The 57,671-nt window shown below is 64.7% G+C and carries 50 protein-coding genes (2 of these 50 running past the window's edge); 27 read left to right on the top strand and 23 right to left on the bottom strand.

Translation table 11 applies throughout. The features are described 5' to 3' along the window. Positions 1-53, top strand: partial view of a molybdopterin guanine dinucleotide-containing S/N-oxide reductase gene (locus NLM25_RS32065; protein ID WP_254139690.1) — the final stretch only. The gene continues 2,269 nt to the left of window position 1, outside the view; 53 of the gene's 2,322 nt are visible here — the last part of the coding sequence; its start codon lies off the left edge, out of view; the stop codon is at positions 51-53. A gap of 97 nt (positions 54-150) precedes the next feature. Here the strand turns inward: NLM25_RS32065 and NLM25_RS32060 are convergent, their stop codons facing one another. Then, positions 151-1,134 (bottom strand): helix-turn-helix domain-containing protein, encoded by a 984-nt coding sequence (locus NLM25_RS32060; protein WP_254139689.1) that lies wholly within the window; start codon positions 1,132-1,134, stop codon positions 151-153. Positions 1,135-1,482: 348 nt separating this feature from the next. Here NLM25_RS32060 and NLM25_RS32055 point away from each other — a divergent pair, with 348 nt between their 5' ends. Then, entirely contained in the window at positions 1,483-4,356 is a 2,874-nt protein-coding gene (locus NLM25_RS32055; RefSeq protein ID WP_254139688.1) for a winged helix-turn-helix domain-containing protein, read from the top strand. Positions 4,357-4,362: 6 nt separating this feature from the next. Here the strand turns inward: NLM25_RS32055 and NLM25_RS32050 are convergent, their stop codons facing one another. The 4 genes from NLM25_RS32050 to NLM25_RS32035 all read right to left on the bottom strand — a co-directional run bounded on the left by NLM25_RS32050 (position 4,363) and on the right by NLM25_RS32035 (position 9,826). Then, positions 4,363-5,082, bottom strand: a complete 720-nt coding sequence (locus NLM25_RS32050; RefSeq protein ID WP_254139687.1) for a hypothetical protein — start codon at positions 5,080-5,082, stop codon at positions 4,363-4,365. Between the two features lie 184 nt (positions 5,083-5,266). Continuing rightward, positions 5,267-5,968, bottom strand: coding sequence for a type 1 glutamine amidotransferase domain-containing protein (locus NLM25_RS32045; protein WP_254139686.1), 702 nt, complete (start codon positions 5,966-5,968; stop codon positions 5,267-5,269). A 194-nt stretch (positions 5,969-6,162) separates the two neighbouring features. Then, positions 6,163-6,870 (bottom strand): hypothetical protein, encoded by a 708-nt coding sequence (locus NLM25_RS32040; RefSeq protein ID WP_254121676.1) that lies wholly within the window; start codon positions 6,868-6,870, stop codon positions 6,163-6,165. A gap of 118 nt (positions 6,871-6,988) precedes the next feature. Then, positions 6,989-9,826, bottom strand: a complete 2,838-nt coding sequence (locus NLM25_RS32035; protein ID WP_254139685.1) for a winged helix-turn-helix domain-containing protein — start codon at positions 9,824-9,826, stop codon at positions 6,989-6,991. Between the two features lie 324 nt (positions 9,827-10,150). Between NLM25_RS32035 and NLM25_RS32030 the strand changes: the two genes are divergently transcribed. From NLM25_RS32030 to msrA, 7 genes are all read left to right on the top strand, one after another. After that, positions 10,151-10,819 (top strand): sensor histidine kinase, encoded by a 669-nt coding sequence (locus NLM25_RS32030; protein WP_254139684.1) that lies wholly within the window; start codon positions 10,151-10,153, stop codon positions 10,817-10,819. 32 nt (positions 10,820-10,851) lie between these two features. Next, the gene (locus tag NLM25_RS32025) at positions 10,852-11,541 is read left to right on the top strand and encodes a VOC family protein (RefSeq protein ID WP_254139683.1); all 690 of its coding nucleotides are present in this window, start codon (positions 10,852-10,854) and stop codon (positions 11,539-11,541) included. Positions 11,542-11,804: 263 nt separating this feature from the next. After that, a complete protein-coding gene (locus NLM25_RS32020) occupies positions 11,805-13,118 on the top strand; it encodes an epoxide hydrolase family protein (protein ID WP_254139682.1) in 1,314 nt (437 codons plus the stop codon). A 26-nt stretch (positions 13,119-13,144) separates the two neighbouring features. Next, complete coding sequence (locus NLM25_RS32015; protein WP_254139681.1) at positions 13,145-13,993, top strand: enoyl-CoA hydratase/isomerase family protein; 849 nt, start codon at positions 13,145-13,147, stop codon at positions 13,991-13,993. Between the two features lie 110 nt (positions 13,994-14,103). Next, entirely contained in the window at positions 14,104-14,526 is a 423-nt protein-coding gene (locus tag NLM25_RS32010) for an OsmC family protein (protein ID WP_254139680.1), read from the top strand. Between the two features lie 21 nt (positions 14,527-14,547). Beyond that, entirely contained in the window at positions 14,548-14,988 is a 441-nt protein-coding gene (locus tag NLM25_RS32005; protein ID WP_254139679.1) for a cupin domain-containing protein, read from the top strand. Between the two features lie 30 nt (positions 14,989-15,018). Then, positions 15,019-15,534: a peptide-methionine (S)-S-oxide reductase MsrA gene (msrA, locus tag NLM25_RS32000; RefSeq protein ID WP_254139678.1), complete on the top strand. Its 516-nt coding sequence runs from the start codon at positions 15,019-15,021 to the stop codon at positions 15,532-15,534. 88 nt (positions 15,535-15,622) lie between these two features. On the opposite strand, the gene NLM25_RS31995 is transcribed toward msrA, so the two are convergent. Further along, positions 15,623-16,264, bottom strand: a complete 642-nt coding sequence (locus NLM25_RS31995) for a TetR/AcrR family transcriptional regulator (protein ID WP_254139677.1) — start codon at positions 16,262-16,264, stop codon at positions 15,623-15,625. A 257-nt stretch (positions 16,265-16,521) separates the two neighbouring features. Between NLM25_RS31995 and NLM25_RS31990 the strand changes: the two genes are divergently transcribed. The 3 genes from NLM25_RS31990 (at position 16,522) to NLM25_RS31980 (ending at position 20,072) form a co-directional block, all read left to right on the top strand. After that, positions 16,522-17,547 (top strand): HlyD family secretion protein, encoded by a 1,026-nt coding sequence (locus NLM25_RS31990; protein WP_254139676.1) that lies wholly within the window; start codon positions 16,522-16,524, stop codon positions 17,545-17,547. Beyond that, entirely contained in the window at positions 17,544-19,040 is a 1,497-nt protein-coding gene (locus NLM25_RS31985) for an MDR family MFS transporter (RefSeq protein ID WP_254139675.1), read from the top strand. Before NLM25_RS31990 ends, NLM25_RS31985 begins: the two co-directional genes overlap by 4 nt. Before the next feature lie 93 nt (positions 19,041-19,133). After that, a complete protein-coding gene (locus NLM25_RS31980; protein WP_254139674.1) occupies positions 19,134-20,072 on the top strand; it encodes an aldo/keto reductase in 939 nt (312 codons plus the stop codon). A 30-nt stretch (positions 20,073-20,102) separates the two neighbouring features. Here NLM25_RS31980 and NLM25_RS31975 read toward each other — a convergent pair whose 3' ends face one another. Then, positions 20,103-22,943, bottom strand: coding sequence for a winged helix-turn-helix domain-containing protein (locus NLM25_RS31975; protein WP_254139673.1), 2,841 nt, complete (start codon positions 22,941-22,943; stop codon positions 20,103-20,105). A 299-nt stretch (positions 22,944-23,242) separates the two neighbouring features. Between NLM25_RS31975 and NLM25_RS31970 the strand changes: the two genes are divergently transcribed. After that, positions 23,243-24,232, top strand: a complete 990-nt coding sequence (locus NLM25_RS31970; RefSeq protein WP_254139672.1) for a tripartite tricarboxylate transporter substrate binding protein — start codon at positions 23,243-23,245, stop codon at positions 24,230-24,232. 6 nt (positions 24,233-24,238) lie between these two features. Here NLM25_RS31970 and NLM25_RS31965 read toward each other — a convergent pair whose 3' ends face one another. The 4 genes from NLM25_RS31965 to NLM25_RS31955 all read right to left on the bottom strand — a co-directional run bounded on the left by NLM25_RS31965 (position 24,239) and on the right by NLM25_RS31955 (position 27,197). Continuing rightward, positions 24,239-25,399, bottom strand: a complete 1,161-nt coding sequence (locus NLM25_RS31965; protein ID WP_254139671.1) for an MFS transporter — start codon at positions 25,397-25,399, stop codon at positions 24,239-24,241. Positions 25,400-25,795: 396 nt separating this feature from the next. Then, positions 25,796-26,266, bottom strand: a complete 471-nt coding sequence (locus tag NLM25_RS31960) for a nuclear transport factor 2 family protein (protein ID WP_254121664.1) — start codon at positions 26,264-26,266, stop codon at positions 25,796-25,798. A 357-nt stretch (positions 26,267-26,623) separates the two neighbouring features. Further along, complete coding sequence (locus NLM25_RS43955; RefSeq protein WP_256570769.1) at positions 26,624-26,755, bottom strand: hypothetical protein; 132 nt, start codon at positions 26,753-26,755, stop codon at positions 26,624-26,626. A gap of 76 nt (positions 26,756-26,831) precedes the next feature. Continuing rightward, positions 26,832-27,197 (bottom strand): hypothetical protein, encoded by a 366-nt coding sequence (locus NLM25_RS31955; RefSeq protein WP_254139670.1) that lies wholly within the window; start codon positions 27,195-27,197, stop codon positions 26,832-26,834. A gap of 293 nt (positions 27,198-27,490) precedes the next feature. On the opposite strand from NLM25_RS31955, the gene bamA reads away from it, so the two are divergent. Beyond that, positions 27,491-29,998, top strand: a complete 2,508-nt coding sequence (gene bamA / locus NLM25_RS31950) for an outer membrane protein assembly factor BamA (RefSeq protein ID WP_254139669.1) — start codon at positions 27,491-27,493, stop codon at positions 29,996-29,998. Here the strand turns inward: bamA and NLM25_RS31945 are convergent. The 6 genes from NLM25_RS31945 to NLM25_RS31920 form a co-directional block, all read right to left on the bottom strand. Continuing rightward, positions 29,995-31,227 (bottom strand): Zn-dependent hydrolase, encoded by a 1,233-nt coding sequence (locus NLM25_RS31945; RefSeq protein WP_254139668.1) that lies wholly within the window; start codon positions 31,225-31,227, stop codon positions 29,995-29,997. The two genes, bamA and NLM25_RS31945, sit on opposite strands and share 4 nt — an antisense overlap. After that, positions 31,220-32,005 (bottom strand): ABC transporter ATP-binding protein, encoded by a 786-nt coding sequence (locus NLM25_RS31940; protein WP_254139667.1) that lies wholly within the window; start codon positions 32,003-32,005, stop codon positions 31,220-31,222. Before NLM25_RS31940 ends, NLM25_RS31945 begins: the two co-directional genes overlap by 8 nt. Then, positions 32,002-32,775 (bottom strand): ABC transporter permease, encoded by a 774-nt coding sequence (locus NLM25_RS31935; RefSeq protein ID WP_254141305.1) that lies wholly within the window; start codon positions 32,773-32,775, stop codon positions 32,002-32,004. Before NLM25_RS31935 ends, NLM25_RS31940 begins: the two co-directional genes overlap by 4 nt. Before the next feature lie 72 nt (positions 32,776-32,847). Continuing rightward, entirely contained in the window at positions 32,848-33,792 is a 945-nt protein-coding gene (locus tag NLM25_RS31930; protein WP_254139666.1) for an ABC transporter substrate-binding protein, read from the bottom strand. A gap of 106 nt (positions 33,793-33,898) precedes the next feature. Next, entirely contained in the window at positions 33,899-34,627 is a 729-nt protein-coding gene (hutC, locus tag NLM25_RS31925) for a histidine utilization repressor (RefSeq protein WP_254121658.1), read from the bottom strand. Beyond that, entirely contained in the window at positions 34,624-35,982 is a 1,359-nt protein-coding gene (locus NLM25_RS31920; RefSeq protein WP_254139665.1) for a formimidoylglutamate deiminase, read from the bottom strand. The genes hutC and NLM25_RS31920 overlap by 4 nt, the downstream gene beginning before the upstream one ends. Before the next feature lie 85 nt (positions 35,983-36,067). On the opposite strand from NLM25_RS31920, the gene hutI reads away from it, so the two are divergent. From hutI to hutU, 3 genes are read left to right on the top strand one after another with little or no spacing between them, the layout of a single operon-like run. Next, positions 36,068-37,282 carry an imidazolonepropionase gene (hutI, locus tag NLM25_RS31915; protein ID WP_254139664.1) on the top strand — a complete coding sequence of 405 codons (1,215 nt, stop codon included), beginning with the start codon at positions 36,068-36,070 and terminating at the stop codon, positions 37,280-37,282. Then, entirely contained in the window at positions 37,279-38,838 is a 1,560-nt protein-coding gene (gene hutH, locus NLM25_RS31910) for a histidine ammonia-lyase (protein ID WP_254139663.1), read from the top strand. The genes hutI and hutH overlap by 4 nt, the downstream gene beginning before the upstream one ends. Before the next feature lie 28 nt (positions 38,839-38,866). After that, entirely contained in the window at positions 38,867-40,537 is a 1,671-nt protein-coding gene (gene hutU, locus NLM25_RS31905; RefSeq protein WP_254139662.1) for a urocanate hydratase, read from the top strand. Here the strand turns inward: hutU and NLM25_RS31900 are convergent, their stop codons facing one another. Beyond that, positions 40,538-41,158: a TetR/AcrR family transcriptional regulator gene (locus NLM25_RS31900; protein WP_254139661.1), complete on the bottom strand. Its 621-nt coding sequence runs from the start codon at positions 41,156-41,158 to the stop codon at positions 40,538-40,540. A gap of 255 nt (positions 41,159-41,413) precedes the next feature. On the opposite strand from NLM25_RS31900, the gene NLM25_RS31895 reads away from it, so the two are divergent. From NLM25_RS31895 to NLM25_RS31860, 8 genes are read left to right on the top strand one after another with little or no spacing between them, the layout of a single operon-like run. Further along, positions 41,414-42,274 carry a xanthine dehydrogenase family protein subunit M gene (locus NLM25_RS31895; RefSeq protein WP_254139660.1) on the top strand — a complete coding sequence of 287 codons (861 nt, stop codon included), beginning with the start codon at positions 41,414-41,416 and terminating at the stop codon, positions 42,272-42,274. Further along, complete coding sequence (locus NLM25_RS31890) at positions 42,271-42,795, top strand: (2Fe-2S)-binding protein (protein ID WP_254139659.1); 525 nt, start codon at positions 42,271-42,273, stop codon at positions 42,793-42,795. Before NLM25_RS31895 ends, NLM25_RS31890 begins: the two co-directional genes overlap by 4 nt. Further along, positions 42,792-45,167, top strand: coding sequence for a xanthine dehydrogenase family protein molybdopterin-binding subunit (locus NLM25_RS31885; RefSeq protein WP_254139658.1), 2,376 nt, complete (start codon positions 42,792-42,794; stop codon positions 45,165-45,167). Before NLM25_RS31890 ends, NLM25_RS31885 begins: the two co-directional genes overlap by 4 nt. A gap of 36 nt (positions 45,168-45,203) precedes the next feature. Continuing rightward, positions 45,204-46,445, top strand: coding sequence for an ABC transporter substrate-binding protein (locus tag NLM25_RS31880; protein ID WP_254139657.1), 1,242 nt, complete (start codon positions 45,204-45,206; stop codon positions 46,443-46,445). 10 nt (positions 46,446-46,455) lie between these two features. After that, positions 46,456-47,331 (top strand): branched-chain amino acid ABC transporter permease, encoded by an 876-nt coding sequence (locus tag NLM25_RS31875; RefSeq protein ID WP_254139656.1) that lies wholly within the window; start codon positions 46,456-46,458, stop codon positions 47,329-47,331. Then, positions 47,328-48,326 (top strand): branched-chain amino acid ABC transporter permease, encoded by a 999-nt coding sequence (locus tag NLM25_RS31870; protein WP_254139655.1) that lies wholly within the window; start codon positions 47,328-47,330, stop codon positions 48,324-48,326. The genes NLM25_RS31875 and NLM25_RS31870 overlap by 4 nt, the downstream gene beginning before the upstream one ends. Beyond that, positions 48,323-49,078, top strand: coding sequence for an ABC transporter ATP-binding protein (locus NLM25_RS31865; protein WP_254139654.1), 756 nt, complete (start codon positions 48,323-48,325; stop codon positions 49,076-49,078). Before NLM25_RS31870 ends, NLM25_RS31865 begins: the two co-directional genes overlap by 4 nt. Beyond that, positions 49,071-49,790 (top strand): ABC transporter ATP-binding protein, encoded by a 720-nt coding sequence (locus tag NLM25_RS31860; protein ID WP_254139653.1) that lies wholly within the window; start codon positions 49,071-49,073, stop codon positions 49,788-49,790. Before NLM25_RS31865 ends, NLM25_RS31860 begins: the two co-directional genes overlap by 8 nt. Before the next feature lies 1 nt (position 49,791). On the opposite strand, the gene NLM25_RS31855 is transcribed toward NLM25_RS31860, so the two are convergent. Continuing rightward, positions 49,792-51,801: a bifunctional diguanylate cyclase/phosphodiesterase gene (locus NLM25_RS31855; RefSeq protein WP_254139652.1), complete on the bottom strand. Its 2,010-nt coding sequence runs from the start codon at positions 51,799-51,801 to the stop codon at positions 49,792-49,794. Between the two features lie 334 nt (positions 51,802-52,135). Next, positions 52,136-53,020 (bottom strand): BJP family subclass B3 metallo-beta-lactamase, encoded by an 885-nt coding sequence (gene blaBJP, locus NLM25_RS31850; protein WP_254139651.1) that lies wholly within the window; start codon positions 53,018-53,020, stop codon positions 52,136-52,138. A gap of 281 nt (positions 53,021-53,301) precedes the next feature. Between blaBJP and NLM25_RS31845 the strand changes: the two genes are divergently transcribed. Then, positions 53,302-54,618 carry an esterase family protein gene (locus NLM25_RS31845; protein WP_254139650.1) on the top strand — a complete coding sequence of 439 codons (1,317 nt, stop codon included), beginning with the start codon at positions 53,302-53,304 and terminating at the stop codon, positions 54,616-54,618. A 12-nt stretch (positions 54,619-54,630) separates the two neighbouring features. Here the strand turns inward: NLM25_RS31845 and NLM25_RS31840 are convergent, their stop codons facing one another. From NLM25_RS31840 to NLM25_RS31830, 3 genes are all read right to left on the bottom strand, one after another. Further along, entirely contained in the window at positions 54,631-54,903 is a 273-nt protein-coding gene (locus tag NLM25_RS31840) for a TonB-dependent receptor plug domain-containing protein (RefSeq protein WP_254139649.1), read from the bottom strand. Between the two features lie 62 nt (positions 54,904-54,965). Next, complete coding sequence (locus tag NLM25_RS31835) at positions 54,966-56,510, bottom strand: hypothetical protein (RefSeq protein ID WP_309143623.1); 1,545 nt, start codon at positions 56,508-56,510, stop codon at positions 54,966-54,968. 257 nt (positions 56,511-56,767) lie between these two features. Beyond that, a complete protein-coding gene (locus NLM25_RS31830; protein WP_254139648.1) occupies positions 56,768-57,040 on the bottom strand; it encodes a hypothetical protein in 273 nt (90 codons plus the stop codon). A 176-nt stretch (positions 57,041-57,216) separates the two neighbouring features. Here NLM25_RS31830 and NLM25_RS31825 point away from each other — a divergent pair, with 176 nt between their 5' ends. Beyond that, a protein-coding gene (locus tag NLM25_RS31825) for a substrate-binding domain-containing protein (protein WP_254121638.1) crosses the window boundary here: on the top strand, positions 57,217-57,671 show its 5' portion. Its footprint extends 355 nt past the window's final position; the window shows 455 of its 810 coding nt (coding positions 1-455); the start codon lies at positions 57,217-57,219; its stop codon lies off the right edge, out of view.

The following is a 57,671-nucleotide window of genomic DNA, read 5'->3' as shown; positions in this document are numbered from 1 at the left end:
TGGAGAAGTTCACCGGCAATCTGCCGCCGATCCGGGCGTTCGATCCGGTGTAGGCGCGTCGCCGGGACGTAGCCCGGATGGAGCGAAACGCAATCCGGGACCCCTCGGCCGGCACGTGGCATTCGCAGCCCACACCAAACCAATCGCCAACTACGCGGCCGCGCCCATCCAGTCGCTGTCCGCAGCAGGACGGCGCCGCGGAAGCGCTTCCGCAGCAGGCCGCACGGCCTTGGTGGTCAGGCGCCAGCGTGCCGGAGACTGGCCGCTGATGCGCTTGAACACGGTCGAAAAATGCGCCTGGGTGCTGAAGCCGACGGCAAGCGCGATCTCCGCAAGGGGCCGCTCGGTCGTCGTGAGCAAGGTCTTCGCGTACTCGACCCGGTGATTGAGCAGATATTCGCGCGGGCGGTAGCCGGTCGCGGCGCGGAACTGTGCCGCGAAATGCATCCGGGAGAGGCCTGCGACATTGGCGAGCTCGGACAGGCTGATGCAGCGATCAAAGTGATCGGCGATATACTGCTCGACGCGCCGGAGCCGCCATTTCGGCAAGGCATTGACCTTTGCGCGCGGCAGCTCGAGCCGGGTCAGATGCATCGCAAGGGTCTGGCCGATGCAGCGCGCGAACTGCTGGTCTGCGGCATCGCCACCCTCGATCAGTGCCTTGGCGAGCTCGGCGGCGAGCGGATCGCGCAGCAGGATGAGGTCATTGAGGCCCTCGGTCGCGGGCAACGCCGCCGGAAAATGATCGGACGAGATGTGGAAGTGCAGGAAAGCGCACGGCGACTGGAATTGCACGCCGAGAAGATTCGATGGTGCGCTGACATACAGCGTCCCCGCGGGCATGGTGCCGTCGAAAATGATCTGACGGCCCCGGACCAGCTTCACCCGGGCGGTCTTCAAGGCGATGCCGACGAAATATCGATCCTCCGGCGTCGTCGCTTCGTGCGACGAGATGGCCCGAGAGTCCTCCCATCGCGAAATCGTGATGTCCGTGATGGCCGCGTCCGGGCCGCGGTCGATCTTGCGCCATCCGCTTTCCCGGGCGATGGCCGGCGTCTCGTGCGAAACCTCGCGATCACGCTGGCTGGCGGGAAATTCGGTCCAGGCATGCTCCGCCTGCAAGTCAGTCAACATCGCGCGTCCTCTCCTGGCCTCGCCGCCGCTTGCAACGCTCGGCCAACTCTCAATGCTTTCCATGGTCCGAGGATAGGCGTGAGCCGGGCAAGAAGCCCGTTAGTGATGATTAGGAGGTGTTAGATTTTGTGCGCGCACATAAGGTGTGACAGCCCGCCGCAGGACGTTTGATTTTGTCCATTTTTTCAACGATTTGCGTGAATCGGTGCGGTGTGAGGACATTGCAGGACATCGCGCGGCGATCGATGTGCGGGTGTGAGGCCGGCGCGGTGCCCTGCTGGACCGCGCGTCGACGGCGGGTATAGTCGCCGCGAATTTGAACGAAGTGGCCGTCAAGATGAGTCAGAAGTGACCGAGCTCCCGGCAGGACATCGCGCCCCCCGCAGCGGCGCCGGGGCGAGCCTCGATCTCGATGCCGTTTCGTTCGGACCGTTTTCGCTGCGGTCGCGGTTGCTCGAGAGAAACGGCGCGCCGGTCAAGCTCGGCAGCCGCGCAATGGACATTCTCCGTCTGCTCCTCAGCCGCGCCGGCGAAGTGGTACCGAAGAACGAGATCCTTGCCTACGCGTGGTCCGGCCTCGCGGTCGAGGAGATCAGCCTGCGCGTCCATGTCGCCGAGCTGCGCAAGGTGCTCGGCGACGGCAAGGATGGAGCCCGCTACATCACCAACGTTCCGAGCCGGGGCTATTGCTTCGTCGCGCCCGTGCAACGTGGAGAGCGCAACGCTGCGCCGGTGCCCGCATCGCGGGTACCCGCGGCACCGCCGGCGGCCTTGCCGCATCGGCTGGACCGGATGATCGGTCGGGACGACGTGCTGCCCGAGCTGTCGGCGCGTCTGCTGAGCGACCGCTTCGTCACGCTGCGAGGACCGGGCGGCATCGGCAAGACCACGGTTGCGACCGCGCTCGCGCATGACATGTGGCAGGCATTCGAAGGCCACGTTCATTTCCTCGAATTCGGCCCGCTGAGGGACGCCACGCTGGTCGCGAGCACGGTTGCCGCCGCTCTGGGCCTCGTGGTGCATCACGATGATCCCTCCGGCAGCATCGTCAATTTTCTGCGCGCACGGCGACTACTTCTCATCCTCGACAGCTGCGAACACGTCATCGACGAGGTCGCTCGTCTGGCAGAAAACATCTATCGCGAGGCGCCGGGCATTGCCATTCTCGCCACCAGCCGCGAGTCGCTGCTGGTGGAAGGCGAGCAGATCTTCGAGCTCGTTCCGCTGGCCGGCCCGCCGCAAGGCGCTCGCCTCAGTGCAGGCGAAGTGCTGGATTACCCGGCCGCGCAGCTGTTCATCGATCGTGCCGCGGCCGCAGGCCATCGGGGCGATATCACCGATGAGGATGCCGAGGTCCTCGCCGAGATCTGCGGCAAGCTTGACGGCATTGCGCTCGCGATCGAGCTCGCCGCCGTGCGCGTCGGCGTCTACGGATTGCGGGAGATGGCCGCGCTGCTCGACTCCAGGCTCAAGCTCGAATGGCGTGGACGGCGAACGGCGCCGCCACGGCAGCAGACGCTCGGCGCGACACTCGACTGGAGCTTTGGCCTGATCGGCGACAACGAGCGGGCCGTGTTCCAGCGGCTCGCCATCTTCGCTGGCCCCTTCACGCTCAGGGGCGCAATGTCGGTCGCGGCGGACGAACGAGCGCCAGGCGATCGTGTCGCCGATGCGCTGGAGCAGCTCGTGGCCAAGTCGCTGGTGTCGGCGCAGCCCGATGGCGCATCGCGGCGCTATCGCCTGCTGGATGCCACGCGCGCCTATGCCATGCAGAAGCTGGTCGACGCAGGTGAAGCGGCCACGATCGCGCGCCGTCACACCGCATATGTTCAGCGCGCGCTCGAAGCCGGCATGGCGGAACAGGGCGGCGATCAGGCGTCCCGCCTGCAGGAGCGCGCGAGCCTGCTCGCGGATGCCCGTGCGGCGCTGGAATGGAGTTTTGCCAATGACGATGGAGCCGCCTTGCGCGTGCCGCTCGCCGGCAGTGCTGCGAGGCTGTTCGTCGAACTCAATCTGCTGAACGAGGCGCGCATCTGGTCGGGCCGCGCGCTCGCGACGCTCGACGATGCCAACCGGGGCGGCAAATGGGAACTCGAGCTCCAGTCGACGCTCGGCCACGCCTTCATGTTCACGGAGCGCAACAGCGAGCAGGCCGAGGCCGCACTCCGGCGCGGGCTGGAGATCGCGGAAGCGCTCGGCGATCACGCCAATGCGTTCAGGCTGCTGTCGCGGTTGAACATGTTCTATCGCCGCACCGGCGACTACCGGCATCTGCTGCCGACCGCACTCCAGGCCGAGCGCGTCGCCCGCCTGATCGGCGATACCGCGGGAATTGCAGGCAGCAAGGCGCTTCTCGGCGTGTCCTATCATCTTGCCGGAGACCAGGCAGCAGCGCAGGCCCATCTCGACGAGGGCGTGCGTGACGATGCCGCGCTGCGCGGGACAGAGCCCGGGCATTTCGCCTATTCACGCACGCCGCAGATTCCCCTCGCGCGCGTGTTGTGGCTGCGCGGCTTTCCCGAACGCGCGCTCGACTGCGTCCGCCCGCTCGTCGGTGCGGCTGCACCGCGCGACGTGGTGATGCATTGCATCGCGCTGTGCTGGTCATCCTCGGTGTTTGGTTGGGTCGGCGACTGGGCTGCCGTCGAGACGATGACCGCACGCCTGGCAACGCATGCGAGCGTGCACGGGCTCGGCCCCTATGAGGCCGTAGCGACCGGCTTTCGCGCGCAGACCATGATCGCCCGCGGCGAGGTGGCTGGCGGCATCGATCTGCTGCGCAGTGCGCTGCCACGCCTGCACGCGGATCGCTACGAGCTCTACGCATCTGCGTTCGCCGCAGACCTGTCGCAAGGTTTGGCGGCCCTGGGGCGATTGACGGAAGGGCTGCAGGTTCTGCACGAGACGATTGCCCGCGTCGAGCAGGGCGGTGGAGCTTTTGACATGCCCGAGCTGCTCCGCCGGCGCGGCGACCTCGAGGCGCGCACCGGTGATCTCGATGCCGCCGAGGCGAGCTTTGCCGTATCGCTCAAACTGGCCGAGCAACAGGGCGCCCTGTCCTGGCGATTGCGGACCGCGATGTCGCTTGCGGCGCTTCGGCGCCAGCAGGGCCTGCAAGATCCGTGCGACGATCTCGCCGCAACCTATGCCCGGTTCTCGGAAGGATTCGAGACCGCGGATCTGACGGCGGCGCGGCTCATGCTGGACGATGCATCTGCCTGAAAAGGCTCAGTCAAACCGGAAATCCGCGAGATCGATCGACACCATCAGCTCTTCACGCAGCGGCATCAGATCGTCGCCGCGCAGATAGATCCGCCGGCGGGTCGGGAGCGTGAAGCCGTCAACGGTGACGGGATCGAATACATAATGAGCCGCCGGAAAATTGCCGGCGATCTCGACCCGGTAGTCGTGCCGGCGCATGAGCATGTCGGGGCCAAAATAGAAATCCTGCTCGGCGCTGTGGCTTGCGATGACGGTGGGGAACGTCGCCCGCAAGCCGCGCCAGACCTCCGCGCCCTCGCGCCAGGGTGCGATCTCCCGGACCTCGAACCCGTCCAGCGCCAGCAGGAACGGCGCGGTCATGTAGGTCCAGAGCGCGTAGCCGCTGAAATAGGCGTGATGCAGCGGATCCCAATGCGTCCGCATATCGTGCCGCGCGAACGAGCCGCGCGGATCGTTGCGCACCGCGGCGATGCGACCGTCCGCGGCCACGATGGCGATCCGCTCCGGGCTGAACTCGGTGCGCTGGCCCGGCTTGCCGAACGGCTCCACGGCGGCCCGCTCGCGATGCAGCTCGATCCGCACCATGCGCGGCGCCTGGTCCTGATCGATGCCCTTCAAGACCCAGAGATCGCCGCCCGTCACGATCGTGGCGGTGAGGCGTCTGTGGGCATTCCATCGATCGAGCCCGCCATGGGCCTCGATCGCACTCGCCAGCAACGGGATCATCGGGCCATTCCCTCTCGCAGGGGTGAAGTCGCCCCGCTGGAGATACTCCCTGGTACAGACCACCGCTCGTTAAGCGTTGTTAAGTGCCGTTGGCGGGATTCATCATCGCGTCTTCTCCGAGGGATACCGCAGCGTCGAGAGGCGCCATCGCGGGCGCCTCTCGAGATGTGGCCGCATCCGGAAGTTACGAAGCCTTCGCCAGCGGCTTGCCCCTGAGGGCGGCGAGCAGGGCCTCTGCGGCCGGGCCCGACGAGTGCGGGTTCTGGCCGGTGATCAAGAGGCCGTCGCTGACGACGTGAGGAGTCCAATTGGCCTTCTTCGAGAAGATGGCGCCGAGCCGCAGCATCTCGTCCTCGACCAGGAACGGAACCACCTTGGTGAGCCCAACTGCCTCCTCCTCACCGTTGGTGAAGCCGGTGACCTCCTTGCCTTGCACCAGCGGCTTGCCGTCCGGCGTCTTGACGTGGCGCAGCGCCGCCGGAGAGTGGCAGACGATCGCGACATGCTTGCCGGCGGCAAAGAACGACTCGATCAGCTTGACCGAGTTCGGGTCTTCGGCGAGGTCCCACATCGGGCCGTGGCCACCCGGATAGAACAGCGTGTCGAAGTCCTCTTGCCTGACGCTGTCGAGGCGAACGGTCTTGTCGAGCTGGGCTTCCGCAGCGGCGTCCGCTTCGAAGCGAAGCGTCAGATCGGTGCGAGAATCGGGTTCGTTGCTCTTGGGGTCGAGCGGCGGACGGCCGCCCTTGGGCGAAGCCAGCGTGATCTCCGCGCCGGAATCCTTGAAAACGTAATAGGGGGCAGCAAGCTCTTCGAGCCAGAAGCCCGTCTTGCGTCCGGTGTTGCCGAGCTGGTCGTGGGAGGTGAGAACCATAAGAATCTTCATGACGGTCTCCTTGAGTGCGTTCACTGCAATGACGCACTCCCCCGTGGTGGAGATGCGCCGGCCTCGGTCTCGTTCGAGCACGACATTTGTTCGTTGCCCGCGAGCCCAATCTGCACCCAGGGCCGCCCGTTGGCTCGTTATGTATTGTTAGGCGTTGAGAGCAGTGACCGGTTGCCTGCTCTCGCGCGTCGCCGCTACTCGAACACGGCGTCGAAGATCTCGACGTCCATCAGCACGGGCTTGGCGATCACGGTTCCGTCCGGCCGCAACGTTTGTGCGCGCCGCAGCGTCGGCACGACGATGCCGCCGAAATTGTCGTGGGCCCAGGAGTGATGCGCGACCTTCGTTCCGAAGAGATCGTGATCCGTCCGCCGTTGCTGGGCATTCTCATCGAAGTAGAAGATCTGCTCGGGGGCGAGCGTGATCAGGTGTGGCGGGAACTGCGCCCGCAGTCGCCGCCAGGTGTCGGCGTTCTCGCGCCATGGAGTGAGCTCCTCCGTGACGACGTCGGGATGGGCGAGCATGAATGGGTTGGTCAGATAATTCCAGATCGCAACGCCGCAGAAGAAGACGAGGTGAAGTTCGTCCGCCAGCGTAGGAGAGCCGGTCTCGGGAAACGCAAGGCTCGGGTTGTTCCAGGTGCGCAGGACCTCGCCCTCGAGACTCTCAATCGTGATCGCGTCGGGCTGAAAGCAGCCGGAGTGTTCGCCCCCGGTGATGCCGGTGAAGCGGACCGACTGGGTGCGGGTCGAGCCCTCCGCCGTCACGTCCTTGAATTCGCTGGCATGTCCGGCGCTGGAGAACAGCGAGCCGCCGACGGAAAGGTGGAGCGTGAACCGGTTCAAGCTATTCCAGCGGGCCATACCGCCGCTGGCATCAATCACATCGTCAAGAAGCGCCATATCCCGCCATGTCCACCGTGAAGCGTCACCACCATGGCGGGGCGGGTGCGGCTTGGCATGTTAGAAGTTGTTAGGAATTGCGAGCAGGTGTTTTGGTGGTATCTCGTTGAAGATACTGTCAATTCAGCGCGCTCAGGAGCTCCCTGGCGGCCACGAGATCGCGGCTCTGGAGGCCTTCCTGGTAGCGCGCGACGAGCGGGGCGAGCAGGGCGCGTGCTTCGTCCGCTTGTCCGGCCTGGCGCCAGACCCGGCCGAGGCTGATCGCCCCGCGCAATTCCCAGCCGAGCGCACTCTGCCGGCGCGACAGATCGAGCGATTTCCGGAAGCAGCTCATGGCCTCCGCGGCGTTGCCCGAGCGGACGAGGATGTCGCCTTTGACCCGGAGCATCTCCGGCATGTCGAAGGATTCGCCATGATCGGGAATCTGCGCAATGGCCTCGTTGATCGTGCGCAAGGCCTCGTCCGGCTGGTTCTCCGCCACGAGGCCCTCCGCCAGCACCGTCGCAAACACCGTCGTCATGATCCGGTGCCGCGTCGCGTACAGCGTGGCCTGGCTGCGGCGAAGATGCTCGATCCCGCCGGCGATGTCGCCGCGGCGAAGCATGAGTTCGCCCTTCTGGCCGATGCCGACGGCGTGATAGGGACCGAGGAAGTGCCGCGCCGAGTGGTCGATCAACCGCTCGATCAGGATTTCGGCGTTGGCCCAGTCGCCGACCCAGAGGAATACGTAGATCGTCCAGATCAGGGAGATGCCGAGGGTGAGCGGCTGTTCGAGCAGCTCGGCCTCGCGAACGGTGTATCTCGCGGCCTCGATCGCGCGATCGGGCTGGCCGGTGAGCCAGAGCCCGCGCGCCAGAGCGACCAGCGCCACAATGCGGTCGTCATAGCCGAGATGCCCGATGTTCAGCCGCTGCGAGCCGGGATTGTGCACCATCGCGCTCTCGCAGAACTGCACGGCCTTGTCCTGATTGCCGATCAGATGGTGCGCGACGCCCAGCATCCATTCCACGTTCAGCGCGGCGGCTGGATCATTCAGCTTGCGCGCAACGCTCTCGCCCTGCTCGCCGGTGCCGAGCGCGCCATGAAAGTCCCCGACCCGGGTCAAGTAGATGTGCAAACCGCGCAGCAGCCAGAGCTGCCAGTGCGAATCCTCGAGCTCCTGTGCAAGCTGAAGGCTGCGCGTGAACGCCGACCGGACCGCCTCAGTATTGCCTTGCGTGAACATCACGGAGACGCCGAGCGCGGCCTGAAGCGTCATCTCCTGACGGCTGTTCAATGGGGGCGCATCGGATGCGGTCAGTGCCTGCTGCGTCCAGCGAAAACACTCCGTCAGCAATGTCAGCTCGAGGAAGAACTGCGCAGCAGAGGCCGCGAGGTCCACGCCGATCGCCCGGTCGCCACTGTCGGAAAAGCTCCAGGTCAGCGCGGCCCTGACGTTGGGCAGACGGTCGGCATAGGGCAGGAAGCCGCCCGCGGTCTGCATGCCCGTGGATTTGAGTGCGATGTCGCGCAGGAGGTCGCGGAAATATTCGGCGTGCGCGCGCGCAACGCGGGTCGCTTCGCCGTTCTCGACGAGCTTCTCGCCGAGGAAGGCGCGGGTGGTGTCGAGCAGACGATAGCGCAGCCGCCGCTCCGCAGGCGAGGTTGCGATCAGTGATTTGGAGAGCAGGTTCGAGATCGCCTCGACCGCCTCGGGTTCGCCGATACCCTGGCTGGACGCGACGGCGAGCGCGGCCTCCAGCGTGAATGGCCCGACGAACACCGACAATCCACGCAGCGTTGCGCTTTCGGCTGCCGGCAGCAAATCATAGCTCCAGGCAAGCGCCGCGCTCAGGGTCTGGTGCCGCGGGATTGCGGTGCGGCGCCCCCGCCACAGCAGCGAGAAGCGGCTGTCGAGCAGCGAGGCAGTGCCGGCAATGCCATAGGCGTTGACGCGTCCGGCGGCGAGCTCGATCGCGAGCGCGATGCCATCCAGTCGCCGGCAGATCTCGGCAACAAGCGGTGCATCCTCTTCGCTGAGTTCGAAGTCGCCGAGGCTCTCGGCAATGCGTTCGACGAAGAGCTGGCTTGCAGGATATGCAAGGATGTCGGCGATGCCGAGCCCGTCGCGCTGCGGCGGGCAATCCAGCGGAAACAGCCGATGGACGCGTTCGCCTTCGGTGCGGAAGGATTCGCGGCTGGTGGCGAGAACGTGCAGCTCCGGCGCTTCCTGGACGATGTGCTCGGCCAGAGGCGCGAGCTCGTCGATGATGTGCTCGCAGCTGTCGAAGATCAGCAGCGTTCGCCGGTTGCGCAGGAACGTCAGCAGGCCCGGCATCGGGTCCTCGGAATTGACGGTCAGCCCGAGCGCGGCGGCGATGGTGCCGGGAACGAGCCTGGCGTCCGTCAGCGCGCCGAAATCAACGAAGCTGACCTGGCCGTCGAAGGCCTGGAGTTCGCCATGCGCGACCGCGAGCGCGACCGAGGTCTTGCCGATCCCGCCGGGGCCGACAATCGTCACGAAACGATGCTGCGCAAGCTCGGTGGAAATGCGTTCGACCGCGTCGTCTCGTCCGATCATCCGGGCAAGCGGTGAGGGGAGCGCGTGAGGCGACGGGACGGCCGGGCCTGTCCGCTGCTCCGAGGCCCGGATCAGCGGGGCTGCGAAGCAATAGCCACGGCCGGGCACGTTGACGACATAGCGGGAGCCTTCGCCGGCATCGCCCAGGGCCTTGCGCAGCGTCGTGATGTGGAAGCGCAGGCTGCCCTCGTCGACGGTTACATCGGCCCACACGCGCTTGATCAACTCACGCTTGTCGATGACCTCACCCGCGCGTTCGGCGAGAAAAATGAGAATGTCGAGTGCGCGGCCGCCGAGGTGAAGCGGAGCCCCGTCCTTCTCGAGCAGGCGTGACTTGGGGGACAACCGGAATGGCCCGAAGGAAATCGCCGCATCCTGGTCGTTCGTGTCCGGCACGGGCCAATGATTCCAGTGGGCTGTTGTTTGCATTCTGATCTAGCAGAACGAGGTCGTGAGTAAACTAACCGAAAGTGGCGAAATCGCGCGGCAATCGGCCGACTGTGCCGGGACTATCCGTCACAAATTTTGCTCAAACGCGAGCGGCTTGTGAAGCGATCGGGACGACTCGTCAGCGTCCTTGACCGTTGAGGACAGTCCGGCCGCCACGCATGGCGACGCCGGCGATCATAACAGAATCTTGCAACGTCTAACGAGCCAAACGCGCGCGGTGCATCCAGTATAGGCTTCGAGTTAGGTTCGATGTCCAACGGGGAGGCAATCATGTCCGCTATCGGCTTAGGGACGAGCGACGACGTCGTTCGATCGCAATATGTGGCGAGTCTTGACGATCAGTCGCGTGATTGGGAACTCGTGCTGCGGGAATCCCACCACCGGATGAAGAACACGCTGACGCTGCTGGGTGCGTCAGTCCGTCGCGATTTTACGCGGGCAGGTCCCAGGGACGTCTCGGTTGCGGTGGACCGGTTCGAGCGGCGCATCGTCGCGTTCGGCAGGCTCTATCAACTTTTGTCTGATAGCGACAATCTGTCCGCCGTCTCCGTCGAGGCCTTCTTCGAAAACCTGTGCGAAGCGATCTCCGAGGCCGTGCTGCAGCCGGCGGGGATCCGCTGCGAGGCTGCGATCGAAAGCGGCACGCTGCCGGCCTCGCAGTGTCATCGGCTCGCGTTGATGCTGACCGAGCTCGTCACGAACGCGGCCAAGCATGCCTTCCCGAACAAGAGCGATGCGCTGATCCGCATCGAAATTGCCAGCCGCGACGGCGCCTGGCTCTGCACGGTGGCCGACAACGGCATCGGGGCGACCGCTCCGCTTCAGGGGACGGGTAGCCGTATCCTCGAAGGGCTCGCACGCAGCATCGACGCACGGTTGCAGGGCGAGGCGGGGCAGGGCGGCACGCGGGTGACGATCGTGATGCCCGCCGCCGCTTGACGGTCTCTCAATTTCAACTCAGGGAGTTCGACATGGCCACACTCGAAATCGACCGCGACGCCGCGGTCAAGTCTTCGACATCGCCTAGTGTTGATCTGAAGCTCGAGGTCGTCGTCATCCCCGTGTCCGATGTCGACCGCGCCAAGGCCTTCTATGCGCTGCTCGGCTGGCGCTTGGACGCCGATTTTGCCTCAGCTGACGAATGGCGCGTGATCCAGTTCACGCCGCCCGGCTCGGCCTGTTCGGTGATTTTTGGCAGGAACGTCACGCCGGCAGCGCCCGGTTCTGCGCGCGGCCTGTATCTGATCGTCTCTGATCTGGAGGCAGCCCGACGGAATTTACTCGACCGCGGCATCGCGGTGAGCGAGCCATTCCATGGTGCCGGCGACGTTCACGCCGGGCGCGACGAGCCGTATCTGTTCGGCAACGTTCGCGTGAGCGGTGCTGACCCGAAGCGCGGCAGCTACAGCTCGTTCGCCTCGTTCTGCGATCCCGACGGCAACGGCTGGCTGTTCCAGGAGGTCACCACGCGACTGCCGGGGCGCATCGCGGGCGACGGCACGACATTCGCTTCGCAGGCTGAGCTGGCCGCGGCCATGCGCCGCGCGGCGGCAGCACATGGCGAGCACGAGACGCGGACCGGGGGGCACGACGAGAACTGGGCCGATTGGTACGCCGATTACATCGTTCGTGAGCAGGCGGGTCAGCCGCTGCCATCCTGAGTTCGACAGCACGAACGCTTCGACTGATGCAGGCCGGCACGGCGCGCGATGACCGAGTTCATCGCGCGCCGCGTCGTTTTCGCCGCGCGCATCGCGGGCCACCGACCGCGCTCTATCGGTGTTGGGCGGCTCGCAACGGCTAACGCAGCCTAACAATGCATAACGAGCCGATTGCGCATGTCCGCGTCAATCTCTCTCCACGACGAAACGACGCGTCGAGTTCAAGTCGGTCAGCGTCACCGACCAAAGCAAGGGAGATTTTAATGACCACGCCAGCACGTGCCGACATCCTCAACCCCGATCGCCGCCAATTGCTGAGCCAGGCTGCGATGACCGCGGTTGCCGCCAGCGTATCGAGCCTCTTGCCGCTGCGTCCGGCGAAGGCCGCAGCGAGCGGCGCGATCCGCCCCTTCCGCGTCAACGTGCCCGTGGAGGATCTGCTTGACCTCCGTCGCCGTCTCGCTACGACGCGTTGGCCAGATCGCGAGATCGTCGCCGACCAGTCGCAGGGCGTGCAGCTGACGACGGTGCAGCAGCTCGTGCGCTACTGGCAGAGCGACTATGACTGGCGCAAGATGGAAGCGCGGCTGAACGCCTTGCCGCAATTCGTCACCGAGATCGACGGCGTCGACATCCACTTCATTCACGTCCGCTCCCGCCACGACAATGCGCTGCCGATGATCGTCACGCATGGCTGGCCCGGATCGATCATCGAACAGATGAAGATCGTCGGCCCGCTCACCGATCCGACCGCGCACGGCGCGAAGGCCGCGGACGCCTTCGATCTGGTGATCCCCTCGCTGCCCGGCCACGGCTTCTCCGGCAAGCCGACGGTGCTGGGCTGGGATCCCCAGCGCATCGCGCGCGCCTGGATCGTGCTGATGAAACGACTCGGCTACGGCCGTTACGTGGCGCAAGGCGGCGATTGGGGCAATGCCGTGACGGAGCAGATGGCGGTGATCGCGCCGCCGGAGCTGCTCGGCATTCACACCAACATGCCTGCCACCGTTCCCGATGACGTCGCCAAGGCGCTGCAGCCCGGCGGAACGCGGCCGTCCAATCTCTCGGCCGACGAGCGCATTGCCTACGACCAGCTCGACGACTTCTACAAGCACGGTCTCGGCTATGCGATCGAGATGTCGAACCGGCCGCAGACGCTCTATGGCCTCGTGGACTCGCCGGCGGGTCTGGCGTCCTGGATGCTCGATCATGATGCGCGCAGCGCCGCGATGATCGCGCGCGTCTTCGACGGCAAAACAGAGGGGCTATCGCGGGACGATGTGATCGACAACATCACGCTCTACTGGCTCACCAACACGGCGGTGTCATCGGCCCGGCTGTACTGGGAGAACAAGCTGGTGTTCTTCGAGCCCAAGCACATCAGGATCCCGGTCGCCGTCAGCGTCTTCCCCGATGAGATCTACGCCGCGCCGCGCAGCTGGGCCGAGAAAGCCTATCCGAAGCTGATGCACTACAACCGCCTCGACAAGGGCGGTCACTTCGCGGCCTGGGAGCAGCCCGCGCTGTTCTCTGCGGAAATGCGTACCGCATTCCGCCCGCTACGCCAGTCGATCTGATTTCCGCACATATCAGGAGTGAAACCATGAAAAGCCCCGAACGCACCTTCACCACCGAAGACATCCACCTGGAGCGCCGCCTGCCGTCATATTGGCGTGTCACCTTCGACATGCCGCCGGTCAACATCTTCGGACCGAAGCATCTGCCGCAGCTGGACGGCATCATCACTGAGATCGAGACCGATCCGGACGTGAAGGTCGTGGTGTTCGACAGCGCCGTCGAAGGCTTCTTCATCACGCATTACGATTTTCTCGCGCCGCTGGAGGAGTCGCTGAAAGTCCCACCCGGACCGACAGGTCTCCAGGCGTTGCCCGACATGCTGGTGCGCCTCAGCCGCGCCCCGGTCGTGTCCATCGCCTCGATCCGGGGCCGTGCGACCGGGGTCGGCAGCGAGGTCGCGCTCGCCAGCGACATGCGTTTTGCCAGCCGCGAGAAAGCGATCCTGTCGCAATGGGAGGTCGGCGCGGGCCTCGTGCCCGGCGGCGGACCGATGGCGCGGCTGCCGCGCCTAATGGGCCGCGGCCGTGCGCTCGAAGTGCTGCTCGGCGCCGACGATATCCACGGCGACCTCGCCGAACGTTACGGCTATGTCAACCGGTCGCTGCCGGACGCCGAGCTCGACGCTTTCGTCGAGGCGCTGGCGATGCGCATCGCGTCGTTCGACAAGGAGGCCATCGCCGAGACCAAGCGTCTCGTCGATGTCGCAAGCCTGCCGCCGGATGACGAGATCAAGCCGGAATGGGACGCGTTCCTTGCCGCGCTCGGCCGTCCCGCGAGCCAGACCCGGATCAAGACGCTGATGGCGCACGGCTTCCATCGTGCCGGCGACGTCGAGAACCGGCTGGGCTTCCACGTCGGACAGATCGGAAGCTGACGGAACCGCTGCGGCGTTCGGCCGGTTGGAATGGCGACAGGCGGTCGTGCCAATGTCGCCTTCCTCCGGTACCGAGCGCCGGTGCTTGAAAACAAACAAGGAGAACCGAGATGATCCGCAAGGCAAAAGCAGTCTGGAAGGGCACCGGCCGCGACGGCACCGGGCATCTGTCGAGTGAGTCAGGCGTGCTCGCTGACACGCTCTATTCGTTCAAGACCCGTTTCGAGAACGAGAAGGGGACCAATCCCGAGGAGTTGATCGCGGCAGCCCATGCCGGCTGCTTTACGATGGCGCTGGCCTTCGGCCTTCAGATGGCGGGTTTCACGCCGGACGAACTCTCGACGGAAGCGGCCGTCACGCTCGAGCCCGAGGGCAAGGGCTTCAAGATCAGCAAATCCGCGCTCACCTTGCGCGCCAAGGTGCCGAACCTCGACGACGCCGGTTTCGCCAAGATCGCGGGCGAGGCCAAGAAGAGCTGTCCGGTGTCAAAGGTGCTCAACGCCGAGATCTCGCTCGACGCCAAGCTGACTTGATCAAACGCAGGGAGCGGTACCATGCCTCGCCAACATCAGCCGGATGAAGACAGGTTCCGAGCGATCCTGCCGGAGGACATAGCGTGGCAGCCGTTTCCCGCCTTTCCGCCGGAAGCGCGGCTGGCCGTCATGGTCGGCCACCCCAGTGAACCCGGACCTTACGTGGTCCGGGTGAAGGTGCCCGGCGGGACCAGGCTGATGCCGCACAAGCATCCGGAGGACCGCATCTACACGGTTATGTTCGGTGTGTTTTACATCGGGCTCGGGGAGAGCTTTGATGGCGATTTGGTGAAAGCCTATCCGCCGGGCAGTGTCATTGTCCTGCCCGGCGAGACCTGGCATTTTCACTGGGCGAAGTCCGGCGAATACGTCACGCAGGTCTCGGCCATCGGGCCGCTGGGCCTCGAATATCATGATGACCACGACGATCCGCGCTTGCATCCGGCTGCGGACAAGCGCTGAGTATCGCGACGAAAACGAATGGAGCATCAGATGAGTACAGAGCGCGCAGTATTGGCCGGAGGCTGCTTCTGGGGCATGCAGGATCTCATCCGCAAGCAGCCGGGCGTGATTTCCACCCGCGTCGGCTACACCGGGGGGCACGTGAAGAACGCCACCTACCGCAATCACGAAGGCCACGCCGAGGCGATCGAGATCATTTTCAATCCGGCGAAGACGAGCTTCCGAACCATGCTGGAGTTCTTCTTCCAGATCCATGACCCCACCACGCTCAACCGCCAGGGCAATGATCTCGGCACGAGCTACCGTTCGGCGATCTTCACCACGAGTGACGAGCAGAAGCGGATTGCCGAGGACACCATCGCCGACGTCGAGGCATCGGGCCTTTGGCCCGGCAAGGTGGTGACCGAGGTCGCGTCGGTCGGCAAGTTCTGGGAAGCCGAGCCGGAGCATCAGGATTATCTCGTACGTTATCCCGACGGCTACACCTGCCACTTCATCCGGCCCGACTGGAAGCTGCCGCGGCGTGCGGCCGCCGTGGGAGGCTAGGCGGATTGTCGTAGACGGCCGCCGAGAACTTTTTGACGAGGAGTGCACATGTGCGAACTCCGCTTATCGTACGAAAGTGTCTCGCGGCTCAATGCGGCTCTAGCCGGCGTCCGCAAATCACATTCACAGCCTTACGGGCAATCTCCCTCAAATCAGTGCGGCGCGCTCCGGCGCGCGCGCGAATGGCGATGGTATGCATTGTGGCTGAAGCGAGGATCGCGAGCCCGGCGGGATCCGCTTCGCGATTCAGCTCACCGTTGTCCTGTGCGAGACGGAAGCGGGCTTCGAAATCGGCATCCATCATGCGCAATCCCGCCGCAACACTGTTCCGGATCGCCGCATCTTCCGCAACTTCGGTCACCGCAGTCCCGACCACGAAGCAGCCGCGTGCGGCTCCCTTGCCGGAAAAATAGATCGACAGTGCCGCGTCATAGGCAAGCATCAGTGCTTCGTCCAAGGGATGGTCCCCGGCGAGTGCCTCGCGTGTCGCTGCAAGGCTGATCTCCCAGTAGCGCTCCAGCGCCTCAAGATAGAGCGCGTGCTTATTGCCGAACACCGCATAGAGGCTCGGCGGGCTCATGCCTGTTGCGGCCGCGACCTTGTCTAGCGACGTGCCGGAGTAACCGGTTCTCCAGAACGTCTCCGTTGCCCGTTTGAGAGCGGTTTCTGCATCGTAGGCGGGGGGCCGTCCCCGGCGTGCCGGACCCGTCTCGGTCTTCTTGCGTGCCATATCCTTGGAACCTCGCTTGCCCGATCCGTAAATATATTTGTATTAATCGTTATAAAAATCAATAGCCGGCATCTTGATCGTCGCACCGGAGTACAATATTTGTAACGAACGTTATTAAATGAAAGCGAGACAGTCCAATGCGCTTCAGTTTCGCGCCAATCGCCGGCTGGCTGGGCGATCGAAAGAGTTTCCGCGGCAGCGAGGCTGCAGCGCAACGGAGTGGAGCGGAGCTTGTTGACCGACTGCGCCGGCCCCTGATGCTTGCTTTGCCTGCCGCGGTGGCCGTGCTCGGGGCCGTTATTTATTTGGCCCAGGAGCAATATGTCTCGACCGACGACGCATTTGTCCGCGCCGCCAAAGTGACTATCAACGCGCGGGTTTCCGGCCAGGCGGTCGAGATTGCCGTGCGCGACAACGATCGCGTTCGCCAGGGGCAGGTCCTGTTCCGCATCGATCCGGAGCCCTACCAGATCGCCGTCGACCAGGCCGAGGCCCGGCTCGGCAGCGCGCGGCTGCAGATCGAATCGCTCAAGGCGACCTACCGTCAGCAGCAGGCAGAACTGCAATCGGCGAGAGAGACGGCTATCTTCAACGAACGCGAGTTCGACCGCAAGAAGATGTTGGTCGCGTCCGATTTCACGCCGCGTGCGGTCTATGAACGGGCCGAGACGGATCTCAAGGTTGCTCGCCAGCGCATCGCGTCGGTCGAACAGCAGATCGCCAATACCATCGTCGCCCTGAACGGCGATCCGGATGGCGGTGTCGATCGACACCCGACCGTTCGCGCAGCGAAAGCGCAGCTCGATCGTGCGCAGCTCGATCTCTCCTATGCCACCGTGATGGCGCCGGACGACGGTATCGTGACCAAGGTCGACGACCTCCGGGTCGGAAGCTTCGTCAACGCGGGGGCACCCACGTTCACGCTGATGTCGAGCCGGGACGTCTGGATCGAGGCGAATTTTCGGGAGACCGGCCTGACCCACATGCGTACGGGCCAGGAGGCGAAGATTGACGTCGACGCCTATCCGGACCGCAAGTTCACGGCGCACATCGTCAGCATGAGCCCGGGTACGGGCTCCGACTTCTCGCTTTTGCCGCCGGAGAATGCGACCGGGAATTGGGTCAAGGTCGTCCAGCGGCTGCCGGTGCGCCTGGAGTTCGATGAGTGCGATCCGAACCGGCCGCTGTTCTCGGGCATCAGCGTGACGGCGCGGGTCGACACCGGCCATCGCCGCAGTTGGCTGCGTCTATTCCGGCCCGCTTTTGCGACGGAGGGCAAATGAGCACGATCGCCCCATCCGCCGAAGCGTCCAGCGGTCATCACGCGATTTCCGCGGCGGCACTCCTGGCGACCTATATGCAGGCCGTCAATATCTCCGTGCCGAACGCCGCGCTGCCGCACATTCAGGCGGCGCTCTCGATGGCTAATGACGAGGTCGGCTGGGTTTTCTCCTCCTATATCGCGGCGAGTGCCGTGACCATGTCGATCACGCAGTGGCTCGCGGGCCGCTACGGCAGGAAGGCGGTCTATCAGGCAGCTATCGCGATCTTTGTGTTAGGTCTTGTCCTTGACACGATGGCGACGACGTCAATCCAGTTCGTGCTTGTCCGGATTCTCCAGGGGGCGGCGAGCGGGCCGCTCGCGCCGCTGTCGCTGGCGATCCTGCTCGAGGTGACACCGGCTGCGCGACATGCGCGCATGAGCCTGGCGTGGACCGTCTGCTCCTTGCTCGGCATCAGCACCGGTCCTGCCATTGGCGGCTGGCTCAGCGAATATTATGGCTGGCCGTCGATCTTCTATTTCAGCCTGCCGATGGCGGGATTCATAGTCCTGACGATGACCGTGCTGCTGAGCAAGAAGAGGGCGACGCGAAGTCAGTCCTTCGACTTTTTCGGCCTGATTACGTTCTCGGCCGGCATGATCGGTCTGCAAATGTTGCTCGACCGCGGCGAACGTCTGGAATGGTTTGTTTCGACGGAAATCTGGCTGGAAGCAGGTGCGTCCGTGCTGGGTTTCTATCTCTTCATCGTGCACGTCATGACGACGAAGGAGCATTTTCTCCGCACGGCCCTGTTCAGGGATCGCAATCTCGTTCTCTCGACGATCATCTCCTTCGCGCTTGGTTTCGTCCTGCTGCCGACCCTGGCCTTGACGTCCCCGATGCTGGAGGAATTGCTCAACTACCCGGTCGACACCACCGGCTACATGACCGTTCCGCGCGGCGTGGCGCTCGTCGTAGCGCTGGTGTTGACGAATCTGGTTCCGGCGCAGACCGACTACCGGCCATTCCTGATGGGTGGCATGGCGTTGGTGGTTTATGCCAATTGGCTGATGCTCGGCTATTCGCCGGCGATGGACTGGCGGCCGGTGGTCGAGACCGGTCTGCTCCAGGGCACCGGCCTCGGCATGCTGATGCCAGCGCTCGCCAGGGCCGCGTTCGGCACGCTGGATCCGAAGCTCCGTCCGGAAGGCAGTGCGCTGATAGGCCTGTCGCGCCTCTACGGCAGCACGATCGGCATCGCGGTGGTCCAGATATTCTTCTACGCCAACACACAGGCCGTGCACGTCGCGCTCGCAAAGAACCTCACGCCTTACCGGGTGGCCGCTTACGTCGGGGGGGCTATCCGGAAGCCGGACCTCGCCGCGCTCAATGGGATGGTGACGCACCAGGCGGCGACTGTCGCCGTCATCGACCAGTTCGAGATCCTGATGTTCGCCATGCTCGTCGTGAGCCCTCTCGTGCTCTTCCTGCGCAAACCGCGGCCGGCCAGGTGACGCGGAAGAGTCGTGAAATGACATCGCATCGGCAACTCGCTCGCTTTTCCGTCCGCTTGTGCGACGGCCGGCGGCAAACAAGGGAGTATGAGCATGACGACGTCCGATACGCTTCGCTATACACGGATACCCACCCATGGGGCCGGGACCATCCCTGCTGTCGGGTTTGGCACACTTATTCCGGATCCTGCCATGACCAGGCAGGTCGTTCGAGCTGCGTTGGAAGCGGGTTTTCGACATCTCGATTGTGCGGAGCGCTACCGCAACGAAGAGGCTGTTGGCGATGCGCTGCAGGAGGCGTTCAAGGCGGGGAAGCTTCAGCGCAAGGATATGTTCGTTACGACGAAGCTATGGAATACCAATCATCGGCCGGAGCGGGTCAAGCCTGCCTTCGATGCGAGCCGCCGGAGGCTGCAGCTCGACGATATCGATTGCTACATCATTCATACGCCCTTTGCCTTTCAGCCCGGTGACGAGCAGGACCCGAGGGATGAGCGCGGTCAGGTCATCTATGATTCAGGAGTTACGCTGGTCGAGACATGGCAGGCGCTGGAGCGCCTCGTCGACGAGGGGCACTGCAAGTCAATCGGCCTGTCAGACATCACCTTGGCGAAGTTGCGCGAGATCGTTGCTGTCGCGCGGATCAGGCCTGCCATGGTGCAGGTCGAATCACATCCGTATCTTCCCGAATGGGATCTGCTCGACTTCTGTCGAGAGCACGGAATTGTTCTGCAGGCGTTTGCAGCGCTTGGACACGCCATGAAGCCGAACCTCCTGGCCGACCCGGTGATCACGTCCATCGCAGAGCGCCTCCACAAGACGCCGGCTCAAGTCGCACTGGCCTGGGCCGTTCAGCGTGGCGCGGCGTTCCTGACAACCTCGACCAATGCTCGGCGCATCCAGGAGAATTTTGATATTTCCGCCTTGCCTGAAGACGCCATGCGGGAGATCAGGGAACAGATCACAACGAATGTGAGATTCAACTCGGTGGTGGAGACCGGCGTGCCCGGATTCATTCCCCGCATCGAATGAGCTGAAGAGTTCCTTCAGCCCCGGGTCTCGTCAGGCCCGCAATTGCGCGATCAGATAGCGGGCCACGCGCATATCGGCGATGTCCGAGCCCTCCGCGAAGGAGCCGGAGACTTTCTCCAAAACTGCCAGGGCCTCGGCGTTCTGGCCAGCGCCGATCATGATCCGCGCGAGGCTGGTTGCACAACGCAGCTCCCAGAAGCGCGCGCCCTGCTGGACGGCGATGCCCATGGCTTCACGAAAGCGCGCCTCGGCATCGCTTGAATGCCGCGCGCTCCTGAGCATCAACTCGCCCTTGATGCGGATCAGCTCCGGCAAATACCAGAGCTCCTGCCGGTCGTTGCAGCGGGTCAGCACGTCCTCGATCACGTCGAGGCCGCGGTCGATCTGGTCGGCCTCCAGAAAGCTCGCCGCGAGCTCGCCGAGCAGCGGGAGAAACCGCGGCAGGAAGCGCGCATCGCCGGCGCGATTGAGCTCTTCGCGCAGCAGCGGCAGGCCGGCGGCGACGTCACCGCGCTTGACGATGACCGCCGCGTTGAAGGCCCGCGCCCACAGGCCCCACAGCCGGATGGCATGGCGCTCGGTGTGTTCGAGCAGCTCGGTGCCGTGGCGCTCCGCGGCCTCGAAATCGCCGGACCAGAAAGCGATCGGGCAGGTGGCCTGTCCGAGCACGCTACAGAAAGTCAGCGCATGGCCGTTGGCGCGGCCTTCCTCGATGTTTCGGGCGGCGAGCGCCTGGGCCTGATCGGCGAGGCCCTGAAGCCACAGGATGCGGGCGCGGAAATATTGCGTCGATATCCTGAGGTCGAGCGGGAAGATTTTTGGCTTTTCCGCCAGCACATGCAGCGAGGCGTTCACGCGGTCGATGCGAACGCGTGCGTCGTTCTGGTCGCCGAGATAGTGCAGCGCCACGGCCGTCAGCCGGTCGCCGAGCATGACATCGGTCCTGTCGGGCGAGTTCGCCGCAGCGTTCGCAAAGCGGTCGGCCAAGGCGCGGGCCTTGCCGAACTGCCCGTTGTTGAACTGGTCGATGCACAAGCCCCAGAGCGCGCGCAGGCGAAAGTCCTTGTCGTCGAGCCTGTCAGCGAGCTCCAGGGTCGTCTCGAGGATCGGACGCGCCTCGCGGGCGCGGCCCTCGCCATACATCAGCGACCAGCCGAGCGCCGCCAGGAGTTGCATCCGAATGCGGTCATCGCCGCCGCTGTCGCCGAGCGCGGTGAGCGCCGTTTTGGCGCGCTCGCGGCATTCGGCGAACAGGGACAGGCGGACCCACAGCGTGACGGCAGCCCCCGTTAGCGCGATCCCGAGTGCAGCGTCGCCGTCGGGCCCGAAGGCCCAGTTCAATGCAGCGCGCACATTGTCCAGCTCAGCGCCGTAGATGCTCAGCCATTCCGGCAGCGGCGTCGATGTCTCGGCCTCCGCGCGCTCGAAGAAGTCGCGAAAATGCTCTGCATGACGCCGCGCGAACTGACCGGTTTCACCGAGCTCGTTCAGCTTTCCATGCGCATAGGTGCGGGTGGTGTCGAGCAGGCGATAGCGCAGCGTCCGCGAGCCGGATGGCGAAATCAGCGATTTGGTGACCAGGCTGTCGATCGCCTCCAGCGTTTCCGAGGCGCTGAGACCGTCGCCGGCCGCCACCGCGGCAGCCGCCTCCGGCGCGAACGGCCCGGCAAAGACCGACAGGCGTCGCAACGTGGCACTCTCGGCGGGAGGTAGCAGATCGTAGCTCCAGTCGAGCGCCGCGGCGAGCGTCTGGTGTCGCGGCACGGCGGTGCGCCGCCCCCGCCACTGCAGAGAGAAGCGGCTGTCGAGCAGCGATGCGGTGCCGGCGATGCCGTAGGCGTTGACGCGGCCCGCCGCGAGCTCGATCGCGAGCGCAATGCCGTCGAGGCGCCGGCAAATGCTCGCGACGAGCGGCGCCTCTTCCGCACTGAGCTGGAACGGACCCGAGCTCTGCGCAATGCGCTCGACGAAGAGCTGGGCCGCGGGGTAAGCGAGGACCTCGGCGACATCGAGGCCTTCGCGCTCCGGCGGGCAATCCAGCGGGAACAGGCGGAAAATCCGCTCGCCTTCGCTCCGGAACGACTCGCGGCTGGTCGCGAGAACGCGAAGCTGCGGCGCCTCGCGAACGATGCGCTCGACAAGCGGTGCCAACGCATCCAGCACATGCTCGCAACTGTCGAAGATCAGCAAGGCCGGGCCGCTCTTCAGGAATGTCAGCAAGGCCGGCGTTGGATCCTCCGCGCTGATGGTGAGGCCAAGCGCGGAGGCGACGGTGGTCGCGATATGGCTCGCATCCCGCAGCGGGCCGAAGTCGACGAAGAAAACGCGCCCGCCGAAATCCGGGGAGCGGCGATGCCCGACGGTGACGGCGACGGCAGTCTTGCCGATGCCGCCCGGGCCGACCACGGTCATGAAGCGATGCAGAGAAAGCCCGTTCGATATCTTCTCGACGATCTCTTCTCGTCCGACCATCTTCGAGAGTTGCGCGGGGAGGGAACGGGGAGGCAGGACATCAACGACGGGCTGAGCGGCGGGCGGGGCCGTTTGCGCGAACGAGGCGACAAAGCAGTAGCCGCGGCCGGGCACGTTGACGACATAACGGGCCGACTTGCCGGTATCGCCCAGCGCCTTGCGCAGCGCTGCGACGTGGAAGCGCAGGCTGCCCTCGTCGACATTGACGTCGGCCCAGATGCGCTTGACCAGCTCTCGCTTGTCGACGACTTCGCCGGGGCGCTCGGCGAGGAAGATCAGGATATCGAGCGCGCGGCCGCCGACGTGAAGCGGCGAGCCCTCCTTCTCCAAGAGCCGGGACTTTGGAAACAGTCGAAATGGCCCAAATGAAATGGCCGAGTCTTCGCTACGATCTGGCACGCGCCATTGCCCCCTCAACGGGAGTCAAAAGGTATTTGTTTCTGCTCTATCAGAACGAGGCGTACAGTAAACTGGCCGAAAGCAGTGGGCAGGGCTGGCAGCCCTGCGTGGATGGCTTGGGTCGATCGGTCCGTTGAAATAAGGCTTAAGAAATAATGGGTTATGCCTGTGTGACAGAAAGATGACGACGGGCTTCTAGGCCGGATGGCGCATTGACGGCGGTCGCGAATTGCTGCGATGGGGACGGTTAGGGAGCTGGTCCCGCTTCGACAGTGACTACCGACTTCCGGATTCCGAACATGCCTTTCTTCTCGCGGCGACAGGTCGTCCATGCGTTGTCGGGCGCGGCGGCGCTGGCGGCCGTTCCGCGCAGCGGACAAGCGGCCGATTATCCGTCTCGCCCGATTCGACTCGTGATTCCCTACGGAGCCGGCGGATCGGGCGATCAGATCGGACGCCCCTGGGTCGACAGGATGTCATCGCTGCTCGGACCGACTTTCGTCGAATATATCGGCGGTGCGGGCGGCGCGATCGGGAGCGCGACGGTCGCGCGCGAGGAGCCTGACGGCTATTCGCTGCTGCTCGGCAACGGCAGCACGCAGGTCATCATCCCCTTGACGTCGGCCAATCCCGGCTATTCCGTCGGCGATTTCCGCGCCATCTACCGCCTGATCAACAGCGCGCTGGTCTTCGCCGTCCATCCGGCGGTGCCGGCCGTAGACCTGCGCGAGCTGATCGCTCACGCAAAGGCCAATCCGGGAAAGCTGTCCTATGGGACCCCCGGCATCGCCACTGGAAACCATCTGGTCGGCGAATCCTTCAAGCAGCAGGCCGGCGCGCTGGACATCGTCCATGTTCCGTATCGGGGCATCGCGCAAGCGACCAACGACCTCGTCAGCGGCCAGATATCGCTGATCATTGCCGTCATGTCCGTTCAATTGCAGCAACTGGCTCAAGCCGGGAAAATCAGGCTGCTGGCGGTTACCACCGAACGGCGGCTGAGCGGGGCGCCGGAGATTCCGACCGCTGTCGAATCCGGCATGCCGGACCTGCGTTATGAGGGATGGTTCGGCCTGTTCGCACCCAAGGACACGGACGATGCGGTCATCGACCGGATCGCGCAGGCGACACATCTGGCCATGGCCGATCGGGCGCTTCAGGCAAGCTACCGCGCGCAGGGCATGGAACCGGACAGCGATTCGAGCCCGGACAAATTCCAGCGCATTGTCGATGCGACAACGGCGAACCTCGCGCCCGTGATCAAGTCGATCGGGCTGAGCAATCTGTGAGGCCGCTCAGGCCTCGACACGCAATATCTGGCGTCCCTCCGCCGTGACGATGCGCGCCGACAGCGTGACGAGACACATCAGCGCGGCCAGCAGCCAGAACGCCGTCGGCAATCCGCCAAGACGTGCGACGAAGCCGACGCCGGCGGGGCCGATGAGGATGCCGGCGTAGCCCGCGGTCGTGATCGCCGCGACGGCGAGCCCAGTGGGCATCACGGTCTGCCTGGCCGCCCGGCGGAACAGCACCGGCACGAGGTTCGAGGCGCCGAGGCCGATGAGCAGGAAACCGGCGATGGCGACCGCCGCAACGGGAGCCGTGAGCAGAACCACGAAGCCCGCGACGGCGATGAGGCTTCCCCAGAACAATGTCGTACGATCCCCGATGCGTGCAACGATGGCGTCGCCGCCGAGCCGCCCCATCGTCATCGCGATCGAGAACACGATATAGCCGATCCCGCCCTGCGCCTCCGAGACGAGGCCCGCGCCGATGACGAGCAATGCGCCCCAATCCAGCATCGCGCCTTCGACGAGGAAGGTGATCGCGCCCAGCAGCGCGAGCAGCAGCACTGAGCCATGCGGCAGCACGAAGAGCGGTCCGTCCTGCACTTGCACCGAACGAAGCAGGCGCGGCCAGGCGGCCAGCATCGCGACCAGCATCAGCACCGAGCAGATCAGCGTGCAGGGCAGTGCGCCGAGTTGCAGCGAGAGCAGGGCGGTCATAAGCGCGGATCCGGCGAAGCCGCCAATACTGAACAGTGCGTGGAAGCCCGACATCAGCGGACGTCCCGCATCGCGCTCCACCTCGACCGCATGGATGTTCATGGCGACGTCGATGGAGCCGAGCGCGGCGCCGAAGGCGAACAGTGCCAGCGCCAGCATTGCAGGCGAGCTCGCGATCGCCAGCAGGGGCAGCACCAGCGAAAGGCCGAGCCCGCCCGCAATGATGATCGGCTTGCTGCCGTAGCGCGCGCTCATGATCCCGGTCAGAAGCATCGCGACGACCGAGCCGATGCCGAGGCTGAGCAGGAGCAATCCAAGAACGCCGTCATCGACGCCGAGCCGGGTCTTTGCGAACGGCACCAGCGGCGCCCAGCACGCGATGCCGAAGCCCGCGACGAGGAAGGCGAGCCGCGTCGCGAGGCGCGTTGCCGGCCGGTCGGCAGAATGCATGGTAACTCCGGAAGAAGCAGGTGCGGGGCGGACGATAGACCCGAGAATTGTCGCGCCTTTATGTCCGGGCGCGCTCGAATTGTCGCAGAGAGGCATGCAAGCGGACGCGCGGGCCGCCTCTCAGGTGCAGGGCATTGAGGATGACGCCCCTCCGCATCGATAGTCCAGCGATCAGCGTGGTGGCCATGGAAAACGACAGTGACAATTGCGCAGGGGTGGCATGACAAATTCGGCCGATGTTCCGACCATCCAAGTAAGGCCAAATCCTGTTGCGGTTGGATCACTGGCGCAGTTGGTCGCCGCTGACAACCCCGCCGACCCTAAGCCGTGCAACAAGATCAAACGCCCACCCTCAAAAGAGGATGGGCGCCCGGTCACTTATGACATTATGACGTCTTACTTCTTCTCGGCGCTGGCTTCCTTAGCTGGGGGCGGCTTCATGCCGACGGTCAACTGGCGGATTTTTAAAGCGCCTCCTTCACGTATGTTGATGGCGCCCCAGAACACCGTGACCTTGGTGGCGTCGCCGCTCTTAGGATCCTTGCCGAAGATGTCGGTCTCGCCGTTGGATACGACCAGATCGTTGTTGATGACCGACATGTTGCCGACTCTGATCTCAATATGATCGGTGCCGTTCTTGAAGTTGTTCTCGTATACGGTCTTGAGATCGGAAAACACACCGCCCGGGTTGATCTGGACCCCGTCCTTTGTATAGAGCGCAGCGACACAAGGCGCGTCTTTCTTGGCGACGCAGTCGGTGTAGGCGATGGCTAACTTTTCGGCCTCCTGCTTGACCTCATCGGCGAGTGCCGGTGCAGAGATGAAAGCGGAAGAACACAATGCCAAGAGCAATGAACGTCGCTTCATAACAACTTCCCCTCTGGTTGTGATGCACAATTGCATCGCGACGTCCTCCCGGCGTAGGACGCTGCGTTGCATTTGTTCCGAGGGGCTTTTTTTGTCAGGCTATAATACTACCGGTTTGCGAGTATACGCCATTTTGCACGGCTTGGCGTGCCAACCTTGACCATCGACGACGGGGGGCATTCCTCGAGAATGCAGCAATGCGAGTACTGTTACGGGAAAGACAGGCACATTGACGCATGCCGCAGATGAAAGTGTCTTGCTCGACGCGCGCGGTGGCTCACTTGTTAGATCCCTGGCGTTCTCTTCTTTCGCAACGGCTTGGTTCACAATCGTCATCACGTTCGGCTCCGACGGCTCCTAGCGGACGCGCCTTTGCGGCTCCTTTATGATCCGCGTCAGCTCCGCGTCTACGCCATCCAACACCGCGCGCTTTTCCTTCTTCCGCTTGGAGTGATTATAGATCTTGCCGGTGACGGTCGGCACGATCACGTCACCCCTCTTGCTGACGGCATGTCTCGGACGCAGCGCTATGCGCTGCAGAACCGGGACACGAGAGAGAGTCCGCTTACCACGAAATCGGAATTCGCTGCGCAAATCCGCCCAGATCCGAGTCGGGGCTCAGCGGCTGACGATCGAGCGGCCGGTTGTTATTCCCACGCGCGAACGAAGTGCCGGGCGGCAAGGCGTAGTCGGTGAATTTTCGCTCGCCCGGCAGCACCTCGGTGCCTCCATCCAGCCAGGACCGTTTGCTCACATAGATACGGGTGCGCGGACCGGACTGGTAGGAACGGTTGGGGCCCTGCGCGCCGTATTCATACACCGCGCTCTCTGTCGTCTGTTGTCGGTCGTGCTTGCCTGCCGTCGCGGCATGAGCCGAGAGGGGTGAGGCAAGGAGGGCAAGCAGCACCGTTCTCATGACGATCGCGTTCATCGGCAAATTCCCATGCGAGTTTCTGATGCCGTCGCCTCTCGCACCGGCTCGTGTGCCTGTAAAGAAGCCCGACGTTGCGCGATGTTGCTGAACGCCTGCGTGGAAAGCCGCGTATGCGGTAGCTGCAATGTCCCTCGGTCGCGGCCGACGGCGCGCGCTCGTTCTGGCCGCGATGGTCACATCGCTGATCAGTCAATCAAATTCAACGACCGGAAACAGTACAGCAATCTTAAAGCCACACCGCGGCCACAGCCGTCTCGTTTCAGAGCAGGTGGGTGTTCTTGAGGTGTGGAATGTCGTTTTTGCGGACCTGGCTGATCGTCGTGGCGATGAGCGGCGTATCGATTGCAAGCTCGCTTGCCCTGTTGCCGCAACCGGCGGCCGCGCAAACGGCAGAGGTCATCGTCGTCGAAGGCAACCGCCGCGTCGAGGCCGAGACGGTCCGCTCCTACTTCCGGCCCGGCTCCGGTGGGCGCCTCGACCAACCGGCGATCGACGAGGGGCTCAAGGCCCTGATCGCGACGGGCCTGTTTCAAGACGTGAAGATCAGCCACAACGGCGGCCGCATCCTGGTGTCGGTGGTGGAAAACGCCGTGATCGGGCGCATCGCCTTCGAGGGCAACAAGAAGATCAAGGACGAGCAACTCTCGGCCGAAATCCAGTCCAAGCCGCGCGGCACCTTCTCACGGGCACTGGTCCAGTCGGACACGCTGCGCATCGCCGAAATTTATCGGCGCTCCGGCCGCTACGACGTGCGCGTCACGCCCGAAATCATCGAACAGCCGAGCAACCGCGTCGATCTCATCTTCACGGTCGAGGAAGGCGCCAAGACCGGCGTCAAGTCGGTCGAGTTCATCGGCAATGGCGCCTTCTCGGCCTCACGCCTGCGCGACGTGATCAAGACGCACGAGAGCAATTTGCTCAGCTTCCTCGGCAACAACGACATCTATGATCCCGATCGCGTCGAATCCGACCGCGACCTGATCCGCCGCTTCTATCTCAAGAATGGCTTTGCCGACGTCCAGGTCGTGGCCGCGCTCACCGAATACGATCCGGACAAGAAGGGCTTTCTGGTCACCTTCAAGATCGAGGAGGGGCAGCAATACCGCGTCGGCGCGGTCGACTTTCGCTCCAGCATTGCCAATTTCGACGCGGCCTCGCTGCGCGGCTTCTCGCGCGTCAATGCCGGCTCGCTCTACAACGTCGAAGCGGTCGAGAAATCGGTCGAGGAGATGCAGGTCGAGGCGTCGCGTCGCGGCTATGCCTTCGCCGTTGTCCGGCCGGGCGGCGACCGCAATTTCGAAGCGCATACGGTGTCTGTCGTGTTCAACGTCGACGAGGGCCCGCGCACCTATATCGAGCGCATCAACCTTCGCGGCAACACGCGCACGCGCGACTACGTGATCCGGCGTGAATTCGACCTGTCCGAGGGCGATGCGTACAACCGGGCGCTGGTCGACCGCGCCGAGCGGCGCTTGAAGAACCTCGACTATTTCAAGAGCGTCAAGATCGTCACCGAGCCCGGCTCGTCGAGCGATCGCGTGATCCTGATCGTCGACATGGAAGAGAAATCGACCGGCGACTTCTCGATCTCGGGCGGTTACTCCACGACCGACGGCGCGCTTGCCGAAGTCTCGATCTCCGAGCGCAATCTGCTCGGCAAAGGGCTCTTCGCCAAGGCGTCGGTCAGCTACGGCCAGTATGCGCGCGGCATCTCGCTGTCGTTCGTCGAGCCCTATCTGCTCGACTACCGGATGGCGCTCGGATTCGACACCTACTGGCGCCAGCAATTGTCGAACAGCTATACGAGCTACGGCGTGACGACGCTGGGCTTCTCGCCGCGCATCGGGCTCGCATTGCGCGAGGATCTCTCGCTCCAGCTCCGCTATTCGCTCTATCAGCAGAGCATCACGCTCGCCAGCGCCTACAACAATTGCAACAACAACGCGTCGAACACCTCGCTCGCCTTCAATCCGACGCCGGCCTACATCCAGAACGTGCTGGGCGGTGTGGACCCGACCAATTCCACGAGCTCGGGCGTCTATGGCTATGGCTGCTACGGCGACGGCGAGTCGAGCCTGCCGGTTCGCAAGGAACTGGCGAACGGCGCGAGCTGGACCTCGGCGCTCGGCTACACGCTGAACTACAACACGCTCGACAACACCAAGAATCCGACGGACGGGTTGCTGGTCGACTTCCGCCAGGATTTCGCCGGTGTCGGTGGCGATGTCACCTATCTGAAGACCGCGCTGGACACCAAATACTACACGCCGCTCGTCTCCGAGATCGTCAGCGTGATCCACCTCCAGGGCGGTCTGCTCAGCAAGCTCGGCAACCAGGATCTGCGCATGCTGGATCACTTCCAGATGGGCCCGAACCTCGTGCGCGGCTTTGCCTCCAACGGAATCGGTCCGCGCGACATCACGTATTGGAGCCTGGGCGCGAGCGGCGATGCGCTCGGCGGCACGAAATATTGGGGCGCGTCGATGGAATTGCAGATGCCGTTCTGGTTCCTGCCCAAGGAGGTCGGGCTGAAGGGCGCGATCTACGCCGATGCCGGCTCGCTCTGGGGGTACCAGGGGCCGACGTCGTGGACGGCCACCGGTGAGGTCAACACCAAGGCCTGCCCGACCTGCGGACTGCAATATGACGACGGCAACACGGTGCGCTCGTCGGTCGGCGTCGGCCTGATCTGGGCATCGCCGTTCGGCCCGCTGCGCTTCGACTATGCCGTGCCGATCACGAAGGGCAAGTACGACATCGTGCAGGAGTTCAGGTTCGGCGGCGGGACGTCGTTCTAACCACCGAGGATTCGCCGGCAGGCATCGACGAACACCTGCGCGCCCGTCACGATGTCGGCATCGGCGGTGTTCTCGGTCCAGTGATGACTGATCCCGCCGATCGACGGTACGAACAGCATACCCGCGGGCATGACGGTCGCGAGCATCTGCGCGTCGTGGCCGGCGCCGCTCGGCATGCGGATGGACCGTCCTTCGGCAAGGGCCTTGCTGGCGGCGTCGATGGCGTCCTGAATGCCCGCGTTCATCATGGCGGGTGCGCCGGTGCGGATCTTCTCCACGTTGACGGTGCACGGGCCCTTCGCGCTGGCCTCGTCCGCCATGGTCCGCAGCAGTTGCTCCAGCCGCGCGATGACGGCAGGATTGTCGTCGCGGATCTGGAACAGCATTTCGGCGCCGCCGGGAATGATGCTCGGTGCGCCGGGATCGAGGGTGATGCGGCCGGTGGTCCAGACCGTGCGTGGACCGCACGCGTCCGGAAAGCGCTCGTCGATCGCCACGCAGAATTTGGCCAGCGCGAGCCCTGCATCCTTGCGCACCGCCATGCGCGTGGTGCCGGCGTGATTCTGCTCGCCGGTGAAATTGATGCGGTACTGCCAGATGCCGACGATGGAGGTCACGACGCCGACCGCAAGGCGGCCGCTCTCTAGCGTGTCGCCCTGCTCGATATGCGCTTCCAGATATCCGACGTGCCGTCGCGGCTCGACGGCGACGCGCGTGCGCCCCGCGAGCCCCATGTCGCCGAGTGCGTCCCGCATCGTACGTCCGCTGGTGCGGTCGCGCGCGGCATCGATTTCGGCCTCGGTCACCTGCCCGACATAGGAGCGCGAGCCGAGGAAGCTTCCGAAATGACCTTCCTCATCACACCATGCGGCGACCTCGACCGCGCCCTTGAGCGCGGGATCGGCATTGAGCACGCGGGCTGCTTCGAGCGCATAGACGACACCGAGCGGGCCATCGAGCCAGCCGGCGTAGTTCTGGCTTTCCAGATGCGAGCCCGCCAAGAGCTTCGGTCCAGGCTTCGCGCTGGTGCCGAACACGTTGCCGATGCCGTCAATCGTGGCCGAAAGGCCGGCCTCGGGCAGCTTTTGCACCAGCCAGTCCAGCGAAAGCCTGTGCGGCTCGGAGAAGGTCGGCTTATGTACGCCGGTCTTGTAGGCGCCGATGGCGCGGAGCGCGTTGAGATCGGCGAGAACGCGTTTCCCGTCAGCGTGCGGCTTGGTGTCAGGCATGTTCGGCAACCTTCAACGCCTCGGTGCGAATCTCCTCGACCAGCCGTTCCTTCAACTGGACAAATTCGGGCGTGGTCTTGATCTTGTAGGAGCGCGGATGGGGCAGGTCCACATTGATCTCGGCCTTGATGCGGCCGGGTCTCGCGCTCATGACGATGACGCGGCTGCCAAGGAAAATCGCCTCCTCGATGTCGTGGGTGACGAACAGCACGGTCTTCTGGTCGCGCTCCCAGATCCCGAGCAGCATCTCCTGCATCAGGGCGCGGGTCTGGTTGTCCAGCGCGCCGAAGGGCTCGTCGAGCAGCAGGATCTTGGGATCATTGGCGAGCGCGCGAGCAATCGCGGTGCGCTGCTGCATGCCGCCGGAGAGTTGCTTCGGCCAGTGATTCTCGAAGCCGGTGAGGCCAACCTGGCGGATCAAGGCGTCGGCGATCTTGTGTCGCTCCGCCTCCGACACGCCGCGCTCGCGCAGGCCGAACGCGATGTTCTCGCGCACGGTCAGCCATGGAAACAGCGTGTAGGACTGAAACACCATGCCGCGATCGGCACCCGGGCCGGTGACCTCGCGGCCGTCGAGCGTGACGCGCCCGCTGGTCGGACGGTCGAGGCCGGCGACGATGCGCAGCAGCGTAGACTTGCCGCAGCCGGAGGGGCCGAGGATGGTGACGAAGTCGTTGTTGCCGATGACGAGATCGGTCGGCTCCAGCGCGCTGGTCGGCGCATTGCCGTGGCGCGCGGGGAAGGTTCGCGAGACCTGCTCGATCTTCAGCGTGGTCATGCGAGCCTCCACGGAAACAGCCAGGCGTTGAACGCCTTGAACATGAAGTCCGAGAGGAGGCCGATCAGCCCGATCACGATGATGCCGAAGATGATCTGGCCGGTGTTGAGCAGCGCCTGGCTGTCGGTGATCATGTGGCCGATGCCCGAGGACGAGCCGATCAGCTCGGCGACGATGACGTAGGTCCAGGCCCAGCCGAGCACCAGCCGCAGGATCTCCGCGATCTCGGGCGCGGAGGAAGGCAGCAGCACGCGGCGGATGATGCCGCGGTCGCTGGCCCCCAGCGTATAGGCTGCTTCGACCAGGTCCCGCCGGGTCGCGCCGACGGTCACGGCGACCATCAGGATGACCTGGAATACCGACCCGATGAAGATGACGAGCAGCTTCTGCAATTCGCCGATGCCGGCCCACAGGATCAGCAGCGGAATGAAGGCGGAAGCGGGCAGATAGCGCGCAAAGGATACGAACGGTTCGAGGAAGGCTTCGACCGGCTTGTAGGCGCCCATGAGAACGCCGAGCGGCACCGCGATGATCGCGGCGAGCGCAAAGCCGCCAACGACGCGCCAGATCGTCATGCCGATATCGAACACGAAGCCTTGCTTGACGAGGAGGTCATAGCCTTCCTGCACCATGGTCAGCGGGTTGGCGAGGAAGGTTTTGGACACATAGCCGCCAAACGTCGCCCACGACCAGAGGGCAACGAACACCACGAAGAACGCAAGGCCATAAGCCACGCGCTGCTTCGATGTCACGGGATCTAGGGGACGCATCAACGATCTATCCGGGCGGTGAACAGATTTGCCGGCCCCGTCGGGAGACGGGGCCGGCAGCTCCGAGAAGGTTTACTTGATGTAGCTGGCGTCGAAGAGGTCCTCGACCTTCGGCGCGGCCTTGATGATGCCGATCTCGAGCAGGAGCTCGGCGGCCTCCTTGTTGAAGGTCAGGAAATCGCCGGCAAAGAACTTCTGGTTCGCGGCCTTGTCCTGCCAGCGCAGATACTTCGCCGAGTTGCCGAACTGCTCGCCGGTCTGCTTCACGTCGGCGCCCATGATCTCGTAGGCCTTGGCCTGGTCCTTGGCGATCATGTCGAGCGCCTCGAAATAGCTGTCGGCGAGCGCCTTGGCGGCCTTCGGGTTCTCGGTGAGGAACTTCGGTGTGCAGCCGAAGGTGTCCATGACCATGGGATAGTCGAGCGTGGTTGCGATGATCTTGCCCTTGTCGGGTGCGGCACGAACCGTCGAAAGATACGGCTCATAGGTCATCGCGGCATCGTTCTGGCCGGAAACGAAAGCCTGCGCAGCCGCGGCGGGCTCGAGGTTGACGACGGTGACGTCCTTCACCGACAGACCGTTCTTCTTGAGCATCCACGCCAGCGCGAAATAGGGCGAGGTGCCGGGCGCGGAAGCCGCGACGGTCTTGCCCTTCAGATCCTTGATCGCGGCGAGATCGTTGCGTACCGCCATGCCGTCGGCGCCAAAGCTCTTGTCGAGCTGGAAGATCTGCTTGGTCGCAACGCCGTTGGCGTTCCAGGAGATCCAGGTCTCGACCGTCGTTGCGGCGCACTGGACGTCGCCGGAGGCGATCGCGAGGTGGCGGTCCTTCTGCGGAATCTTCTTGATGGTGACGTCGAGGCCGTTCTTCTTGAAGATGCCCGCCTCCTTCGCCAGCGTCAGCGGCGCGAAGCCGGTCCATCCGGAGATGCCGATGCCGACCTTAACGTCGTCGGCGAGCACCGGAGTGGAGGCCGTAAGCGCAATGATTGCCGCAAAAATTGTCGAACTACGCATGATTGTCGTCCTCTTGCCGATCGATGGATTGACGTCCTGTTGATCTCTGTCGGTCCCTATGGACCGTTGCCCGAAGCGTTGCACGATCTGTGCCGACATCGTTCTCTCAGCCTCCTTTGAATCGGGCGACAAGGCGGTGAGAGTCACCGGGATAGAGCAGGCGCACGGCGGTGATCGTGCGCGCACTGCGCCAGGTATAGCGGTCGATCACGAGGCAGGGCGCGCCGACGGCGATGTCGAGCGCTTCCGCCGTGCGATCGTCCGCAACAATGGCGCTGATCGTATGCTCGGCCTCTGTCCATGGGACATGATGAAGCAGCCACGAGCCGGGCGGCTCCCGCGAGAAATCCGCGGTCGCCGCATCCGGCACGGACGCAAGATCGATCAGCCTGTCCTCGACGGCAAACGGCACCTTGTCGGCGCTGTGGCGGCAGGTGATCGCGACCACCTTGCCGGCCTTCTTGACGCCGAGACGCTCGCGGTCGGCCGCGGTCGCCGCGCGCAGCTTGCGACCGATCAGCTCGTAGCCATAGCCGCGGCCAAGCGCGGTGATCTCGGCGCGAATGTCTGCGATCTTCAGCACGGCCGACAGATGCTGTGGCCGGCGTACGAAGGAGCCGGCGCGCCGCCGCCGCTCGATCAGGTCGGCCTGCGCCAGCTCCGAGAGCGCCTTGTTCACGGTCATGCGCGAGCAGCCGTAACGCGCGACCAGTTCGTGCTCGAACGGGATGCGATGCCCGGGCGGCCATTCGCCGGTCAGGATGCGCTTCTCGATGTCGGCGCGGATGCGCTTGTAGAGGGTCGGCTGATCCGGTGTATCAGTGGCGAGACTCATGCAACGAGCCTCCGGATCGCCGCGTTGAAATGTCCGCGCGCGGTCTGTCGCAGTCTGTGTCGTCCGCTCTCGACGACCTTGTGGCCGCCAGCCCAGACGCAATCGATCGCGCCGCTGCCTGCCGCAAAGATCCAGCCGTCGATGGCGACGTCGCCCTGACGTCCAGCCAGCGACGGATGTGCCGTGTCGAGCGTGACGATGTCGGCGCGTGCGCCGGGTGCGAGGCCAACCGCCGCCTGGGCCAGTGCGCGCGAGCCGCCCGCGAGCGCATGATCGAACAGGGTGCGTCCGGTCGAGCGGCCCGCGCCGCCGGAGAGCACGTTACGCTGGCGGTGTTTCAGCCGCTGGCCGTATTCGAGCTGGCGCAGCTCGTCGGCAACGCCGACCAGCACGTTGGAATCGGTGCCCACACCGAACGCGCCGCCGGCATCGACGAACTCGCGCGCCGGAAAGATGCCATCGCCGAGGCTTGCTTCCGTGATGGGGCAGAGGCCCGCTACCGCACCGGTCTTCGCGAATGCCGTGACTTCCTCATCCGTCGTATGGGTCGTGTGGATGAGGCACCAGCGCTGGTCGAGCGGCGCGTGTTCCAGCAGCCATTGCACCGGACGCCGGCCCGACCATGCGAGGCAATCTTCGACTTCCTTCACTTGCTCGGCGGCGTGAATATGCACCGGCCCGCCATCGGCGAGCGGAATGATCGCCGCGAGCTCGTCCGGCGTCACCGCACGCAGGCTGTGCGGCGCGATGCCGATATTGGCGCCCGGTAATGCCGCGATCGCCTTGCGCGACGCAGCCATCAGCGCGGCGAACTGATCGACCGAGCAGATGAAGCGGCGCTGACCGTCATGCGGCGCCGCGCCGCCGAAGGAGCCATGCGCATAAAAACTCGGCAGCAGCGTCAGGCCAATGCTTGAAGCTTCGGCAGCCTGTGCGATGCGCGCGGCCATTTCGCCGAGATCGGCATAGTGCGAACCGTCGCGGTCGTGATGCAGATAGTGGAATTCGCCGACGCGGGTAAAACCCTGCTCCAGCATCTCGACATAAAGCAGTGTCGCGACGGCGGTAACGTCTTCCGGCGACATGGACAGCGCGAAGCGATACATCGTCTCGCGCCAGGTCCAGAACGTGTCGGTGCTATCACCGCGCAGTTCCGCAAGTCCTGCCATGCCGCGCTGAAAGGCGTGGCTGTGCAGGCTCGCCAATCCCGGAAGCGCGATACCGTGGCGTTCGTCGCCGGCGGCCGGCGCCACGTTCGGCGTCACCTCCGCGATCGCGCCGGCGGTGATCACCACCTGCACGTCATTGGCCCAGCCCGAGGGCAGGAGGGCGGAGGCGAAATGCAGTCGGGACATGATGACACGCCGGCTGGACAGAACCGTCCCACGATTATATGTCTAGACATATAAGTCAAGCATCCCAGCGCGAAGGGACCACCGCATGGCAGAGCGCTTCGACCGGATCTGGCACAATGCCCGGCTCGCCACGTTGCGGGCGGACCGTCCCGATCTCGGCGAGATCGAGCATGGCGTGATCGCCGCGCGCGGCGGCCACATTGTCTATGCAGGCGCGGCGGCGGATTTTCCCGCTGATGCGGACGCGATCAAGCGCATCGATTGCGAGGGGCGCTGGATCACGCCAGGTCTCGTCGATTGCCACACGCATCTCGTCTATGGCGGGAACCGCGCTCACGAATTCGAGCTGCGCCTGAAGGGCGCGAGCTATGAGGAGATCGCACGCGCCGGCGGCGGTATCGTCTCGACGGTGGCGGCGACCCGCAAGGCGAGCGAAGCCGAGCTCGTCGCGAGCGCGTTGCCGCGGCTCGATGCGCTGATCGGCGAGGGCGCCACCACGATCGAGATCAAGTCCGGCTATGGCCTCGACGCCGAGACCGAGATGCGCCAGCTCTCCGCCGCGCGCAGTCTCGGCCGCCAGCGGCCGGTTGCGATCCGCACATCGTTTCTCGGCGCGCACGCGCTGCCGGTCGAAGCCGACGGTGACAAGGATCGCTACATCGATCTCGTCTGCAAGGGGATGCTGCCCACGGCCGCGAAGGCCGGCCTCGCCGATGCCGTCGATGCGTTCATGGAAGGCATCGCGTTCTCAGCTGAGCAGACCGCGCGCGTGTTCGAGACGGCGAGGGGGCTTGGGCTGCCGGTCAAGCTCCACGCCGACCAGTTGTCGAACCTTGGTGGTGCGGCGCTCGCGGCAAAATTTTCTGCGCTCTCGGCCGATCATCTCGAGCATACCGACGAAGCTGGAGCCGCCGCGATGGCGAAGGCGGGTACTGTGGCCGTGCTGTTGCCCGGCGCGTTCTACTTCATCCGCGAGACGCAGAAGCCGCCGGTCGAGACGTTCCGCCAGCACGGCGTTCACATGGCGCTTGCGACCGATTGCAATCCCGGCAGCTCGCCTCTGACGTCGCTCCTGCTCACGATGAACATGGGCGCGACGCTGTTCCGGATGAATGTGGCCGAATGCCTTGCCGGTGTCACCCGCGAAGGTGCGCGAGCGCTCGGCATGCTGGACGAAACCGGCACGCTGGAGGCCGGCAAATGGTGTGATCTCGCGATCTGGGATATCGAACGTCCCGCAGAGCTCGTCTACCGCATCGGCTTCAATCCGCTGCACCGCCGGGTGTGGAGGGGACAGTGATGGCGCAGGGCGCAGCGATCGTCGTCAAGCCGGGGACAGTCGGGCTCGACGATCTCGCGCGCGTGCTCGCCGGACGATCCGTCGTGCTCGATCCATCGTTCTGGCCGCGCGTCGAGGCGGCCGCGGAGATCGTTGCGAAGGCCGCCCGGGCCGACGCCCCTGTCTACGGCATCAATACAGGCTTCGGAAAGCTGGCCTCCAAGCGCATTCCGCCTGATCAGACCGCATTGCTCCAGCGCAATCTCATCGTGTCGCATTGCTGTGGTGTTGGGCCGGGAACGCCAGAGCCAATCGTCCGCCTGATGATGGCGCTGAAGATCATCTCGCTCGGGCGTGGCGCCTCCGGCGTGCGTCGCGCGGTCATCGAGCAGCTGCAGGCCATGCTGGCGCGGGGCATCTCACCGCTGGTGCCGCAGCAGGGTTCGGTCGGCGCCTCTGGCGATCTTGCGCCGCTCGCGCACATGACAGCGGTGATGATCGGCGAGGGGCAGGCGATCGTCGATGGCAAGACTGTCTCCGGCGGCGAGGCGCTGGCCGCGGCCGGCCTTGCGCCGCTGACGCTCGGCCCAAAGGAAGGTCTCGCGCTGATCAACGGAACGCAGTTCTCGACGGCCTATGCCATCTCCGGCGTGCTGCGTGCCTTTGGCCTGGCGCGCGCTGCGCTGGTGACCGGAGCACTGTCGGTCGATGCCGCGATGGCCTCGACCGCGCCGTTCCGGCCTGAAATCCAGGCGCTGCGCGGTCATGCCGGCCAGATCGCGGCGGCCGCGACGCTGACCGCGCTGCTCGATGGCAGCGACATCCGCCTGTCGCATCTCGACGGCGACGAGCGCGTGCAGGATCCCTATTGCCTGCGTTGCCAGCCGCAGGTCGCGGGCGCTGCGCTCGATCTGATCACGCAGGCCGCTCGGACCCTGATGGTCGAAGCCAATGCCGTCACCGACAATCCGCTCGTGCTGGTCGAGACCGGCGAGATCGTCTCCGGCGGTAATTTCCACGCCGAGCCGGTGGCCTTTGCGGCGGACGCCATTGCGCTGGCGCTGTCGGAGATCGGCGCGATCAGCGAGCGGCGCATCGCGACGCTGGTCGATCCCGCGCTGAATTTCGGCCTGCCGCCGTTCCTGACGCCTGACCCCGGCATCAATTCCGGCTTCATGATCGCCGAGGTCACGGCCGCCGCGCTCTACGCCGAGAATAAGCAGCGCGCGCTCGCCTGCTCGATCGACTCGACCCCGACCAGCGCTAACCAGGAAGATCATGTCTCGATGGCCGCGCACGCCGCACGGCGTCTGTCGGACATGGCCGACAACCTTGCTGCCATCCTCGGCATCGAGCTTCTGGTCGCCGCGCAAGGCATCACCCTGCGCGCGCCGCATACGACCAGCGCGCCACTCGTTGCCGTCATCGCCGCCCTTCGCGAACAGGTGCCCGCGCTCGGCGCCGACCGCTACATGGCCGGCGACCTCGCCAAGGCCGCCGCGCTGATCGAAGCCGATGCGTTGCCGGCCGCCGCGATCGCTACGCTTGCCGCTGATCCATTTCCGAGACTCGACTGAACAAGATTTGCCCGAAGAGGTGCTCCGCATGAACCGCCGACTGGACAATGACCGCACCATCCGCGCCCCCCGCGGCAGCGACATCAGCGCCAAGAGCTGGCTGACGGAGGCGCCGCTGCGCATGCTGATGAACAATCTCGATCCTGACGTGGCAGAACGCCCGAGCGAGCTCGTCGTCTATGGCGGCATCGGCCGCGCCGCGCGCGACTGGGAAAGCTTTGACCGCATCACGGCGGCCTTGCGCAAGCTCGAAGCCGACCAGACTTTGCTGGTCCAGTCCGGCAAGCCGGTCGGCGTCTTCCGTACCCATGCCGACGCGCCGCGTGTCCTGATCGCGAACTCCAACATCGTGCCGCACTGGGCGACGCTCGATCATTTCAACGAGCTCGATCGCCAGGGCCTGATGATGTACGGCCAGATGACGGCGGGCTCCTGGATCTATATCGGCAGCCAGGGCATCGTGCAGGGCACCTACGAGACCTTTGTCGAGGTCGGCCGGCGTCATTACGGCGGCAGCCTTGCCGGCAAATGGATACTCACCGCAGGTCTCGGCGGCATGGGCGGCGCGCAGCCACTGGCCGCGACCATGGCCGGCGCCTCGATGCTGGCGGTCGAATGTCAGCCGAGCCGCATCGAGATGCGGCTGCGCACCGGCTATCTCGATCGCCAGGCCGCAACGCTCGACGAAGCGCTGGCGATCATGGCAGAGGCCGCGATGACGAGGAAGGCGGTCTCGGTCGGCCTGCTCGGCAATGCCGCCGAGATCTTTCCGGAACTGGTGCGCCGCGGCGTCAAGCCCGACATCGTCACCGACCAGACCAGCGCGCATGATCCGATCAACGGCTATTTGCCGAAGGGCTGGACGCTTGCCGATTGGGAAGCCAAGCGCGCCTCCGATCCGAAGGCGGTCGAGCGGGCCTCGAAAACCTCGATGGTCGAGCACGTCCAGGCCATGCTGGATTTCCATGCGCAGGGCATTCCGACGCTCGACTACGGCAACAATATCCGCCAGATGGCGCAGGACATGGGCCTGAAGAACGCGTTCGATTTCCCCGGCTTCGTGCCCGCCTATATCCGTCCGTTGTTTTGCCGCGGCGTCGGTCCATTCCGCTGGGCCGCGCTGTCGGGCGATCCCGAAGACATCTTCAAGACCGACGCCAAGGTCAAGGAGCTGATGCCTGACGACAAGCATCTGCACAATTGGCTCGACATGGCGAAGGAGCGCATCAAGTTTCAGGGCCTGCCGGCGCGGATCTGCTGGGTCGGCCTCGGCGATCGCCATCGCCTGGGCCTTGCCTTCAACGAGATGGTGGCGCGCGGCGAACTGAAAGCACCAATCGTGATCGGCCGCGACCATCTCGACAGCGGCTCGGTGGCAAGCCCCAATCGCGAGACCGAGGCGATGAAGGACGGATCAGACGCAGTGTCGGACTGGCCGTTGCTCAACGCGCTGCTCAATTGCGCCAGCGGCGCGACCTGGGTCTCGCTGCATCACGGCGGCGGCGTCGGCATCGGCTATTCGCAGCATGCCGGCATGGTGATCGTCGCCGACGGCACGCCGGAAGCGGCCAAGCGGATCGAGCGCGTGCTCTGGAACGATCCCGCCAGCGGCGTCATGCGCCATGCCGACGCAGGCTACGAGACCGCGATCGACTGCGCGCGGGACAAGGGGCTCGATCTGCCGAGCCTGGCAAAGTAGCTAGCCGCTGAGCAGCAGCTTTGGCATCGTTATCTTCGCGCCGTCCATGAAAGTCTGAACGGCGTCGCGGACGATCGCGTCGAGATCGGGCGGGATCGGCGTCTCGTAGATGAATTTGCGGATGGCGAGATAGAAGATGCGGCCGTGCAGGCCCCAGAACAGCTCGGTCTCGCGCGCGCCGAGCGGATGGGCCTTCGCATCGGGCAGCTCCAGATCGTGGCGCAGCTCGGCCGCCGCAGGCTCGATGATCTCGCGCCTGACGATGTCGAGATAGCGGCCGGTGATGCCGAACGACTTCATGCCGGAGAAGACGAAGATCCGCACCCAATTGTACTCGAACACGCGCTCGACATAGTCGAGGTAGAAGCGCGTCAGCCGCGCCTCCAGCGGCAGCGAGCGGTCGCGGATCATCGGACCCCAGTCGGGCGACCAGCGGCTGAGATAGACCTCCTGGTAAACGCGCTCGATCAGCGCTTCCTTGCTGGGGAAGTGGCGATAGATCGCCGAATGCGTGATGCCCATCCGCCTGGCGAGCTCGCGGGTCTGGCCCTCGAAGCCGCGCTCGGCAAAGAAGCGGATCGCCTCGTCCACAATCGCGCGTTCGCGATCGGCCGCACGCATGTTGCGGCGCTTTGGCGCGGACTTGCCGCCAGTCTCGGTCCGGCGTCGGACCGGTCGCTTCGCCGTTTTCTGCGCTTTTCGGGCCATTTCGTCGCTGAATCGCACGTCTCACAGCCTTCATAGCCCAAGGCGCATTTGTGACCAAATGGTCATTTCCTGTTGACCGGCTATCTGGGTCGTGTCAGGATTTTGAGACCAGATGGTTACAAATCTGGCATCCCGGCTGATGAGCCGACGGATCTCGAGGAAACGGCAGTGAAGGCGAGGGCTTTCAGCTATTTTCGGGCGGCTACGATCGACCAGGCGCTGGATGCTCACGCGCGCGCCAGCGATGACGCGCGCTTCATTGCCGGCGGCCAGAGCCTCGTGCCGGCGCTGTCGCTGCGGCTGCAGGCGCCGCGGCTGCTGATCGACATTACTCACATCGCCGAGATGCGCGGCGTCGGGCGCGAAGGCGGTTATCTGCGCATCGGTGCGCTGACGCGGCATTGCGAAATGCTGAGCGAGCCGCTGATCGCCGAGTTCGCGCCACTGCTGCACGCGGCGGCGCCGTTCGTTGCCCATCCCGCGATCCGCAATCGCGGCACCTTCGGCGGCAGTGTCGCGCTCGCCGATCCCGCATCCGAATTTCCGGCGATGACGCTGGCGCTCGATGCCGAGATCGAGATCGCTGGTCCCGCAGGTCATCGGCGTGTCAAGGCTGACGACTTCTTCATCGACCTCTTCGAGACGGCGTTGCAGCCCGGCGAGCTCATCACCGCGATCTACGTTCCGCTGTTCAAGGCCGATCAACGCTTTGCGTTCGATGAACTGGCGCGCCGGCGAGGAGATTATGCGCTGGTCGGTTGCGGGATGCTCGCGACTTTTATCGGCGAACGTATCGACGACATCCGCATCTCCTTCTTCTCGGTCGGCAACACACCGACGCGGGTGAGGAGCGCCGAAGCAACCTTGATCGGCTCGGGCTTGGGCGCGGAACGAATCGCAGCCGCGCAGGCCGCACTCGAGCGTGATCTTGCGCCGCCAGAGAGCGACGAGGTGCCGCCGGCGATGCGGCTGCATCTCGCCCGCGTGTTGCTCGGCCGCCTGCTCGGACGTCTGGGGGAGGGCGCATGAGCGGCTTCGACGAAACGCTTCTCGAAGAGGCCGACGAGATCGTGCGGGTCCGCTTCGTCGTCAACGGCCGCAAGGTCGCCTGCGAGGTCGCGCCGCGGGAGACGCTGGTCGATTGCCTGCGCAACGAGCTCGAACTGACGGGCACGCATGCCGGCTGCGAGATGGGGGCCTGTGGCGCCTGCCTGGTGCAGCTCGACGGCCGCGCCGTGCATTCCTGCCTGATGTTCGCGGTGCAGGCCGATGGCGCGAAGATCGAGACCATCGAAGGGCTCACCGAGAGCGGCGTGCTCGCCGATCTCCAGGCCGAATTCCATCGCCGCAACGCGCTGCAATGCGGCTTCTGCACGCCCGGCATGCTGGTCAATGCGCACGAACTGTTGTCGCTGGTGGCGCAGCCGAGCCGCGAGGAGATTCGCGACGCGCTGTCGGGCAATTACTGCCGCTGCACTGGCTATGAAGCGATCGTTGATGCGATCGACGCCGTGGCGAAAGCGCGCAGCGAAGGCGGAGGCGCGACATGAGTGCGCCGCTGACCTCGCTCGACCGCCCGAATTCCTATATCGGCCGCTCCGTGCCGCGGCCGAACGCGAAGCGCCTGCTGGCCGGGCGAGGGCGTTATGTCAGCGACCTCAGGCTGCCGCGCATGCTCCACGCCGCATTTCTGCGTAGTCCGCATGCGCATGCCAAGATTGTCTCGATCGATACCGAGCAGGCGCGCGCGCTCGAAGGCGTGCACCTCGTCGCCATCGGAGCCGATCTCGCAAAGGTCTGCACGCCCTGGACCGGCACGCTCGACCATTTCAAGGGCATGACCTCGGCGCCGCAATTGCCGCTGCCGCTCGACCGCGTGGTCTGGGCCGGGCAGGCCGTGGTCGCCGTCGTCGCCGAAAGCCGGGCCATCGCGGAAGATGCGCTGGAGCTGATCGAGATCGACTACGAGGATCTTCCCGTCGTCGTCGATATCGACGGCGCGCGCGAGGCCGGCGGTCCCCTCGTCAATCCCGGCAGTGCCAACAACACCTGCTTCCGCAGCCAACTCGATAGCGGCACTGTTGACGACGCCTTTGCGCATGCAGCCCACGTGGTGGAAGAAGAATTCTCTTTCGGCCGCCATACCGCGGTGACGCTGGAGCCGCGCGCCATCGTTGCCGACTACGATCCGTCCGCGGGCATGCTTACCGTGCATCACGCGACGCAAACGCCGTATCAGTTCCAGGACCTCTACTCCCGCCATTATGGCATCCCGGAAGCCCGCGTTCGCGTGATCGCCACCGACATCGGCGGCTCTTTCGGGATGAAGCTGCATGTCTATCACGAGGATATGGCGGTGGTCGGCCTCTCGATCCTGCTCGGCCATCCCGTGAAGTACGTTGCCGACCGCATCGAGTCCTTCGTCTCCGACATTCACGCCCGCGACCATCGGGTGCACGCACGCATGGCGCTGGATGCCAAGGGCGAAATCCTGGCGATGGACGTGCTGGACCTGACCGCGATCGGGGCCTTCTCGACCTATCCGCGCACCAGCGTGGTCGAGGGCAACCAGGTCATCCGCCTGATCGGCGCGCCCTACCGCTTCAAGAACTACCGCGCGACGCTGGAGGTGATCTTCCAGAACAAGGTGCAGACCAGCCAGTATCGCGCCGTCGGTCATCCCATCGCCTGCGCCGTGACGGAGCGGCTGGTCGATATGGCCGCCGCGAAGGTCGGGCTCGATCCCTTCGCCATGCGAGCGAAGAACGTGATCGCCGACGATGCCTACCCGCAGACCTCGCCGACCGGCTATCGCTTCGAGGCGCTGTCGCATCAGGCCTGCCTGAAGCGCCTGCACGAGATGATGGACTATGACCGCTTGCGCGCCGAGCAGGCGGACTTGCGCAAGCGTGGCGTCTATCGTGGTATCGGCATCGCGACCTTTGTCGAGATCACCAATCCCGGCCCCGCCTTCTATGGCGTCGGCGGTGCGCGCATCTCCTCGCAGGACGGCGCGATCCTCAGCCTGACGCCGTCGGGCGAGGTGCGCTGCCTGATCTCGGTGACCGAGCAGGGGCAGGGCACGGAGGCGATCATCAGCCAGATCGTTGCCGATCAGCTCGGCCTCGCGCAGGAGCACGTCAAGGTCATCACCGGGGATACCGAGGTGACACCGCATGGCGGCGCCACCTGGGCCTGCCGCGGCGCCGGCATCGGCGGCGAGACCGCGCTCCAGGCAACCCGCGCGCTCAAGCGCAACATTCTGGAGATCGCCGCGCTCATCCTCCAGGAACAGCCGTCGGCGCTCGACATCGTCGATGGCGAGGTCGTCGACGCAGGCACGCGGAACCAGCGCATGCCAATCTCCGAGATTGCACGCATCGCCTATTTCCGCTCCGACACGCTGCCGCCCGGCACGCAGGCGCAGCTTACCGTCAGCCATCACTTCGCACCGCAAGGTTATCCGTTCGCCTTCACCAACGGCATCCAGGGCTGCTCACTGGAGGTCGATGTCGAGACCGGCTTCATCAAAGTGCTGAAGCATTTCATCGTCGAGGATTGCGGCCGCGTCATCAATCCCATGCTGGTGGACGAGCAGCTCCGCGGCGGCATCGTGCAGGGGCTCGGCGCGGCGCTGTTCGAGGAATGCCGCTACAGCGAGACCGGCCAGCTCGTGAACGGCTCGCTCGCCGACTATCTCGTGCCGATGCCGATGGAGATGCCCGACATCGTCATCGGCCACGTCGAGACCCCGACCGCCGACACCGAGCTCGGTGCCAAGGGGGTTGGCGAGGCCGGCACCGCCGCCGCCTCCGCCTGCGTCCTCAACGCCGTCAACGATGCGCTCGCCCCGTTCGATGTGACGATCAATTCGATCCCGATCACGCCCGCAAAAATCCTGAAAGCCCTGAAACGTTTCTAGAAAAAAGACCCCTGAAAAAGACAGTTGGAGGAAATCATGCGCAAATCCGGTTCGATCCCGAAAATATCCCGCCGCACCGCGCTCGCCGGCCTGTCGGCAAGCGCGGCGCTGCTCGCCATGCCCCGGCTCGGCCGCGCCGCGGACGAGACGATCCGTATCGGCTTTCCGACCCCGCTCACCGGCCCGTTCGCCGCGGAAGCGCGCGATCAGGTCAAGTGCGCCGAACTCGCCGTCAAGCTCGTCAACGACAAGGGCGGCATCGGTGGCCGCAAGGTCGAGCTGCTGGTGCGTGACGACAAGCTCAATGCCGGCGAGGCCGCGACCCGCACGCTCGAGCTGATCGAGAAGGACAAGGTCCACGCCGTGGTGGGCGCGCTCTCCAGCGCGGTGCAGCTCGCAGTCAACGAAGTCACCCGCGCCCGCGGCGTGATCTACGTCTCGATCAGCCAGTCCGACACCATCAACGAGGCCAAGGACTTCAGCAAATACACTTTTCATGAGGCACTGAACCCGCACATGACCACCGCTGCCGTTGCGCGGCAGACCCTGAAGAAAGGCACGAAGGTCGCTCATCTGGTCGCCGACTACGCCTACGGCCATGAGATGCTGCGCGGCTTCAAGCGCGCGCAAGCGGCGATCGGCGCGGACAATGTCGGCGAGATCCTGCATCCGTTCGGCGCCGCCGACTATTCCACCTTCATGCCGCGCCTGATGTCGATGCGACCGGACGTGCTCTGCATCTCCAATTTCGGCCGCGACCAGGCCAACGCGATCAAGCAGGCCGTTGATTTCGGCGTCAAGCAGCAGATGAAGATCGTCGTGCCGGTGATCCTGCACAACCAGCGGCTCGCGGTCGGCCCCGACGTGTTCGAGGGCGTGGTCGGCGGCGCCAATTACTATTGGGGCCTGGAGACTCAGAGCAAGTCGGCAGCCAGCTTCAACGCGGCGTTCAAGGCCGCCAATGGCGGTGCGATCCCGACAGATTACGGCGCCTATGGCTATTCCGGCGTCGGATCGCTGCTTGCAGCCATGCAGGCTGCCGGAGGCACCGACACCGACAAGGTCGTCGATGCCCTGGAGAAGCTGCAATACGATTTAACCAAGGGTCCGCAGCACTACCGCAAATGCGACCACCAGTCGGTGCAGTCGGTGCTGGTGCTGGAATCCAAGAAGAAGTCCGCCATGGCGAACGACAACGATCTGTTCGCCATTCTCGCCAACGACACGGGTTCCGACGACATGCTGCGCAGTTGCAGCGAGCTCGGCCACGCCACCTAAGACATAGACGATGGACCTGTCGCTGATCATCATGCAGCTTCTCTCCGGGATCGCCCTTGGGGCGGTCCTGGTGATCACTGCGCTTGGACTGACGATCGTGTTCGGCATGCTCGGGGTGGTCAATTTCGCGCACGGCGCGCTGTTCATGATCGGAGCCTATGCGGGGCTGTATCTGGCGTCGCTCACCGGAAGCTTCTGGTGGGGACTGCTGCTTGCTCCCGTTTTGATCGGTGCTTTTGGCATGCTGATCGAGTTCGTCCTGATCCGCCGGCTCTATGGACGTTCGATCGACGATCCGCTGCTGCTCACCTTTGGTCTCAGCTACATCCTGGTCGAAGGTGTGCGCATCGTGTTCGGCAGCGACGGTATTCCGTTTCCGACCCCGTCGCAGCTGATCGGCGTGCTCGATCTCGGCATCGGCTTCTTCCCGCGCTATCGCTTGTTCGTCATCGCGCTGGTGGCGGTGGTGCTGCTGGTGCTCTGGCTGACGCTGGAGAAGACCCGCATCGGCCTCATCGTGCGCGCGGGCGCCCGTGATCCCACCATCATGCAGGTACTTGGCGTTGACATCTCACGGGTCTGGCTTGCGATCTTCGGGCTCGGTGTCGGGCTCGCTGCGCTGGGCGGCGTGCTCGCCGGACCCATGCGCAGCGTCAATCCAGAGATGGGCTCGCTGGTGCTGGCCGAAGCCTTCGTCGTGACCGTGATCGGCGGCCTTGGATCGATCGTCGGGGCGGTCGTCGCCGGGCTCATGGTCGGCATCTCCATCAGCCTTGTGGCGCTGTTCGCGCCTGAAATGGCGACCATCGTGATGTTCGCGTTGATGGCGATCGTGCTGCTGATCCGCCCGCAAGGCCTGTTCGGCGTCAGAGGGAGGACCGCGTGACGTCACCATCAAGCGGCGAAGCGGTCGCCAAACCCCCATCCGGCGGGCTCGGCTGGCTTCTCGAGCAGCGCGTGCTGCTGTCGATCGCGGTGCTGGCGGTGCTGCCCTGGCTGCTGCCGTCGCAGGCGCTGGCGGTTAACGTCCTGATCTACGGCGTCGTGGTGATGGGGTACAATCTGCTGTTCGGCTACACCGGGCTGCTGTCGTTTGGCCAGGCGGCGTTCTTCGGCGCCGGCGCCTACTTCACCGGCATTGCGATCGGCCGCTACGGTGTGCCCTGGTTCGCGGCGGTGCCGGTTGCGGTCCTCCTCAGCACCTGCCTTGCCGCCGCGATCGGAATCGTCTCGACGCGAACCCGCGGCATCTATTTCTCGATGGTAACGCTCGCGCTGGCCCAGCTCGTCTATTACGTCGCGCTCCAGGCTTCCTCGTTCACCGGCGGCGAGAACGGCCTGCGCGGCTTCACCGTCGACCGCATCAGCCTGTTCGGTTTCCCGGTCAATTTCCTCGACCCCGTCAACAAATACTACGTGCTGATGGCCTTCGCGGCGCTGACCATGTGGTTCCAGTCGCGAATCCTGAACTCACCGTTCGGCGCCGTCATCGAGGCCATTCGCGAGAACGAGCAGCGGGCGCGGGCCTGCGGCTACGACGTCGAGCGCAGCAAGCTGATCGTGTTCATGCTGTCCGGTGCGATCTCCTCGCTCGGTGGCTGCATGCTGGCGCTGCACCTGTCGATCGTGCCGCTCGACATCCTGCATTACCAAACCTCCGGCATGATCGTGATGATGGTGCTGCTCGGCGGCACCCGCAGCTTCTTCGGGCCCTTCGTCGGCGCGGCGAGCTTCCTGATCCTGGAGGACGTCATCTCGCTCTGGACGCCGCATTGGCAGATCTTCGTCGGCGCGATCTTCGTCCTGTTCGTGCTGTTCCTGCCCAAGGGCATCTGGGGCACGCTGCTCGACGCCCTCGGCATCGGAAAGGCGCGGCCATGAGCAGCGAGCTGCTTCGCGCCGAGGGGATCGGCAAGCATTTTGGCGGCTTCGTCGCGCTCGAAGGCATCACCGTGTCCTTTGCGGCGGGACAGCTCACCTCGATCATCGGGCCGAACGGCGCCGGCAAGAGCACCTTCTTCAACATTCTCTCCGGCGCGCTGACGCCGACGTCGGGCAAGCTTCACTTCAAGGGACGCGAGCTCAACGGCCTGCCGCAGCACCGCTTCGTGCATCAGGGCATCTCGCGCTCCTACCAGATCACGAACATCTTTCCGGACCTGTCCGTGCACGAGAACGTCCGCGTGGCGGCTCAGGCGCTGACCGTGAGCTACGACATCTGGCGCAACCGCGCGCGGCTGTCTGAGCTGAACGCGCGTGCTGACGCGGCGCTCGACGCCGTCGGGCTGCTCGCCAAGCGCAGCGAACTGGCAAAATTCCTGTCACATGGCCAGCAGCGCGCGCTGGAGATCGCGATCGCGCTGGTCTCGGAGCCGGAATTGCTGCTGCTCGACGAGCCGACCGCCGGCATGGGGCCGGAAGAGACCAAGGACATGGTCGGGCTTCTCGAACGTCTTTCCGACAAGCGCACCGTGCTCCTCGTCGAGCACAAGATGAAGATGGTGCTGGGCCTGTCCAAGCGTGTCGTCGTGCTGCACCACGGCCGCCTGCTCGCCGACGGCGCGCCCGACGAGATCAGGAGCAATCCGGAAGTCCGCCGGGTCTACCTTGGACAGAGTGAAGGCTATGGCTGAGACCGCGCTGCTGGAAATTGAGGATCTCAATGCCTGGTATGGCGCGAGCCATATCCTCCACGGCATTTCCCTGCACGTGAATCCCGGCGAGGTGGTGGCTCTCGTCGGCCGCAACGGCGCCGGCAAGACCACAACCTTGCGGGCGATGATGGGATTGATGCCGAAGGCGACCGGCCGCGTGCGCTTTGCCGGCAAAGAGCTCTTGCCGCTGCGCGCGCATCAGCGTTTTCACCTCGGCCTCGCTTACGTGCCTGAGGAGCGCCGCATCGTTCCCGGGCTCTCCGTTCGCGAGAATCTGCGGCTCGGTCTCGTCGCGGCTGGCAGCGACATCGATGAGCGTGTTGCGATCGACGAGATCGCCGAAACCTTTCCGCGCCTGAAGGAACGGCTTGACCAGGAGGGTGTGACGCTCTCCGGCGGCGAGCAGCAGATGCTGGCGATTGCGCGGGCCCTGATCGCGCGGCCCAGGATGATCCTGCTCGACGAGCCCTCGGAAGGCATCATGCCGGTCCTGGTCGAGGAGATGGGCGTGTTGTTCCGCCGCCTGCGTGACGAGGGCAAGACGCTGCTGCTGGTCGAGCAGAACGTCGAATGGGCCCTACGCCTCGCCGATCGCGCCGTGATCATCGACCAGGGCGAGGTGGTGCATCAAAGCAGCGCTGCGGCATTGCTGGCGGACAAGGACATCCAGGAGCGCTACTGCGCGGTGTAACTCAGGCCACGACCTTGGCCGCGGCGTCGCCGAGGCGCCGGCGTTCCATTGCGAGATAGTCGTCGATCGCATCGGCCGGCATCGGCTTTGCGAAGTAGTAGCCCTGGATGAAGTCGCATCCGAGGCGGCGCAGGCTGTCGAGCTGGGCGCGGGTTTCGACGCCCTCGACGACGCAGGCGATCTCCATGTCGTCGCACAGGCCGGCGAGAGACTTGATGATCTTGTGGCTCACCGGATTTTCGTTGATGTCGGCGACGAAGCTGCGATCGATCTTGATCTTGTCGAGCGGCAACCGGTGCACATGGCTCAGCGAGGAATAACCGGTGCCGAAATCGTCCAGCGAAATGCCGCAGCCCATGGCCTTCAGCGTCGCGATCGATTGCTGCGCGCGTACGAAGTCGAAAGTGACGGCGGTCTCGGTGATCTCGAAGTCGATCCGGTGCGGTGGCAATCCGCTCTTCTCGATGATCGAGATCAGCGGCAAAATGCCCTCGGCTGCGCAGACATCGTGCGCGGAGAGGTTGAACGACAGGCGGATGTGGTCGGGCCAGGTCCTTGCCGTCGCGAGCGCGCGGACCAGCAGCGCCTGCGTCAGCGGCCGGATCAGCCCGATGCGCTCGGCAGCCGGAATGAAGTCGGCCGGTGAGACCAGGCCGAGGCGGGAGCTGCGCCAGCGCGCCAGGACCTCGAAGCCGGCGGTGTGTTCGCTCATCGCGTCCACGATCGGTTGGAAGACGAGGTCCATCTCGGTGCCGAAATCGGCGGTGCGCAGCAAATTCTCGATGACGCCGCGGCTGCGGATCTCGGCCTCGAGCTCGCTCGAGAAGATCACGGTGCGGCCGCGCAGATGGCGCTTGGCGTGATAGAGCGAATAGTCCGCGCATTCATAGAGCACTTCCGACGTCGTCGCGGAGTTCGGGAACAGCGCGAAGCCGATCGAGCACGACAGCCCGGTATGGGCGGTATCGAGCTGGTAGGGCAGCTTGACCTGTTCGCCGATGCGTTCGCCGAGCCGCGCCAGATCCGTGTCGTCGGGATCGCCGCATACGACCAGACCGAATTCGTCGCCGCCGAGCCGGGCAAATTCCACGCGCTGCGGGCCAAAGCCCTCGCAGACTTCGCGGATGCGGCGTCCGGCTTCGATCAGGACGCGATCGCCGACCGAGTGGCCGTAATTGTCGTTGATCGGCTTGAAGCCGTCGAGGTCGATGATCCCCACCGCGACACGGACGCCCCTACGCTCGGCGTCAGTGAAGGCGCTCGACAGCTCGGCGAAGAAGCGGCGGCGGTTCGGCAGCTCGGTAAGGGAATCGAGATTGGCGAGGCGGAAGTTCTCGTCCGAGAGCGCCTGCGTCGCCGCCTGCTGCGCCAGCAGTGATTTACGGCTGGAGACGAGGTCGGCAAAGTCACGGTAGTAGATGAACAGCACCGTCACCATTGCGCCGGAGACGAGAAGGTTGTTGACCGCGATCGCCTTCAGCGTCGGTTCGCCCGTGGTGAAGAAGAACAGCACGTAGGGCACGTCGACGACCAGCGTCACGATCAGTGCCGCAGAGCGCAGATGCATCAGCGAGAAGATGCAGCCGATCACGGTTACGGCCATGTAGAAGGCGACCTGGCTCTTGGCGAAGGGATCGCCGTAGGGGTAGAGCGCGAAAGACCACGCCGTGAAGCCGGCGCCGATTGGCAATGTCATCCAGTTGGTGGCGCGCAGATTGCGCAGGATATCGGCATCGCTGCGCACGAGATGCCGCTGGCGCAGCCACCAGAAGGTGCGAAGCGCGGCGAGCACGGTCAGCACGCTCGGCACGATCATCGTCAGCCAGTCCGGCGCCACGTTCACATAGGTGTAGGCAACGGCGATCGTGTTGCTCATGAGGATGAAGTAGAGCAGTGGGATCTGCTTGGAGAACGCGTCGAACTGCGCGCGCGTCAGGTCCGGGTTGTCGGCCGGCACGCGAAAGAGCCGCATCGCGGCGGCGAGGTGAGACTTCAAATTAGCGACAGGCATTGCAATACGCGCCCCGGATCCCTGCAAAACGGCGGCGATGTTGCACAGCGGGGGTAAAGGTCGCGTTAGGTTGGGTGTGTGTGACAGACCAGCGCAGGTTGCACGCTGCCGCGGCAATTTCCGATCGCGTGCGCTGGTGAACCTCCGTTAAGGATACTCCACCGCCGAGGCGTTCGTCTCGAGGGCTCGAGCCGCCTCCCGGAATGACCGCAGCTACGATCTGCTAACCATGCACGTCGGCCACGACAGCGGCGCTGCGTATCGCCGCGGGGGCAGCCACCGCATGCGATTCGCCTCTCCTGGCGGGAGGAGAGGTGAGGAGAGCAAGCGGCCGCTATTTCTTCTCCAGCGCTGCCGTCTGCTTGACGAGCTGCTTGTCGAAATCCTCCGACAGGCTCGCTGCGTAGGTTGCGAGCTCGCCCGGCTTGACGAACGGGTTCGGTGCGCCGTCCTTCATCTCGGCACGCTTGGCCTGCATGCCATAGACTTCGGGGTGTGGCCCGAGCAGCACGTCGATCTTCATCGACTTCACTTTGGCATAGGTCGCGCGGTAATCGTCCACGATGCCGGCATAGGTTGGCTGGCCCACCAGCCGGTTCAGCGCCACTGTGCCGCTACAGAAGAACAGCACCTCGCGGTCCTGACCACCGTCCCTGACGGTCATCTCCCAGCTCGTGCAGCCCGGCGAGTGGCCGGGCGTTGCGTGCGCCGTCAGGGTGGTGTCGCCGAGCGTGACCTTGTCGCCTTCCTTCACCGTGCGGTCGACCTTCACCGCGGGGAAGGCGAGGTCCTCGTTCTTTTCGTCGCCCGGATAGTAGCCGCCTTCGAGCAGCGGCTTGTCGCGCTCGCCGGCGATGAGCTGCGCGCCGGTCTCCTTCTTGATCTCGGCGAAGCCGCCGGTGTGATCGAGATGCGCATGCGAGTTGAGGATGATCTTGATGTCGGCGACCTTGAGGCCGAGCTTCGCGATGTGGTCCTTGATCATGCCGGTCGACTGGGGCATCGCGGTGTCCATCAGGATCAGGCCCTGCGATGTCTTGATGACATAAACGGCGATGCCTTCGGTCCCGACATAATAGATGTTGCCGATGAGCTGGAACGGCTCGAACGGCGCCGTCCATTTCTGCATGACGGTTGCCAGGAAATCCTTGATGGTCTGAGCCTGTGCGGCTGTTCCGAACAGCATCAGCGCACACAGCGCGGCCGCGAGCTTTCTCATCGTCTGCCTCCCGAATTGTTCTTGAGAATTGTTCTTGTCGTTCTGATCGGACGTGACTGTCGTACGGCTCGACCGCCACGCAAGTTACGTGGCGCAAGTGGCGGCAGCAACCGCCTCACGTCCTCAAATATGTCGTGGCATGCGCGGGGTGCCGGTGCCCGTCCGGTTTGAGCATGGCGGCCATTGCTGCAACGCGGCCCACTGCATTTGACCGCGTGCACGCGGCCCGCCATACTTTGCCTCAAGTCGAGCCAGAAGACTCGTCAGCAGCGGGAGCTGAAATGACCAATTCAATCTCCGTCCTCGCGGGGACCCTGATTTCCGTCGTCTCCTTTACCTCGATCGCCTTCTCGCAGCCGGCCTGCGTCACCCAGAACATGGCTGTGCCGCCCAGAGCCAACACCACCGACAAGGCTGCACCGTTCTTCATCGATACGACGGGTCTCGACTTCAAGACGGCGCCGCCGACGCGGGATCCCGCGAACCCCAACTATCCGCGCGCGACCGAACTGCCCGATGGAACGCTGCCGCCGCCCGGTGCCGAGGGCAATTTCATCATCGGTCCCACCCACAATCCGGCGCCGGAAACGATTGCGAAGGAAGGCGTACCGCGCGGCACGATGAAGTCCTTCACGCTGACGTCGAAGGAGAGCACGATCTACAATCCCGGGCTGATCCGCGACGATGTTGCCGGCTGCACCAATTCCTCGATCATGACGACCGTCACGGCGGCCGACGACAAGTCGCACATGATCGTCAGCACCAGCCATCCCGGAATCTGGTCGCGCACGATCGACGTCTACGTGCCGGCGCAATATGTGCGCGGCAGCGAGGCGCCGTTCATCGTGATTGGCGACGGCGGCTCCAACGCCTACAAGGATCTTGCCACCACGCTCGACAATCTGATCGCGCAGCGTCGCGTGCCGCCAATGATCGCGATCCAGATCGGCAATGGCGGCCAGGATGCGCAGGGCAGCCAGCGCATCCGCGAATATGACGCGGTGTCAGGCGTCTACGCGCAGTTCGTCGAGCGCGAGGTGCTGCCGCGGGTCGAGACGAACGCCGATGTCAAGCTGACCAGAAATCCCGACGGGCGCGCGACCATGGGGCTGAGCTCGAGCGGCGCTGCGGCCTTCACCATGGCGTGGTTCTATCCCGATCTCTATCACCGCGTGCTGGCGTTCTCGCCGACCATGGTCAACCAGCAATGGCCGCACGATCCGTCGCTGCGTGGCGGCGCCTGGGAGTATCACAGCGCGTGGACGGGGCCGGCCGGTCCGAACCTCATCTCCAAGGCCGGCGTGCTCACGCCGGCCGAGCCGCCCGGCGTGCCGCTGATCACCGCCGCGCCGGCGAAGCCGATCCGCTTCTGGTTCTTCGGCGGCGACCAGGACCTGTTCTATCCGAACCCCACCATTCCCGACGGCATGCACGACTGGACCCTGTCGAACGCGCTGATGGCGAAGGTGCTGGCGGAGAAGGGCTATCACTACCAGTTCCTGTTCGTGCGCAACGCCAAGCACGTCGATCGTCCGACGATCGCACAAACGCTGCCGGCGGCGCTGGAGTGGGTCTGGAAGGGCTATCCGATCCCCTGAGCGCGAAGTAACCTAGCGCCCGATCGTCACGCCGGCGGTCGAGCGCATGGCGTCCCGGAGGCTTGTCGCCTTCATGTCGTCGAGGACCTGACGCGTCAGCACGGTGGTCTGGCCGGGCGTGTTCAGGATGGTCTCGCCGCGCGAGGAGGAGAGCCGGTCGGCCTTGTAGGGCGCGGCCGGATCGGTGGCGGGCGTATGGCGCGGCCGTTTGCCGGACGCCGCAAAGGCCCCTTGCGAGATGCAGAGGGCAGCGATCACGATCAGCCGCAATGATTTTGCGCGCATGCGACCTCCCATATCCAAGCGTCAGCCTAGCATATGGCGGGTATGGTCGCAGAGGAAAAGGGTCAGGCGAGGGCGGCCTGGCGTTCCCGCACCGGCTCGCGGGCCCGATCCGGGCTACGCGGCTCGGCGAGCCGGGTGAAGCTGCGCTGGCCTGCCGACTCGGGCGCCTCGACGATGACGCCCTCGCAGACGATCTGCCCGCCCAGCATCCTGAATTCGAGCTTGTCGTAGCGGGGCATGGTCTCGCCAGGCGCGGGCGGCAGCAGTTCGACACGGCCCTGGATGTTCAGCGTGGCATCGCCGGTGCCGTGAAGCCGCGGATTCCACATCCTGATCCCGGTCTCCGTCCAGCGCTGCCGGATCAGCGTGGCGCGATCGACGGGTTCCACGACCTTTGCGCGCGTCTTCGGCGCGCTGGGGATCACCGGAGCGGGAGACTCGAGGACCGGCTCCGGCGCGACATTCGTAATGACGCTCGGTATCTCGGCGGAAGAATCCTCCACGGGGATCGCTGCGACCGGGGCGGGATCGCTGGCCGGGACTGGCTCGATCTCCATTGTGACGCCGGGGGACGGAGCGCAGTCGATGCTGCCCTCATGGGCTTCAACCGTAGAGACGTCGCTGGCGGCAAGCGTGACACACGAGTCCTCCGCGACGGCGGGCTCGACATCCACGACAACGTCAGGGGAGGAATCGTCGTCGACGACAAGAAGGGCATCAATCGCAGCGCTTTCGACTTCGACAGACGAGACCGGCGCCTCCTCCGTGATGACGCTCGGTGTGTCGGCAGAAGAACCTTCCGCGGGGATCGCTGCGACCGGGGCAGGATCGCTGGCCGGAGCTGGCTCGATCTCCATTGTGACGTCGGGGGACGGAGCGCAGTCGATGCTGCCCTCATGGGCTTCAATCGCGGAGACGTCGCTGCCGGCAAGCGTGACACACGAGTCCTCCGCGACGGCGGGCTCGTCATCCACCACAACGTCAGGGGAGGGATCGTCGTCGACGACGAGAAGGAGGGCATCAATCGCAGCGCTCTCGATCTCGACGGACGAGACCGGTGTCTCCTCCGCGATGACGAGGTCAACGCCCGTCGCGAGTTCCGCGGGCGGATCGTTGCTGATGAGTTCGGCGGCATCGACCGGCTCGCTCTCGACCTCGACCGGCGAGGCTGCAACTTCTTCCACGACGATCGGCTCGACCTCTGTCGGCCTCTCCCGGGATGAATCGTCGCTGACGCTGATATCAGTTGGCGCCGCCGACGGGCTTTCCGCGACGACGGAGATAGCGGTCTCTTCCTCGGCGACAGGCTTCACGGCCGTGACGCCGTCATTGCAGTGCGACGGAGCGGCGCTGATGCCGCTGTCGAGAGCCGGAGCGGCTTCTGTGATGTCGGCGACGATGGCAGACGAGTCGTCTGCGGCCTGCGGGGCATCGATGATGCTACCGCTGTGCGGCGAGGGCCGAAGTCGGGTGAACGCCCATTCCACCGCAGGAATGCGGCGCAGCAACGATATCAGTCTCGAAAGCACTGGGAGTTGTCCAAGAGGTCCTCGGCGTGAGGCAATCGCTGATTCGCCAGCAATATAAAAAACTGCCCCGTCCGTCACATCGCTGTCAATGTAGGTGGGACCAATTGCAGAACATCCGCGCGCCCACCGCTCGCCGGTGGTGGTCGAGAAGCCGCAATCGTCATGAGCTGCGGCAAAGGCTTCTCGACCTCAACGTTCGGACGTCACGGGCGACCGCAAGCCTTGGATCGCCTCGGAAATCGAGTGGATGAAAGAGCCGGACCCGCGGGGCTACCGCAGGGTCCTTGCTGAAGAGGGGACGACCGTCCCTCTCGAAACTTCCGGACGATGCCGGCCTACTTCCCGGAGCCCGCGCCGCCGCCGGCCTGGCTGCCCATGTTGTTGGTGTTGCTGCCGCCTGCGCTCGGAGGCTGCGTGCCCTTGCTGCTGCCGGCCTCGTTCTGCATGTTCGACGACTTGCCCGTGGTCATGCCCTTGGTCGCCGGACCTCGCGACGATTGACCGACCTCGCCTTGGCCGGAAGCGCCCGGGGCGGGTTGTGTCTGTGCGAAAGCGCTACCGGTCGCCAGCGCCATGACGCAGGCGGATGCCAGGATGATCTTCTTCATCACGTTCTCCTTCCAGTTCAGCTTCGTGACAACCTGCCTGCGGAGACGGCGTTCCTATGCGGTGTCACGGCCGTAACCGCGTCGCAACAAGGTGTGCTGCGTCGATCGTGGGGGTTCCCCGCGCCTTTCGCCCGAGGTATTTTGGAACACACGGCATTTGAAATGAGGGCCACGCAATGAAGAAGCTTGCCGCCATCGCAGCGATTCTGGTCTGGTCGACGTGCGCCTACGCGCAGGATCGCACTATCACCGTGGCCTCGACGACGTCGACGGAACAGTCGGGCCTGTTCGGTTACCTGCTGCCGCTATTCTCGAAGGCGGAGGGGATCGACGTGAAGGTCGTTGCCGTCGGCACCGGCCAGGCCCTCGACATCGGGCGACGGGGCGATGCCGATGTGGTCTTCGTTCATGACCGGCCGGCCGAGGACAAGTTCATGTCCGAGGGGCAGGGCGTCAAGCGCTTCGACGTGATGTACAACGACTTCGTCATCGTCGGTCCCAAAGGCGATCCGGCGAAGATCGCCGGCGGCAAGGACGTCGCGGACGCGCTGCGCAAGATCGCGGCGGCTAAGGCGCCGTTCATCTCGCGCGGTGACAAGTCCGGCACACATGCGGCGGAGCTGAGATTGTG

Origin of the sequence: Bradyrhizobium sp. CCGB01 (assembly GCF_024199795.1) — a bacterium.
GTDB lineage: Bacteria > Pseudomonadota > Alphaproteobacteria > Rhizobiales > Xanthobacteraceae > Bradyrhizobium.
The sequence above is the reverse complement of the archived record's forward strand: the minus strand, read 5'-3'. Positions and strand labels throughout refer to the sequence as shown.

What these genes read in the sequence shown, in the direction of transcription:
- NLM25_RS31955 (WP_254139670.1), bottom strand. Translation starts at nt 27,197, where the DNA reads ATGAACGCGATCGTCATGAGAACGGTGCTGCTTGCCCTCCTTGCCTCA.
- NLM25_RS32060 (WP_254139689.1), bottom strand. Translation starts at nt 1,134, where the DNA reads ATGTTGACTGACTTGCAGGCGGAGCATGCCTGGACCGAATTTCCCGCC.
- NLM25_RS31920 (WP_254139665.1), bottom strand. Translation starts at nt 35,982, where the DNA reads ATGTCCCGACTGCATTTCGCCTCCGCCCTCCTGCCCTCGGGCTGGGCC.
- msrA (WP_254139678.1), top strand. Translation starts at nt 15,019, where the DNA reads ATGAGTACAGAGCGCGCAGTATTGGCCGGAGGCTGCTTCTGGGGCATG.
- NLM25_RS32025 (WP_254139683.1), top strand. Translation starts at nt 10,852, where the DNA reads ATGGCCACACTCGAAATCGACCGCGACGCCGCGGTCAAGTCTTCGACA.
- NLM25_RS31900 (WP_254139661.1), bottom strand. Translation starts at nt 41,158, where the DNA reads ATGCGTGCGGCCGATCGCGAACGCGCGATTGTGGACGAGGCGATCCGC.
- NLM25_RS32020 (WP_254139682.1), top strand. Translation starts at nt 11,805, where the DNA reads ATGACCACGCCAGCACGTGCCGACATCCTCAACCCCGATCGCCGCCAA.
- NLM25_RS31935 (WP_254141305.1), bottom strand. Translation starts at nt 32,775, where the DNA reads ATGCGTCCCCTAGATCCCGTGACATCGAAGCAGCGCGTGGCTTATGGC.
- NLM25_RS31970 (WP_254139672.1), top strand. Translation starts at nt 23,243, where the DNA reads ATGCCTTTCTTCTCGCGGCGACAGGTCGTCCATGCGTTGTCGGGCGCG.
- NLM25_RS32045 (WP_254139686.1), bottom strand. Translation starts at nt 5,968, where the DNA reads ATGAAGATTCTTATGGTTCTCACCTCCCACGACCAGCTCGGCAACACC.
- NLM25_RS31865 (WP_254139654.1), top strand. Translation starts at nt 48,323, where the DNA reads ATGAGCAGCGAGCTGCTTCGCGCCGAGGGGATCGGCAAGCATTTTGGC.
- NLM25_RS31965 (WP_254139671.1), bottom strand. Translation starts at nt 25,399, where the DNA reads ATGCATTCTGCCGACCGGCCGGCAACGCGCCTCGCGACGCGGCTCGCC.
- NLM25_RS32005 (WP_254139679.1), top strand. Translation starts at nt 14,548, where the DNA reads ATGCCTCGCCAACATCAGCCGGATGAAGACAGGTTCCGAGCGATCCTG.
- NLM25_RS31990 (WP_254139676.1), top strand. Translation starts at nt 16,522, where the DNA reads ATGCTTGCTTTGCCTGCCGCGGTGGCCGTGCTCGGGGCCGTTATTTAT.
- hutC (WP_254121658.1), bottom strand. Translation starts at nt 34,627, where the DNA reads ATGAGTCTCGCCACTGATACACCGGATCAGCCGACCCTCTACAAGCGC.
- NLM25_RS31980 (WP_254139674.1), top strand. Translation starts at nt 19,134, where the DNA reads ATGACGACGTCCGATACGCTTCGCTATACACGGATACCCACCCATGGG.
- NLM25_RS31880 (WP_254139657.1), top strand. Translation starts at nt 45,204, where the DNA reads ATGCGCAAATCCGGTTCGATCCCGAAAATATCCCGCCGCACCGCGCTC.
- NLM25_RS31885 (WP_254139658.1), top strand. Translation starts at nt 42,792, where the DNA reads ATGAGTGCGCCGCTGACCTCGCTCGACCGCCCGAATTCCTATATCGGC.
- NLM25_RS32030 (WP_254139684.1), top strand. Translation starts at nt 10,151, where the DNA reads ATGTCCGCTATCGGCTTAGGGACGAGCGACGACGTCGTTCGATCGCAA.
- NLM25_RS32015 (WP_254139681.1), top strand. Translation starts at nt 13,145, where the DNA reads ATGAAAAGCCCCGAACGCACCTTCACCACCGAAGACATCCACCTGGAG.
- NLM25_RS31830 (WP_254139648.1), bottom strand. Translation starts at nt 57,040, where the DNA reads ATGAAGAAGATCATCCTGGCATCCGCCTGCGTCATGGCGCTGGCGACC.
- NLM25_RS31940 (WP_254139667.1), bottom strand. Translation starts at nt 32,005, where the DNA reads ATGACCACGCTGAAGATCGAGCAGGTCTCGCGAACCTTCCCCGCGCGC.
- NLM25_RS31960 (WP_254121664.1), bottom strand. Translation starts at nt 26,266, where the DNA reads ATGAAGCGACGTTCATTGCTCTTGGCATTGTGTTCTTCCGCTTTCATC.
- bamA (WP_254139669.1), top strand. Translation starts at nt 27,491, where the DNA reads ATGTCGTTTTTGCGGACCTGGCTGATCGTCGTGGCGATGAGCGGCGTA.
- NLM25_RS31890 (WP_254139659.1), top strand. Translation starts at nt 42,271, where the DNA reads ATGAGCGGCTTCGACGAAACGCTTCTCGAAGAGGCCGACGAGATCGTG.
- NLM25_RS31860 (WP_254139653.1), top strand. Translation starts at nt 49,071, where the DNA reads ATGGCTGAGACCGCGCTGCTGGAAATTGAGGATCTCAATGCCTGGTAT.
- NLM25_RS32010 (WP_254139680.1), top strand. Translation starts at nt 14,104, where the DNA reads ATGATCCGCAAGGCAAAAGCAGTCTGGAAGGGCACCGGCCGCGACGGC.
- NLM25_RS31840 (WP_254139649.1), bottom strand. Translation starts at nt 54,903, where the DNA reads ATGCGCGCAAAATCATTGCGGCTGATCGTGATCGCTGCCCTCTGCATC.
- NLM25_RS32050 (WP_254139687.1), bottom strand. Translation starts at nt 5,082, where the DNA reads ATGATCCCGTTGCTGGCGAGTGCGATCGAGGCCCATGGCGGGCTCGAT.
- hutI (WP_254139664.1), top strand. Translation starts at nt 36,068, where the DNA reads ATGGCAGAGCGCTTCGACCGGATCTGGCACAATGCCCGGCTCGCCACG.
- hutU (WP_254139662.1), top strand. Translation starts at nt 38,867, where the DNA reads ATGAACCGCCGACTGGACAATGACCGCACCATCCGCGCCCCCCGCGGC.
- blaBJP (WP_254139651.1), bottom strand. Translation starts at nt 53,020, where the DNA reads ATGAGAAAGCTCGCGGCCGCGCTGTGTGCGCTGATGCTGTTCGGAACA.
- NLM25_RS31995 (WP_254139677.1), bottom strand. Translation starts at nt 16,264, where the DNA reads ATGGCACGCAAGAAGACCGAGACGGGTCCGGCACGCCGGGGACGGCCC.
- NLM25_RS31945 (WP_254139668.1), bottom strand. Translation starts at nt 31,227, where the DNA reads ATGCCTGACACCAAGCCGCACGCTGACGGGAAACGCGTTCTCGCCGAT.
- NLM25_RS31845 (WP_254139650.1), top strand. Translation starts at nt 53,302, where the DNA reads ATGACCAATTCAATCTCCGTCCTCGCGGGGACCCTGATTTCCGTCGTC.
- NLM25_RS31875 (WP_254139656.1), top strand. Translation starts at nt 46,456, where the DNA reads ATGGACCTGTCGCTGATCATCATGCAGCTTCTCTCCGGGATCGCCCTT.
- NLM25_RS31985 (WP_254139675.1), top strand. Translation starts at nt 17,544, where the DNA reads ATGAGCACGATCGCCCCATCCGCCGAAGCGTCCAGCGGTCATCACGCG.
- NLM25_RS32040 (WP_254121676.1), bottom strand. Translation starts at nt 6,870, where the DNA reads ATGGCGCTTCTTGACGATGTGATTGATGCCAGCGGCGGTATGGCCCGC.
- NLM25_RS31930 (WP_254139666.1), bottom strand. Translation starts at nt 33,792, where the DNA reads ATGCGTAGTTCGACAATTTTTGCGGCAATCATTGCGCTTACGGCCTCC.
- NLM25_RS31855 (WP_254139652.1), bottom strand. Translation starts at nt 51,801, where the DNA reads ATGCCTGTCGCTAATTTGAAGTCTCACCTCGCCGCCGCGATGCGGCTC.